Source organism: Mycolicibacterium sp. MU0053, from assembly GCF_963378095.1.
Taxonomy (GTDB): domain Bacteria; phylum Actinomycetota; class Actinomycetes; order Mycobacteriales; family Mycobacteriaceae; genus Mycobacterium; species Mycobacterium burgundiense.
Window position 1 is genome coordinate 1,475,386 of the sequence record NZ_OY726397.1, and the last position, 55,435, is coordinate 1,530,820.

Consider the following 55,435-nt stretch of genomic DNA (forward strand, 5'->3'; position numbering starts at 1 on the left):
CGACCCCTCCGGAGCGGTGCTGGTCTACAGCGGCGACACCGGGATCTGCGACTCCGTGGTCGAGTTGGCCCGCGACGCCGATGTGTTCCTCTGCGAGGCCTCGTGGACCCACGCACCCGACAACCGGCCCCCGCACGTTCATCTGTCCGGCACCGAGGCGGGGCAGATCGCGGCCAAGGCCAACGTCTCGGAGTTGCTGCTGACGCACATCCCGCCATGGACATCGCGGGAGGACGTGATCAGTGAGGCCAAGGCCGAGTTCGACGGCCCGGTTCGCGCCGTGGCGCCCGGCGAGACGTTCGACGTCCGCCGCACGCGGTGACGGCGCACGGCGGGCAACCGTTAGGGTTGCCTGGTGTCTCCTCGTGAAGACGGTCGCTCCGATGACGAGCTGCGACCGGTAACTATCACCCGCGGCTTCACCTCCCATCCGGCCGGTTCGGTGCTGGTCGAATTCGGCCAGACCCGGGTCATGTGCACGGCCTCGGTCACCGAGGGCGTGCCGCGCTGGCGGAAGGGTTCCGGATTGGGCTGGCTGACCGCCGAATACGCGATGCTTCCCGCGGCCACCCACAGCCGCTCGGACCGTGAGTCGGTCAAGGGCCGGCTCGGCGGCCGCACGCAGGAGATCAGCCGTCTGGTGGGGCGCTCGCTGCGGGCCTGCATCGATCTGCGGGCGCTGGGGGAGAACACCATCGCCCTCGACTGCGATGTGCTGCAGGCCGACGGTGGCACCCGCACCGCCGCCATCACCGGCGCCTACGTCGCCCTGGCCGATGCCGTCACCTATCTGGGGGCGGCCGGGAAGCTGTCGGATCCGCGACCGCTGTCGTGTGCGATCGCCGCGGTCAGCGTCGGCGTCGTCGACGGCCGGGTGCGCGTCGACCTGCCCTACGAGGAGGACGCGCGCGCCGAGGTGGACATGAACGTCGTGGCCACCGACACCGGCACCTTGGTCGAAATCCAGGGCACCGGGGAGGGCGCGACGTTCCCACGGTCCACGCTGGACAAGATGCTCGACCTCGCGATGGCCTCCTGCGAGAAGCTGTTCGCGGTCCAGGCGACGGCCCTGGCGGCGCCGTATCCGGGCGAGCTGCCCGAGGGCCCGGCGCCGAAGAAGGCGTTCGGAAGCTAGCCCCGCGATGACCCGCCTCTTGGTCGCCAGCCGCAACGCGAAGAAGTTGGCCGAGTTGCGGCGCGTGCTGGACGGCGCCGGGGTGTCCGGTCTGCAGTTGCTTTCCCTGGCCGACGTACCGCCATACGACGAGGCGCCCGAAACCGGCGCGACGTTCGAGGAGAACGCGTTGGCCAAGGCCCGGGATGGCTTTGCCGCTACCGGGATCGCCTGTGTCGCAGATGATTCCGGCCTGACCGTCGATGCTCTCAATGGGATGCCGGGGGTGCTTTCGGCGCGCTGGGCGGGCACGCACGGCGACGACGGGGCGAACAACCGCCTGTTGCTGGCGCAGCTCGCCGATGTGCCCGCAGCGCGCCGGGGAGCGGCCTTCGTCTCGGCGTGCGCTCTGGTCGACGGAGCCGACGAGACCGTCGTGCGGGGTGTGTGGGCGGGCGCGATCGCTCGGGTTCCGAGCGGGGTCGGCGGGTTCGGTTACGACCCGATCTTCATCCCCGAAGGATCCTCGCGCTCGGCAGCGGAACTGAGCCCGGCGGAAAAGGACGCGGCCTCCCACCGCGGCCGCGCGCTGGCGTTGTTGGTGCCGGCGTTGCGCGCCCTGCTCTGAGTCAGCCGGCGTAGCAGCCACGCCAACGGCACGGTGATGGCCAGGGTGGTCACAATCAGCCCCGCCGTCGAACCGGTGAACAGCGGCCACTGCAGCACCAGTTTCATGACCAGCGCCATGACGACGACGTGCAGCAGGAACACCTCGTAGGAGATCTCGCCGAACCACACCATGGGTCGACTGCTCAGCGCGCGGGCCAGCGGGCCCCGGTCGCCGAGTGTCAGTGGGGCCAGCAGCAGCATGGCGATGGCGGCATACAGCACCGCCTGCACCAACGGCTGGCTGAGGTGGGGTTCGGTGAAGGTGTTGCGGCCGGCCAGCGGGGTGGACACGAGCGCGAATGCCAACAGCGCCAAGGGAACTGTCGCCGCGGCGCGCACCCGGACGCCCATCGTCGCCAGGACGGCCAGCGCCATCCCGGCGGTAAACGGCGCCAGATGCGCCGGTAGCCACATGCCGGCGGAATTCGGCAGCCAGTCGGTGCTGTGGTGTACCAGCAGCCATCCGAAGCCCGTCGCGGTCAGGGCGGCCAAGCCGAGCAGCACCCGACCCGGTTGCCACCGGCCCGCGCGCCCCGCCCGCAGCAGCAGCTGGGCCAGCAGCGGCAACACCGCGTAGAACGAGACCTCGACGGCCAGGCTCCACATCTGCGACAGGCCCGGATGGAGCAACGTGATGAGGTAGTTGTCGATGTAGATGTGGGTCAGGGTGAGATAGCGCAGTAGCCCGGAGAAGCTTTGGCCCGGATTGGGGCCGGCCGAGAAGACCGTGTAGATGGCGAATGTCAGCAGCACCGTGACGACGTAGGCGGGCATGATCCGCCGGACCCGGCGCCGGCCGTAGCGGCTCGTCGACGGCGGGTCGGCGGCCTCGGCCGCGGCCCGCACCCAGGGCCGGAACAACAGGAAGCCGGAGAGCGCGAAGAAGATCGGCACGCCGATTTCCAGCCGTGCATACATGGTCCCGACGAAATCGTCGGTCAGCTTTCCGGTCGCAAAGGCCGCGTGGGTGCAGACCACGAGCAGCGCGGCCACGGCGCGCAGGCCCGTCAGCGAATCGAGGTGATTCAGGGGCGACGCCGGTGGGGGTGCCTGCGACGGGCTGCTGGCACGCGGCGACCCGGTCAACATTGCATCGAGTGTAACTAAGTATTTGAATAGCTGAACTAAGTGTGTGTACGCTGGCGCCTCATGGATCGGTGGCGCAGCGTCTCTGGAAGTGCGGCCCGCACCGAGCATCCCGGCCTGCTGATCTTCGTGCTGTGCCTGGCCGGAACCAGCGTCTCGCTCATGCAAACCCTGATCATCCCGATCATTCCGGAACTGCCGACCCTGCTCGACACCAGCGCCGCCAACGCCTCGTGGGCGATCACCGCGACCCTGGTGACCGGTGCCGTCGCCACTCCGGTGTTCGGTCGCCTCGGCGACATGCACGGGCCGAAGCCGATCCTGATGGTGTGTGCCGTCTGCCTGACGGTCGGCTCGCTGGTCGCGGCCGCCACCACCTCGCTGCTACCGCTGATCATCGGGCGCGGGTTGCAGGGCTTCGGCATGCCGATCATCCCGCTGGGCATCAGCGTGCTGCGGTCCTGCGTTCCGCCCGAACGGGTCGGGGCCGCCATGGGCATGATGAGTGCCTCGCTGGGGGTCGGCGGCGCCCTGGGTCTGCCGCTGGCCGCGGTGATCGCCCAAACCTGGGAATGGCATGCGCTGTTCTGGTTCGCCACCGGCCTCGGGGTCGCCTCGCTGCTGCTGTTCACGTTCATGGTGCCCGCACTGCCGGCGCGCTCGGCCGACCGCTTCGACCCGGTGGGAACGGTACTACTGGCCGTGGGCCTGGTGACGTTGCTGCTGCCGATCTCCAAGGGCGGCACTTGGGGCTGGACGTCGGCGCTGACGCTGGGCTTGTTCGGCTGTGCGGCCGTCACTTTCGCGGTGTTCACCATGTGCCAGCTACGGATCTCCTCGCCCATCGTCGACCTGCGCACCACCGCGCGGTGGCCCGTGCTCAGCACGAATCTGGCCTCGATCGGCGTCGGCACGGCCCTGTTCGCGTTGTCGCTGATCTCCCCGCAACTGCTGGAGTTGCCGACCGGGACTGGGCACGGTCACGGCCAGTCGCTGCTGCAGACCGGGCTGTGGCTGGCACCGGGTGGGGTGGCGATGATGATCACCGCGCCGATCGCGGCCCGGGTGTCGGCGCGCCACGGCCCCAAGTTCACCCTGGTGGTCGGCTGCGTGATCATTGCGGCCGGTTACCTCGCCGGGTTGCGGCTCCTCGGCAGCGCGCCGGGGGTGATGACGCTCAACATCCTGATCAGCATCGGCGTGGGCTTCGCCTTCGCATCGATGCCGGCACTGATCAACGCGGCCGTGCCGATGTCGGAGACCGCGGCCGCCAACGGCATCAACTCGTTGGCGCGCGCGCTGGGCACCTCGATCTCCAGCGCCGTGATCGGTGCGGTGCTCGCGGGGATGACGATGTCCTACGCCGGGCACGAGGTCCCCAGCCTTGCCGGTATCCGCACCGCCCTGATCATCGCGGCCGGTGCCGCCGGCGTCGCGGCCCTGCTTGCGCTGCTGATTCCACGGCCGGTCCCGGCGCCGTCCGACCGGGCCGAGGAGCCCGCCCCGGAACTGCCCGTGGTGGCGGTCAGAGGCCGAACTGCGCCTTGAGCTTCTTGGTCTGGAAGTGCTCGACGATGATGCCGACCAGCGGCACGGTCCCGGCCAGCAAAACTCCGATGGTCTTGCCGATGGGCCAGCGCACCTTGACCGCCAGATTGGCTGTGAACAGCAGGTAGACGAAGTACACCCAGCCGTGGATGGGAGCGATGAGATCCATCCAGCCGGGCATGTCCTCAACCTGGATGACGTACTTCACGATCATCTCGTAGGTCAGCGCGATCAGCCAGATGCCCGTCGCCCACGCCATGATGCGGTAGCCCTTCAGGGCCTTCGCGATCGCGTCGATCGGCGCGGCGCCGGCGGGGATCGATGGCGTTTCGGAGGCGGTCATGCGTTGGTCCTGTCCTGTCGGTCGTGGTCGGGTACCGGGACGTCCGGGTGGCCGTCCCGGTTGGCCAGTTCGGCAAGGTAAGCGTTGTATTCACGCAGCGCGGGGTCATCGCCGTCGCGGGGATCGGCCTTGGGACGCTCGGGAAGCAGATCCGCGGGGATCTCGGTCGGCGCGTCGCTGTCGTCCCATTGCGGCGGTGCCTCTTCGAGGCGGACGAACTTGCGGTAGGCGAAGATGCAGAACCCGGCGAAGAACGGCCACTGGAAGGCGTAGCCGAGGTTCTGGAAGGTGCCCGAATTCGATTCGTAGCGGGTCCACTGCCACCAGCCCAGCGCCAGGCAACCACCGGCGGCGAGGATCACCAGCGCGATCAACGCCCATCTCCGACGGCGTGTAGTGGACATACCTCGAAGGTACCGCCCAGCAGGGCGGCAGCAAGAATCGAGGGGGCACGCCGCGCGCAGTTGGCCTGGTCCCAACGGTACGATCGGCGCATCACGCGGGCGTGATGAAATTGGCAAACATGCCGGCTTTAGGTGCCGGTGCTCGAAAGAGTTTGTGGGTTCGAGTCCCACCGCCCGCACTCCGGTGGCCTAGATCATCTCCTTCTTCGTCAGCCACCGCATGATCGGCCACCCCGCGAACACCGGCAGCCAGCACGTCAGAATGCGGTAGAGCAGCACCGACGGGATCGCCACGGCTGCGGGCACCCCGAAAGCCGCCAGACCGCCGATCAACGCCGCCTCGACCGCGCCGACGCCGCCGGGGGTCGGCGCCGCGGACGCCAAGGTCCCGCCGATCATCGTCACCACCGTGATGGTCACGAACGACACGTCGCCGCCGAACGCCGCGACACTTGCCCACAACGCCAGCGCCGAACCGAGGGTGGTGCCGGCACAGCCGAGGACGATCAGCCCGAAGCGCTTGGGTTCCTTGGCGAGTTCGATGAGGTCGTTGCCGGTTTCCTTGAGCCGGGGCCGCACCTCGGTGCCCAGCCACCGGCGCAGCTTCGGGACCACCAGGAACGCGCCTACCAGACCCAGGGCCAGGCCGGCGATCAGGTACAACACCGGTGCCGAGGGCACGAAGTGCGACAGGTCCGCGGTGGCGCCGGCCACCGCGGAGAAGAAGATCAGCAGGGACACGTGCACGATGACCTGCACCGACTGCTGCAGCGCGACGGCGGTGGTGGCCCGCACCACCCCGAGCCCGCCCTTCTGCAGGAACCGGGTCGACAAGGCCAGGCCCCCGACGCCCGCCGGGGTGGTGGTGGCGGCAAAGGTGTTGGCCACCTGCATGATCGTCAGGTTTCGGTAGCTGACCGCGCCGTCGGCGCAGGCCCACAGCGCCGCCGCGGCCCCCAGATACCGCAGGGCCGAGACGGCCAGCCCCAGCAGGGCCCAGGACCAGTCCGCCGACCGGAGTTCAGAGAAGAACGTCGGAACCGTGCTGATGAAGGGATAGGCGACGTAGACCAACGCAACCAGCAGCACCAGCTGGATCGCCTGGCTGCGGGTGAACCGGGTGATGGTCTCGGCCTGAATCTGGTCGGCGCCGGTCTGTCTCTTGACCTCGTCGCGGGCCGAGGACAGCACCATGCCGGGGTCCGACAGCGATTCCCGGAGCCGCGCGGGCATGGCGCCCTTGGTCAGCCGCCGCGACGCCGTCAACACCGCGTCTTTGCCGAAGACGTCGATCGCGGCGCTGACCGCGGCCTCGGCGCCGTAGAGGTCGGTGGTGGTGGTCAGCAGTTGGGCGATATCGGCCTGCAACTGGACGTCGGTGGCGCCGTACTCGGAATGACCGAACCCGCCGAAGAGCACCGCACCGTCGTCGACGGTGATTTCCTTGCTGCGCAGATCTCCGTGGGCGATCTGATTGCGGTGCAGCACCGCCAGTGCCTCCCACGCCTGCTCGACGGGTGTCTCGTCGGCGACGTCGTGCAGCGCCGATCCGCGCGCCGGGGTCCGGGCGAACATCGTCCAGCCGCGGTCCAGGGGCGCCACCGACATCTCGGTGGTGTTGGCGACGCCGAGGTCACCAATCGCAATCGTCATCAGACCGCGGTGTTCGACCGCTCGCCGCATCGAGGGTTGCAGCGGCGCGGTCTCGCTGGTGCGTAGCCGCACCTTGCGCCAGAACTGACGCAGTGCGCCGCCGCTGCGTTGGTTGGGCCCGTACAACTCGACGAGCACCGTGGAGGCGGGTTCCACCGACAGGGCCGAGAGCACCAGTGGCCCGGGTCCGGCGGGCCGCACGACCGTCAGCGCCGAAGTGGTGAACCCGCGACGTGCGAGCGCCCGCACCGCGCCGTCCAGCGGCACCTCGAGCGCGGGGGTGCCGACCACCAGCACCACCAACGCTCCGACGAACCAGCCGACCGCGAGCCCGAGCAACGAGCGGGCCGGCAGCACCGCGCTGACCACGAGATGGATGGGCACGAACGCGAGGAGAAGTGTCCACCACCAGCGCCGCCAGCGCGCCGGCAGGCCGGGGCCGGACACCGTCAGCATCGCCGCCAACATGGCGATCCAGCGCGGGTCGTCGAGGAACTGCGACAGGACCGTGTCGAGCCGATCGCTGAGATCGAAGTGCCAGGTCGGTCGGGCGATGCCGTTGCCGCTGATCGACAGCGCCAGCCCGGCGATCAGGCCGGCGGCCACGTAGGCCCCGAGCAGCTTCCACTGCCGCGCCGCGATCAAACCGATCAGGATCACGAACGGCAGCGCGAGGATCGCGATGCCGTAGGCCAGGTAGACCAGGTTGGACTGGGTGGGGGTCAGGACGCCGACGATCTCGGAGATCGACGTCTCCAGCGACTCCCATTCGTAGCGGGTGATCAGCGAACTGGTGATGACGATCGCGAGGAACCCGGTGGCCAGGATCAGCCGAATGATGTCGTTGGTGCGCCTGCCGAGCGGTTGCAGCAGGCGGCCAGAAACGGTGATCTCGCGCCCGTCAACCCGCATGTCTGCGAGATCCTACGGTGCCGTAGCCCACCTACCGCGTAAGCGGGTTTGAGTCGCGCCCCCGGTGGGAATCATGCTCGGGCCAGACTTGCCTCGGGAACGGCCCGGTCCCTGCACAAGGGACCGGGTCGTTCGATGTTCGGGGGCTCCCCGACCCCGGGATGGGTGCCTCTCAGGGAACGCCCTCGTCGAACACGGACGCGGCGATGACGCGGTCGATCCCCGTCTGGGTGGGGACCGGCGCTCGGTCGGTGACCGCAGCGCCGACCAAGGCGTGCAGCAAGCCGTCCGCCAGCTCGAGAACCCCGTCGACGGCAGCTGGTGCGGCGCCCGGGGCCGCCATCGTGAGTTGAATCGACACCAGGCCATGCACGCTGGTCCACAGCGTGTGGGCGCACTGGTGCAGCGGCAGCGCCAGCGGGTGACCGGCGTCGGCGCACTCGCGCAGCCCCCGGCGCAGCGGGCCGGAGACCTGCCGCGCGGGATGGTGGCCGAGTTGTTCGGGGTCCCCGACCGGCTGTCGCACTTGGTACATCAACCGGTAGCGGCCGGGGTTCGCCAGTGCGAACCGGCAGTAGGCGTGTAGCTGTGCGCGCAGCCGATCCCGGGGGCCGGCGTCGGTCCCGACGGCCTGTTCGGCGGTCTGCATCGCCGCGGCCAGCTGCGTGTACTTGTCGGCCAGGGCGGCCCACACCAGTTCGGCCTTGTCGGTGAAATGCAGATAGATGCTGGGTGCGGCGACGCCGACTTCCTGAGCGACCGCGCGCATGGTCAGCTTCTCGTCGCTGCCCCATTCGTCCAGCAGCCGGTTCACCGCGGCCAGGATCTCCTCGCGGAGCTGGTCGCCGTGACCGCGTCGGCTGCGGGGCCGCGGGCCCTTTGCTGCGGTGTGTTGCACAGTTCACCTCCGGATGTGCCAGGAATCACCAGGCCAGCGGCCTGTTCTGGGTCTATAGCCGAGCTAAGCTTCAAGATAACTGAACATTGTTAGTTTATGTGATGGAGGTCGCAATGACTGCACAACCCGAAGAATTGGTGTCGCCATTCGTCGACACTGATTCGCCGGCCCGCGAGGTCGAGGCCCCGGCCGCGGCCGGCGGGATCGCGCCCCGCGCCGGTGTGATCGGCCTCGGCATGATCGGCGGCGGGGTGGCGGTGAGCCTGGAGGCGCGCGGCCGGATCCCGGTCGTCCACGACGTCCGCGGCGAGGCGGCCGCGGACCTGGGCTTGGCGCTGGCGGCGCCGACCCCCGCCGAGGTGGCCGCCGTCAGTGACGTGGTGCTGATCGCGGTGGTGGACGCCGCCCAGGTCCGCGAGGTGCTGCGCGGCGGGGACGGGGTGCTCGCCGGGGCCCGGCCCGGCCTGATCGTGGCGTTGCTGTCAACGCTGGCGGTGCCCGAGGTACTCGACGTGGCCGAGGAGTGTCGCCCCTACGGAGTGGCGGTGCTCGACTGCGGTGTGACACCGGGCGATCAGGCCGCCAGTAACGGCATGGTGGCCATGGTCGGCGGGGACGACGACACCGTGCGCCGAGCGATGCCGGTGCTGTCCGACTTCGCGAAGAAGGTAGTGCACTGCGGTCCGCTGGGCGCCGGCATGGCCACCAAGATCGCCCGCAACGTCTTGACCTATGGCACCTGGCGCGCCGCCCATGAGGCCGCCGAACTGGCGCGCGCCGCAGGGGTGGATCCGCGGACCCTCATCGAGGTGGTCGAGGACGCCGACCCCACCGGTTCGACGATGTTCACCTGGCTGCGCACCAGCATCGACGCCCCCGAACTCGCCACCGAGGCGGGCCCGCAGGTGCTGCACCTGATGGACAAGGATCTGGCGGCGGCACAAGACCTGGCAGCCAAGAGCGGTGTCGAGGTGCCGCTGATCGACGCCGCACGCGACCACGCCGCCGACACGTTGGGGATCGTGGTGGACCGGCCCGCGGCCGACCGCACCGAACGGGGCCTGCAGACCATGGACAAGGTCTACGGCACCGGGTTGGCCGCGCACATGCCCGAGGAGCGCACGCCGGCCACGGCCATGACCATCGATCACCTATTCGGCGAAATCTGGTCGCGGCCGGGACTTTCACTGCGTGATCGCCGCCTGGTGGTCCTCGGAGCCACCGCGATGCTGGGGCGCGCGGACCTGATCGAGGTGCAGGTACGTGGCGCGCTGATCAATGGTGAACTCACCGAGGACGAGCTGGAAGAGATTGTCCTGCAGCTGCACTACTACGCGGGGTGGGGCAACGGCACCGCGGTGCAGGCCGGGGTGAACGCGGCGCTTCAGAGCTGGCAGGGCGGCTACGTCGCGCCCGGTGAGAGTTCGTAGTCGCCGGCTGCAACCAACGGTTGGTGGAGTTGCGTCGGGGTGCTGCGGCCACGCAGTACCTCGGCGCCGACATGCGCCCACCGGCGCCGTTCGGACTCGTCGCAGGATTGCAGTACAGCGCCCGAGCACAGCACGCGCGCCGGACTGGCCTTGGCCCGATCGGCCAGGCGCGCCGCCTCGTTCACCGGATCGCCGATCACCGTGTACTCGAAGCGGTTCTCCGCACCCACGAACCCGGCGAACACCTGTCCGGCCGTGACGCCGATACCGAAGTCGAGTTGGGGCTGCTCGGCCAATCGGCTGCTCAGATCCCGGGCGGTCGCCGCCGCATCACCGGCGGCGTCCTCGGTCGGTACGGGCGCGCCGAATACCACCAGCGCGGCGTCCCCCTGAAACTTGTTGATGAATCCGCCGCGTTGCTCAACGACAGCGACCACCGTCCCGTAGAAGTCATTGATCACATCGGCGACTTCCTGCGGTGGCCTGTCGGCGGCGAACTGCGTGAATCCGGAGAGATCGACGAAGAGCACCGACACTTCGCAGACATCGCGGTAGAGTGACTCGTTGCGTTCGACCAACAGGCGGACCACGTCATCGCCGACGTGGCGGCCGAACAGGTCGCGCAGCCGGTCGCGCTCGCGCAATCCGGCCACCATCCGGTTGAATCCGCTTTGCAGCAGCCCGATTTCGGAGCGTTCGTAGACGTCGACGCGTCGCCGGATATCGCCGCGCTCGACATCGGCCATGGCCTCGACCACCTCGCGCACCGGATCGGAGATCGAGCGCGAGACGAGCACCATGCCGCGCAGGCCCCACAACACCGCGACGGCGCACAGCACCAGCACCGGTATCTCGACCGAGGACGCCTGATCGATGATCCAGCCGTGCGAGCGGATCAGGATCAGCAGCGCCACCCCCACGCTGGGCAGGGCGCAGCACAGCACCCACATCATCAGCAGGCGAGCGATGACCCCCGGCGCGTTATCCGCGGAGTCACGGTGCACCCCATACGGATCCGCGGCGGCGCTGAGCGGATGTAAAGGGCGCATGGTCAGTAACAACGCCGTGCACACGGCGGCGGTGGCGCCGAAGAACACCGCCGGTCCTACCAGGACCGTCACGCTGAGTGCGTCGCCGAGGTTCGTCAGCACCACCACGGCGCCGCTGCCGGCCCAGGTCGCGACCAACAGAATGGTGGTGCGGCGCACCACCCGCAGCGCCGAACGGCGTTGCCGCGGTGTGGGTGTGGCCTCGTCGACGTACCAGCGCAAACTGGGCAGCACATTCGCCAGGCTGCCCACCGCCACCACGATCACCGCCACCACCGCCAACGCGATGATCAGACCGGTGCTCGCATCGGTGAACGGGGGTTGGTTCTCGTTGAGTGTTTCGCGGCGCAGCGCGGTCATCACCAGCACGACCTCGGTGACCGCGAGCAGGTGAGCGATGGTGACGCCGGCGGTGTAGCGCAACGCGAGCTCGGTTGCGCTGGCCCGCCCCTCAGCCGTCGTCGCCACGCGCTCCAACTCCGATACCGCCGAGACAGAACCCCATCAGGTGCTCCACGTCGGCGCGCGGCGGCCGGTGACCGGAACCGAGGTAGCGCCGCAGAGTGCCCATCGTGCAATGGAATACCGCATCGCCGTCCCGGTCGGGGTCGCTACGGCCCATCGCCGCGATAGGGGCGGTCAGCAGTTCCCGCAGCGGCGCCATGATTTCGTCGTCGGGGGTTCGGCGTTGCGCGATCGCCGACATCTGCACGATGGTGGCGCGACACATCCGGAACCGATGCGGGTCGGTCAGCTGCGCAAGCAGGCCCTCGACCCAGCAGGTGACCTGATCGACGGGGTCGGGCCGGGCGGCCATGTCGGTGGCGATCGCTGCGGTGACGATCCCGATCCCGCGCTCCATCACCGCCATCACCAGGTCGTCCTTACCGCGAAAGTGGCGGTAGAAGGTCTTGTTGCACGTCCCCGCCGCGGCGATGATGTCGCTGACCCGAGGCGGCTCGGGAGCCGACGAGGACATCACTCGCAGGGCCGCACCGAGGATGACCGCGACCTCGGGGTCGGTGGAATCGACGGCACCACCGCGACCACCGGCGGCCTGGCTCGTCGTCAAAGCGTCCACTCGCTCATTCGTGCTGAGAATAGTCTTCTCCCCAGCTGCGCTGGGGATTTCCCCGTAACTGCCATTAGGCGGTGTTCGGCGTGGGCCGCGCGGCCACGGTGACCCCGGCCGCCCGCTCGATGGGCTTGACCACCGACGTGAAATCGGATTCGGCGCCCTCCTCGGCCACCGTGGTTTCCCAGCATCGAGCGATCCCGTCGACGATCTCGGTGGGCACCCCGAGGATGTGCGCCTCCTCGAGATATAGCCGGATGTCCTTGACCATCAGGCCCGTTGCGAACCCATAGTCGAAGGTGCGGGGCAGCACCGCCCGCGGGAACTTGTCCCGGCTCGCGTGGGTGCCCCCGGAACTCGCGTTCAGGACGTCGATCATCACCGCCGGATCGAGTCCGGCCCGGACTCCCATCACCATGGCCTCGGCGGTGGCGGCCAGCGCCGTCGCCGCCAGCATGTTGTTCACCAGCTTCATCGTCTGCGCCGCCCCGGGCGACTCACCGACGAACACCGTCCGGCCCAGGATCTGCAGAACCGGGTCCACGATGTCGAACTCGGTGCGCGACCCCGAGACCATCAGTGCCAGCGTGCCCTGCTCGGCGCCGTGCACCCCGCCGCTGACCGGACAGTCCAGCGCGGCGATACCACGCGCGGCCAGTTGCCCGTGGATGCGCCGGGCGGCGGGGCTGCCCACCGTGGACAAATCGACGAACCGCGCGATGCGGCCACCCGTGGACGCCGCCTCAGCCACCGCCTCGGCCACCTGCACGGAGATGGCCGGGCCCGGCAGGCTGGCCAGCACGGTCGGCGCGCGGTCGGCGACGCCGGTGGGATCTGAGGCACGGTGCGCGCCCAGGCCGACCGCTGCCTCGACGACCTCGCGGCGGGTGTCGAAGACCGTCACCGAGTGACCGGCGGCCAGCAGGCGGCGCAGCATCGGCATGCCCATGTGGCCCAGGCCGATGAACCCGAGGTCGGCGGTCACCGGGCGTCGGTCTCGGCGAACACCTCGCGCGCGATGCGGAAGCTGTCGACGGCCGCGGGCACCCCGGCGTAGACCGCGACCTGCAGGAAGACCTCGCGGATCTCGTCGCGGCTGACGCCGTTGTTCAGGGCCCCGCGTAGATGGGTGCGCAGTTCGGCCGGCCGGTTCAGGATCGCGATCATCGCGAGGTTCAGCATGCTTCGAGTCGACAGCGGCAGGCCGTCGCGACCCCACACCGCACCCCAGCAGTACTCGGTGACGAGGTCCTGCAGGGGGCCGGAGAACTCATCGGCCTCCGCAGTCGCCTTCTCGACGTAGTCGTGGCCCAGCACCGCGCGGCGGATTCGCTCACCACGGGCATAGTTGTCGTCGTCCATCGCCGGCTATCTCCGCACTGCCGATGCGTTCTCCAAATCGGAGAGTGTGATTTTCACCGCTGTGGTTCGGCGGCGTCGAGGAACAGGTCCGGGATCGGATTGTCGCCGCCGCCGTAGCGGGAGAGGTCGTCGACGCCGGCCTCGGTGAGCACGTCGGCGTCGATGAAGCATCCCGCGGTCACCTCGGCGGCCGGCCGGCGCAGGATCGCGACTGCGGCGTCGCCCATGATCTCCGGGCTGCGGGACGAGGCCGCGAGTTCGGTGCCGGCGGCCAGCGAGGTGACCGCCGCGGTGGCGATGTAGGTCTCCGGCCACAGGCAGCTGAACCCGATCGGGGATCCGGCGGCTGTGCCCTGCCGGAACTCCTCGGCCCAGCCCAACGACAGCAGCGTCATGCCGTACTTGGACAACGTGTAGGAGGGGTGCACGCCCAGCCAGTACGGGCTCATGTTCAGTGGCGGCGCGATGGTCAGCACGTGCGGGTTGGCCGATTCGCGCAGGTGCGGCACACAGGCCTTGGTCAGCAGGAATGTTCCCCGGACGTTGATGTCCATCATCAAGTCGAACTTCTTGGCGGAAAGTTCGTGGGTGGGGTCGGTGGCGATGGCGCTGGCATTGTTCACGCAGATGTCGATGCCGCCGAAGTTCTCCACGGCGGTATCCACCAACCGCTGCACATCCTCTTCCTTGCGCACGTCGCCGATGACCGGGACGGCCTTGCCGCCGGCCGCCTCGATTTCGGCCGCGGCGGTGTAGATGGTTCCGGCCAGCTTGGGGTGCGGTTCGGCGGTCTTGGCCAGCAGGACGATGTTGGCGCCTTGGCGGGCCGCGGCCACGGCGATGGCCAGCCCGATGCCGCGGCTGGCGCCGGAGACGACGAGGGTGCGGTCGCGCAGGGCGGGGGCATCGGAACGGTCGGTCATGTGTCTCCCTTGGTCGTTTTCACCGTACGATATTGGCATTCTCTTTTTTTGGAAGTACGTTATCGAGACATTGTCCACGACTGGAGTGCGATGGATTACACAGCTGCGACCTCATCCGGGATCCCCGTGGACCCGGTCTACGGTCCGACCGACCCGCCCGCGGATGCACCGGCCCCCGGCGAGTACCCGTTCACGCGGGGCAACTTCTCGTCCGGCTACCGCGGGCGGCTATGGACGTTCCGCCAGTATTCGGGCTTCGGAACCGCCGAGGAGTCCAACCGGCGTTACCGTTACCTGCTCGAGCAGGGTGGTACCGGGTTGTCGGTGGCCTCGGATCTGCCCACCCAGTGCGGCTATGACTCCGACGACGCCGAATACGGCGAGGAGGTCGGCCGCGTCGGCGTGGCCGTGGACACCCTGGCCGACGCGGAGATCCTGTTCGACGGCATCCCGCTGGACAAGATCAGCACCAGCTTCACCATCAACGGCACCGCCGCGATCATGCTGGCGCTCTACGTCGCCGCCGCGGAGAAGTCCGGGGTACCGCGGGAGAAGCTGACCGGCACCATCCAGAACGACATCCTCAAGGAATACGCCTCGCGCGGCACCTGGATCTGGCCGCCGGAGCCGTCGCTGCGGCTGATCGCCGACACCATCGAGTTCTGTGCCGCCGAGGTGCCGCGGTTCAATGCGATCTCGGTGGCCGGCGCGCACTTCCGAGACGCCGGCGCCAACGCCGTGCAGGAGATGGCGTTCACGCTGGCCGACGGTGTCACCTACTGCGACACCGTCGTCGAGCGCGGCCGGATGACCATCGACAAGTTCGCCCCGCAGATCTCGTTCTTCTTCTACACCCACGGAGACTTCTTCGAGGAGATCGCGAAGTACCGTGCCGGGCGTCGTCGCTGGGCCACCATCGTCCGTGAGCGCTACGGCGCGACCACAGACAAGGCGTCGATGTTCCGCTTCGGTTGCGTCGCCGGCGGTGCATCGCTGTACGCGCCGCAGGCGCAGAACAACCTCGTTCGCGTCGCCTACGAAGCGATGGCCGCGGTGCTGGGCGGTGTGCAGTCGATGTTCACCGCCGCCTGGGACGAGCCGTTCGCGCTGCCCAGCGAGGAGTCGGCCACCCTCGCCCTGCGCACCCAGCAGATCCTGGCGTATGAAACCGGGGTCACTCGGGTCGCCGATCCGCTCGGCGGGTCGTACTACGTCGAGGCCCTCACCGATGCCACCGAGGAAAAGATCATCGAGATCATGGCCGACCTCGAGAACCACGGCGGGATGGTCCGTGCGATCGAGGACGGCTACCTGCAGGGCCTGATCGCCGACGAGGCGTTCAAGATCCACAACGAGGTCGAGTCGGGGGTCCGTCCGGTGGTCGGGGTCAACAAGTTCGTCTCCGACGAGCCGGCGCCGGACATCTCCACCTACGAACTCGACGCCGAAGGCCGTGAGCTGCAACTCAAGCGGCTGGCCCGGGTCAAGGCCGAACGGAACTCGACCGATGTCGCGGCCCGGCTCGCGGCGCTGTCGCGTGCCGCCGAGGGCGACGACAACCTGATGCATGCCCTGATCGATTGCGCCAACGCCTACTGCACCGTCGGAGAGATGGTGTCCACGCTCAAGGCGGTCTGGGGCGAATTCCAACAACCGGTGGTGTTCTAGATGACTGATGTTTCTGCCAGCCCGGCCCGTATCTTGGTCGCCAAACCCGGCCTCGACGGCCATGACCGGGGCGCCAAGATCGTCGCGCGCACGCTGCGCGACGCCGGATTCGAGGTGATCTACACCGGAATCCGGCAGCGCATCGAAGACATCGTCTCCATCGCCATCCAGGAAGATGTTGCGGTAGTGGGTCTTTCGATTCTCTCGGGTGCGCATCTGGCGCTGACCGCACGCGTCGTCGACGCCCTGCGGGCGGCCGACGCGGGCGACATCGCCGTCGTTGTCGGCGGCACCATTCCGCAAGGTGACGTGCAGAAGGTGCTCGACGCCGGGGCCGCGGCGGTGTTCCCGACCGGGACCGCGTTGGATGTGCTCGTCCGTGACGTTCGTGCGCTGACCGGGACCCCCGTCGCGACAGAGGGGAGTGCCGGCTGATGCGTCTTGGTGTGATGATCGGTGCCGAGCGGGGCGACATGGATCGCAAGGTCAAGAAGTTGATCGCCGACATCGAGTGGGCCGACTCGGCGGGCCTGGCCACCGCGTGGATGCCGCAGGTACCCGACGACTTCGATCTGTTGAGCATGGTCGCGCTGATGGCCTCGCACAGCACCCGGATCGAACTCGGGACCGCGGTGGTGCCCCTGCAGGCTCAGCATCCGATTGCGCTGGCCCGTCAGGCGCTTTCGGTGCACGCGATCTCAGGTGGGCGACTCGCCCTGGGCGTGGGGCCGTCGCACCACTGGATCATCCGCGACATGCTGGGTCTGCCCTACGACAAGCCGGCCGCCTACACCCGGGACTACCTGCAGGTGCTCAATGCCGCGCTCGCCGGTCCCGGTCCGGTGGACGTCGAGAACGATCACTTCACGGTGCACAACCCGACCGCGCTGGGCGCCCAGACGCCGATGCCCGTGCTGGTGGCCGCCCTGGGTCCGGTGATGCTCCAGATCGCCGGCGAACATGCCGACGGCACCTCGCTGTGGATGGCCGACGAGAAGGCCATCGGGGAGCACATCGCCCCGAAGATCAACAAGGCCGCCGCCGACGCCGGGAAGCCCGCCCCGCGGATCGTGGCCGGCATCCCGGTCACGTTGTGTGCCAACTCCGAGATCGAGGAGGCCAAGGACCGCGCCAACCGGATCCTGGCCGAGGCCGAGACGTCGCCGAACTATCAGCGCCTGCTCGACCGCGGTGAGGCGCGCACCGTGGGCGACCTCTGCGCGGCCGGTGACGAGGAATCGATCCTCAAGCGGTTCAAGGCATTCGCCGATGCCGGGGTGACCGATCTGTCCGTACGGTTGCTGCCGATCGGGGACAACCGCGATGAGCTGATCGCCTCGAAGTACCGGACCCGCGAAGTGATCGCCGAGCTCGCCAAGCAGGTGTCGTGAGTCCCGGCCCGCTGGCCGGTGTCCGGGTCCTGGAGGTCGGCACCATGCTGGCCGGGCCGTACGCGACGATGATGCTCGCGGACCTCGGCGCCGAGGTGATCAAGATCGAGCCGCCTACCGGCGACATCTCCCGTCAGGTCAGCGACAGCTACTTCGCAAGCCTCAACCGCGGCAAGCGCAGTGTGTGTCTGGAACTGGGCACCGAACAGGGGCAGCATCGGCTGGCCGAACTCGTGGCCGATTCCCATGCGCTGCTGGTGAACCTGAAGCCCTCGGCGATCCTCGAGCTGGGCCTCACCTATGAAGCCCTGCGGCGGTCCAACGACAAGATCGTCTGCGTCGCGCTGACGGGCTTCGGGTTGTACGGCGGCGACGATCCGGCGTTCGACTACGTCGTGCAGGCCGCCACCGGAATCGCCGCGCTGACCGGCGATCCCGACGGCCCACCGACGCTGCCGGGGTACTCCTCGGCCGACAACTCGACCGGCCTGACCGCGGCGCTGGGTCTGTTGGCGCAGATCGTCTCCGGCCGCGGCGGTCAGATCGACGTGTCGCTGCGCGATGTGATGCTCTCCCAGCTCAACTACCACGCGTCGGCCTACCTCAACAACGGTGTGCACCCGCAACGGCGCGCAGGTGGCGCGCACTCGTTCTACGTTCCGGCGCAACTGTTTCCGACGGCCGAGGGTTATCTCGCGCTGTTCGTCACCCACGACGGGTTCTGGCGATCGTTCGCCACCGAGGCGGGTCTGACGGCCGGGACCCAGGTGCCGTTCGCGACGATGGCCGAGCGCGCGGAGCGCCGCGAGGAGGTGTTGGCCGTGGTGTCCGAGGTACTACTCGGTGATACCGCCGCGGGGTGGGAGGCCAGACTCAAGCCGCTGGGCATCCCGGCCGCCGCGGTGCGAACGTTGCCCGAGGCGCTCGACGGGTTACCGGAAGTGGTCGTCGACGCGGGGCCGTACCGCCTGGTGGGCAGTTCGATCCGGATCGATGGTTACCAGCCCGACTACCGCCCCCCGCCTGCCCTCGACGAGTACGCCCAAACTCACCTTCGGGCCACAAAGCCCGAGTGAGATCCGGCGAACCGTCGATCTCGGCGCGGGTCGGTCAGCAGTCGTAGTCGACGACGACGGGACCGTCGGGGACGCCCTGGCAGGTCAGCACGTACCCCTCCTCGACCTCGTCGTCGTCGAGCGCGTCGTTGACACTCATGGTGGCGGTCCCGCTGCTCAGCTTGGCCATGCAGGTACCGCAGTTGCCCGCCTCGCAGGAGAACGGCGGCGTCATGCCGGCTCGTCGGGCGCTCTCCAGGATGGTCTCGCCGTCCCGGAGCGGCACGGTCACGGTCTTGCCGTCGAGTTGGATCGTCACGCCGCCCTGATCGTCGGCAGCCGACGAAGGAGCGGTCTCGGTGTCACTGGACATCTGAACTGTCATCACCCCATCCTCGGGCCTGAAAACTTACGGAACGGTATGTGTATTCTACCTCAATGAGAATAGTATTCTCATACCGCGATAGCATCTTCTCGAACTGCCAGGTCAGCCGTCCGCATCGGCTCGACCAGCGGTCGGAAACGCGGCGCTGACACTTCGATCTCACGAGGAGGACCGATGCCCGATCCGGTCGTTCTCGCCTTCGAGGAGCGTACCTACCGGCGCTCGGAACTCGACGCCCTGATCAACGGCCTGGCCGCCACGCTCGCCGAGCGCGGCGTGCGGGCCGACCACCGGGTCGCGTTGATGTCGTCGAACCGTCCCGAGTTCGTCGTCGCGCTGTATGCGGTGTGGCAACTGGGTGCCTCCGTCGTCCTGATCAGTCCGGCGTGGAAACGGGCCGAGGTCGCCGCGGCGCTCGCGCTCACCGAACCCCAGCACGGCGTCGGCGATCAACCCGTGTTGGCCGAACTGATGCCGATGTGGCACCTCGACACACCCATCACCGCCGTCGCGGCCGCCGCCGCGGATTCCGCGCCCGCAGCGGAATCGGAGGCGGTGCTGGTGTTCAGCTCCGGCACCACCGGACTGCCCAAGGCGGTACGGCACACCCACGGCTCATTTCGGGCCGCGGTGCGGCACTGGGGCGCGGTGTTGGCGCTCGGCCCCGAGGACCGGCTGCAGATCGTCACCCCGCCGTCGCACATCCTGGGCCTGCTGAACATCGTCACGGTGCTCGAGACCGGGGGATGGTTGCGGCTGCATCGCCGGTTCGACATCGACGCGATGCTGCGCCACATCGAATCGGATCGCATCACGGTCGAGATGGCAGTGGCGCCAATAGCATTGGCGATCGCCTCGCATCCCGACCTGGAATCGTTCGACCTGTCGACGCTGCGCTATCTCATGTGGTGCGCCACCCCGGTGACCGTGAGCGTGGCCGAGACGGTGACGCGCCGCACCGGTGCCGGTTGGACTACCGCCTACGGCGCCAGCGAGCTGCCGGTGTTGAGCTGCAACGACCTGCGCGACGGGCCATTGGACACCGTCGGGCGCGCCGCGCCCGGGGTGCGGCTGCAGGTGGTGTCGCTGGAAACCGGCGAGCCGGTGCCCACCGGTGAGCCGGGCGAGATTCAGGCCCGGTCGGATTCGCTGATGGCCGGCTATCTGCCCGCCGAAGCCACCCAGGCCGCCCTGCACGACGGCTGGTATCGCACCGGCGACGTCGGCTATCTCGACGAGCTGGGCTACCTGCGGATCACCGACCGCGCCAAGGAGATGATCAAGGTCCGGGGCTTTCAGGTAGCCCCGGCCGAGGTCGAGGCGGTGCTGCACGGACATCCGGCGGTCAGTGACTGCGCCGTGTTCGGCGTACCGCATGCCACCGATGGGGAAGCCGTGGTGGCCGCCGTCGCCGCCGACGCGGGGGTGGACCCCGCCGAGCTGATCGCCCTGGTGGCCGACACCTTGGCGTCCTACAAACGTCCCACCGAAATCGTTTTCGTGCCGGAGATTCCGCGCCTCCCGTCGGGCAAGGTGCTGCGTCGCGTGCTGAAGGAGCGCCATGGATGTACGACTGACCACTGAACAACAACAACTGCGCGATGCCGCAGCGAAGCTGGCCGACGACCTCGGTCCCGGATCGGTCGCCGATCTCGAGGACAGCGGGCGAATCGCCCGCCTCGACAAGCAGATCGGCATCACCGGCTGGCGATCGCTGCGCTCCGACGAAGCCTCCGGGGTCGAGGTCGCGATCATCGCCGAGGAGTTCGGCCGCGGATTGGTGGATGCACCGTTTCTGGGACCGGTGCTCGCCGACGATCTGGCCCGGCACCTCGACGGGGTGGACGCCGACGGGACGACGGTGGCGTTCGCCGGGCTGGCCGTGGATGCCCGGGGCAGCGCGCGCGCCCTGTCGCTCGACGGCACGGCCGTGCTCGCGGCCGACCTCGCCGGGGACGCGGAGACCGCGGACCTGACCCGCACCCGCGCCACCCTCGGCACCGCCGCGACCGTCGGCTCGGTGTCGGCTGAGGCCGCCCAGCGCTGGGCGGCGCTGGCACTGGTCGGGACCGCCGCCGATCTGGTGGGGGTGTCCCGCGGTGCGCTGAACCTCGCCGTCGAGTACGCGAAAATCCGTGAGCAGTATGGGAATACGATCGGCTCGTACCAGGCGGTGGCGCATCTGCTGGCGGAGAGCCTGACCCTGACCGAGGGGTCGGTGTCCATCCTGCGGCATGCCGCGTGGGCGGTGGACGAACTTCCGGCAGCGGAAGCCATCCGAGCCGCCAGGGTGGCCAAGCTGTATTGCGCGCGCACCGCCCGCACGGTCTGTGAGACCTCGATCCAGGTGCACGGCGGCATCGGCAACACCTGGGAGTGCCTGGCGCACGTGTACCTGCGCCGCGCCCTCACCTCAACCGAACTGTGGCCCGTCAAGTGGGAGGACATCGATCTTGGACTTTCGTGATTCCGCCGAAGAAGCCGCATTCCGGCAGCGGCTGCGCGACTGGTTGGCCGTGCACGCCAAGGAATTTCCGACGTCGGGCGACGAGTACTGGGCCAAGGCCGGCGAGTGGCACCGCGCGCTGTACGAGGGCGGGTTCTTCGGGCTGTCCTGGCCGAAGGAGTACGGCGGACAGGAACTGCCACCGGTCTACGACGTCATCCTGGACGAGGAACTCGCGCGCGCCGGCGCCCCGGCCCGGCCCAGTCTCGGGTACCTGGTCGTGGGCTTGGGACACCACGGCAGCAAGGAGATCCAACAGCGGTTCCTGCCGGGCATGATCAACGGCACCGAACGCTGGTGCCAGGGATTTTCCGAACCCGGCGCCGGATCCGATCTGGCCTCGTTGACCACCACCGCTGAGCTTGACGGCGACGGCAAGCACTACGTCATCAACGGCCACAAGATCTGGACCAGCTACTCCGATGTCGCCGACTGGTGCCTGGTGCTGGCCCGGACCGATCCGGAAGCCAAACGCCACCGCGGCATCTCGGCGTTCATCTGCTCCATGCATGAACCGGGAATCGAGCAGCGACCCCTGAAGATGATCAGCGGCGTGACCAAGGAATTCGGCCAGGTCAGCTTCGACAACGTGAAGGTGCCGGTGGAGAACATGGTCGGCGCACCGGGCGAGGGGTGGCCGTTGGCGATGACCGTCGTCGGTCACGAGCGCGAGCCCTCGACCCTGGGTTTCGCGGCCCGCTACGACAAGCTGGTCCGATCGCTGGCGGCCCGCACCGAAGCACCGTCGCAGGATCTCGTCTGGGCCGCCGTGGAGGTGGAGATGCTCACCCACCACGTGCGCCGCAGGCTCTCGGAGCAACTCGACGGTCTCTCGCACGGCCCCAACGGGTCTATCGACAAGCTGCTGATGACCTGGGTCGAGCAGGCCGTCGGGCATGCGGCCCTCGAGGTCGCCGGCACCGGGGACGAGGAGATGCTGGGCGCCTACCTGTACAGCCGCGCCCAGAGCGTCATGGGCGGTACCTCGCAGATCCAGAAGAACATCGTTGCCGCACGCATCCTGGGATTGGGAGTCTGAAATGTATGGAATGCCAGACGAAATCGACGTCAAGGCCGATGGCGCGCTGCGCATCATCACGCTGAACCGGCCCGATGCGCTCAACGCCGTCAACGACGCGTTGCACGTGGGGTTGGCCGGCTTGTGGGAGGCGCTCAACGAGGACGCCGGGGCGCGGGCAGCGGTGCTGACCGGGGCCGGCCGGGCGTTCTCGGCCGGCGGCGACTTCAACTATCTTGACGAGTTGCGCCGCGATGAAGCGTTGCGCATCAAGACCATCAAGCACGGTCGTGACCTCGTCATCGGCATGGTGCGTTGCCGCATCCCGGTGATCGCGGCGGTCAACGGTCCGGCCGTGGGACTGGGGTGCAGCCTCGCCGCCCTGTCCGACATCGTCTACATGGCCGAGACCGCGCACTTCGCCGATCCGCACGTGCAGATCGGGCTGGTGGCCGCCGACGGCGGTCCGCTGGTGTGGCCCAGCCAGATCAGCTTCCTGCAGGCCAAGGAGTTCGCGCTGACCGCAACGAAGATCTCCGCGCAGCGGGCGCTGGAGTTGGGGATGGCCAACCATGTGGTGGCCGACCCGGTGGCGGAGGCGATCGCCTGCGCCAAGAAGATCCTGGAACTGCCGCAGCAAGCGGTCGAGGCCACGAAGCGGCTGATGAACATCCAGCTCGAACGCTCGGTGATGGCCTCGCTGGACTACGCGAACCTGTCCGAGTACGTCTCGTTCGGCACCGCGGACTTCAACAGCATCGTCGACGGCCTGATCGCCAAGGCCAAGAGGTGATTTCGGTGCGCTGGGAGGCGCTCAGCGCCTCCCAGCGCACCGAAATCACTAGGGATCGCGACGAAGCCTCTCGTGTCAAGAGAATACGATTCTCCTAAGGTGAGGGTGGACCCGCCAGCGCAAGGACAGATAATCGATGGTTGTGACCCGTGAGCTCCCCGATGCCGCCGAGTTGATGACGGCCGCCCGAGCAGGATCGATCCGGGCGGCGGGGCGGTTGCTCAGCCTGGTCGAGGGACCGCGCCGGGCCGAGGCGCTCGCGGTGGTCGAGCAGTACGAACCCGCGACGGTGCGTGTCGTCGGTGTCACCGGACCGCCCGGCGCCGGGAAGTCGACCACGGTCGGAGCGCTGGTAGGTGCGTATCGCGAGCGCGGTCTGCGGGTTGCGGTGCTCGCGGTCGACCCCTCCTCGCCGTATAGCGGCGGGGCGTTGTTGGGAGACCGCATCCGGATGGTTGCCCACATCAACGATCCCCAGGTATTGATCCGTTCGGTGGCCAGCCGTGGGCATCTGGGCGGGTTGGCCGCCGTGGTTCCGGCAGCGATCCGGTTGCTTGCGGCCCTCGATTACGACGTGGTGTTCCTGGAGTCGGTGGGGGTGGGCCAGTCCGAGGTGGAGATCTCCGCGGTGGCCGATCCGACGGTCGTGATCCTCAACCCCGGCGCCGGCGACGCGATCCAGGCCGCCAAGGCGGGCCTGCTGGAGGTGGCCGACCTGGTGGTGGTCAACAAGGCCGATCGCGACGGCGCGGACCAGACGGTCCGGGATCTTCATGCCGAGACCGCTGCACCGATCCTGAAACTTGTTGCCGCACAGGGTGAAGGGCTGCCCGAGTTGGTGGAGGCCATCGAAGCTCATCATCGCGCCGACACCCCAGAACGTCGCGCTGCCCGGGCCCGCGCGCAGATACTGTCGCTCGCCCAGACCCGGCTGCAGCGCCACCCCGCGTTGGCGCGGTTGGCCGCCGAGGTCGCCGCCGGGACCACCGATGCGTACTCCGCAGCCGACGCGCTCGCCGGACTCGGCCCCGAGCGCTGAGGCGCGAAGCGGGGCCCGGCCGCGGGCGGCGATGGGCGCCGCAAAATGAGCTTATGGAGACCTTGGCCACACCTGGCGCAAGTCCTGTTCTAGGCCACCGAGAACGTGGTTCTGCTGCTAGCTGACGGTCGCAAAACCGTGCGCGCAGAACTCCCAGACTTCTTCTGCGGTGATCGGCTGGACCGAGTCGTCATCGGCCGGCGCGCTCGACTGCGCGGTGAACATCACGGTCTGCATGGTCATCGCCGCCATCCGCCGCGAGTTGAGGCCCGGGCGCAGCTTGCCCGCCGCCTCGGCGTCGTCCATCAGCTCTTTGAACAACGTGATCAGCGGCGCGTGGGCGACGCGAACCTCGTTGGGGTGGGAGATGAGCAGCTGCGGGGCGAAGTCCGTGAACAGTGGTCGCTTGGCGCTCGGATCGGGTCGAGATAGCTCGAACAGCAACTCGATTGCCACCCTGAGCTGGTCCAACGGGTCGGCTTGGCCGGAGGTCGCCGCGCGAATCTGATCGGCCGCACGGCTCAGGGCGTCCTCGAAAAGGGCGAGCAGCAGTTCATGCTTGCCGTCGAATTGAAGGTAGAAGCTGCGCAGCGATTGCCGGGAGCGGTCGACGACCTCCTGCACGGTGAAGTCGGTGCTGCCCTTCTCGGTGATGATCGCCTGGGCCGCATCGAGGAACCGTTGCACCCGCTGAGCGGCGCGCAACTTGGCGGTCTTGATCGACCTTTCGACCGCACGTTGCTTCCACGCGGGCTCTTCGCTGGGACTGCTCATCGGGCTGCCCACCCGCGGCCCTGTGGAAAGTACATGGACAAACTGTACCGGAGAAACTATCCGCAACGCGTCGTCACACCCATGGTTTAAGAGATTCTTACTGGCAGATGTGGAGAATGCTATTCTCCCACTGCGCGAAAGTAATCGCGTCAAGCATTCGTCATGAGGAGGCGCGCCCATGCTGCTGGAGTTGAATTCCGATCAGCGGTTATGGCGCGACACCGTGCGCGACGCGCTGGCCAAGGAGTGCCCCGCGTCCCTGGTGCGCGCCATCGCCGAGGGGCAGGAGCAGGGCACCTCGGCGCCGCTGTGGAAGTCGTACGTCGACAACGGCTGGACTGAACTGACCGAGGCCGAGGAGACCGTCGAACTCGGCCTGCTCGTCGAGGAATTGGGGCGTGCCACCGACCCGACGCCCTACCTCGCCACGCTGACCCAGTTCACTCCGTTGGCGCCGGGGGCCGCCGATCCCAAGCTGGCCGGCGCGGCGGTGTATGACGGCGTCATCGCGGCGCGGGTCGCCGACGGTTGGGAGTTGGACGGCACCGCACGGCACGTGCTCGACGGTGACCGCGCGGACCGGATCGCGGTGGCCACCCCGGCCGGCGTGTTTGTCGTTGGCTCCGAACAGTTCTCGGCCCGTCCCGTTCCGGTGTTCGATCCGGTGCTGCACGTTGCCGAGGTGACCTTCGACCGGGTCCGGGTGGCCACCGGTGACCGCGTCATCGCCGCCCATCCCGACCACGTGGCGCGCGCCAAGGATGTGGCGCTGACCGGCCTCGCGCTCACGATGGTGGGCGCCTGCCAGCGGGTGTTGGACATGGTCCTCGAACACGTGGGCTCGCGCCAGCAGTTCGGCGTGCTCATCGGGTCCTTCCAGGCGGTGCAACACAAGGCCGCTGACATGCACGTCGCGATCGAACGCGCCCGCGCGCTGTCCTACTTCGCGGCGTTGACCATCGCCGCCGACGATCCGCGCCGGCGCCTGGCCGCGCATATGGCCAAGGCCGCGGCGGGGGAGTGCCAGTCGTTGGTGTTCAAGCACGGCATTCAGCTGTTCGGCGCGATGGGCTTCACCTGGGAGAACGACGTCCAGTTCGCGCTCAAGCGGGCCAAGGCCTTCGAGTTGCTGCTCGGCGGTGCCGCCGAGCACCGGGCCGTGGTCGCCGACATGGCACTCGCGGAGGTCTGAGCCGTGCAATTGACGTTTGATGACGACGTCGAGACGTTCCGGTCCGAGTTCATCGCCTTTCTCGATGAGCATCTGCCGGACCCGGCGACCACCGACGAGCGCTCCGGGTCGACGGCGGACATTCCCGCGTGGGCCCGGCAGTGGCAGCGGGTGATGTTCGACCACGGCTGGCTGCTGCCCGGGAATCCGCCGGAGTTCGGCGGCCGCAATGCGAGCATCCTGCAGCAGTATGTGCACCGCGACGAGTTGTCCCGGCGCCGCATCTACCAGAGCTACAACCCGCAGGGCCTGGGCATCATCGCCGCATCGCTGCTGTCGTTCGGCACCGACGAGCAGAAGCAGAAGTGGGCGGTGCCCATTCTGCGTGCCGAGATCACCGCGGCGCTCGGCATGAGCGAGCCCAATGCGGGTTCTGATCTGGCCTCGCTGCGCACCGCCGCGGTGCGTGACGGTGAGCACTTCGTGGTCAACGGCCAGAAGGTGTGGACCTCCGGTGCGCACGACGCCGACGTGATTTTGACTTTCGTGCGTACCGATCCCGATGCGCCCAAGCACAAGGGCATCAGCGTCCTGCTGGTTCCCACCGACACCCCGGGCGTGACGTGTCGGCCGTTCGCATCCATTTGCGGCCGTGACGATCTGGACTTCAACGAGGTGTTCTTCACCGATGCCCGGGTGCCGGCGGAGAATCTGATCGGGCCGCTCAACGAGGGTTGGAAGGTGGCCAACGGCTCTCTTGGGCACGAGCGCACGCTGCTGTGGCTCAGCTACGCCGATTGGCTCGACCAACTGATCACCGACGTTCGCCCCCGAACCGTGCTCGACCGCGATCACTACGCGACGCTCTACATGGACGCCCAGGCGCTGCGGCTGCTCGGCTCGGTGGCGCTGGCCCGCGAGGCTCGCGGCGACCAGGACGTTGCGGCGTTGTCGGTGCTCAAGTTGTTCGGCTCCGAGGCGTTCCAGCAGGCCGGACTGAATGCGTTGGAGTCAGCGGGTTCTGATGGTCTGAGCCACCCCATGTTGACCGCGCCGTTCGCGCCGTTCGGCGAGGATGCGCCGACCTCGAGTTGGTTCGAGCGCTACGTCCGCAGCTTCGGCGGCACGATCGCCGGCGGCACCTCGGAGATCCAGCGCAGCATCATTGCCCAACGGGTGCTGGGACTGCCCCGCGCGTAGTTCCACCCGTTCTGCCGTACATTCGTACGGCGACAGCGTCGAGGGCTAGGAGAGTCCGGGTATGACGAGCTTCGACTACATCATCGCTGGGGCGGGATCGGCGGGCTGCGTGCTGGCCAACCGACTCTCCGCGGATCCGTCGGTGACGGTCCTGTTGGTTGAGGCCGGTGGCAGCGATCGCCATCCCCTGTTCAGCATCCCCAAGGGCTCGGGCATGCTCTTCGAGAACCCGAAATACATGTGGCACTACTCGACTACGCCGTTCGGCCCCACGCCGCATGTGGAGAACTGGATGCGGGGCAAGGTCCTCGGCGGGTCGAGTTCGATCAACGGCATGGTCTACAACCGCGGCAACCGGGACGACTACGACCAGCTGGAACAGCTCGGCAACAAGGGCTGGGGCTGGGACGAGATCCTGCCGATCTACCGTGCGTTCGAGGACAACGAGTTCGGCCCCTCACCCACCCGCGGTGTCGGCGGCCCACTGCACATCTCCGTTCCACGCAATCCTGATGAGCTCTGCGAGGAGATGATGGCGGCGGGCACGGCGGCAGGCCTGGAACGCGTCGAGGACATCAACGAAACCGACGCCCCGCGAATCGGTTACGCGGCCTCCACCATCAAGGATGGGCGCCGGGTCAGCGCGGCGCGCGCCTTTCTGAAGCCGGCCCTCCACCGTCCCAACCTGACCGTGCGCACCGGAACAACCGTGCAGCGCCTCCTTCTCGAGGCCGGGCGCGCGGTGGGGCTACAGGTCGCCGACGGCAGCGGTGTCGGCGAGGTGCGGGCGACGCGCGAGGTGATCGTGTCGTTGGGGAGCTTGCAGAGCCCGAAACTGCTGCAACAGTCGGGGATCGGCCCCCGCGAGGTGTTGGCCGACGCTGGTGTGTCCGTGTATCTGGAGCGCGACAACGTCGGTCGAGGGCTGCGCGAACATCGCTGTGTGGCACTGCGGGCCGACCTCAAGGAAGACCTCGGTTACAACCGCAAGCTCTCGAGTAGCGTTGCCCAGGCTCTCACGGGTGTGCAGTACCTGGCCACCCGGAAGGGGCCGCTGGCGACGCCGTCCTTCGACATCCTCGCGTTCGTGAAGTCCCGCCCGGACGCCCAACGCGTCGACGGCCAGCTGCTGCTGGGGCCCTGGACCATCCCGCCCTACAACACCGGTGGACCTGTCGCGGTTCAGCGTCAGGCCGGCATCTCCGGCCTGGGCATGGTGCTGCGGCCCACCTCGACCGGGCGCTGTGAGATCACCGGCAGTGATCCCGACGCGCCGTTGCGCATCGATCCGAACTACCTGAGCACCGACCACGACCGAGAAACCGCCGCCAACATCTACCGCAAGATGCGCGACATCTTCGACCAGTCGCCGCTGGCCGACCGCATCAGCCAGGAAACCTATCCCGGACCTCAGCGCCAGAGCGACGAGGAACTCGTCGAGGCTGCACTCGAGGGCGGCTACTGCGGGTACCACGCCGTGGGCAGCTGTGCGATGGGGCCCGACGACGACGCCGTCGTCGACTCTCGGCTGCGGGTGCGCGGAATCGACGGCCTGCGGGTGGTGGACTGCTCGGTGATGCCGACCATGGTGGCCGGAAACCTGAACGGGCCGATCATGGCGATGGCCTGGCGTGCCGCGGATTTCATCGTGGCCGACCGCTGACCGGCGCGGGCACGCCGCCGCGCCGATCCGCTCGGCGGGGCTCACCCGATGATGGCGGGCATGGTGTCCCACCCGCGCACCGTGGACGTCCGTGAGCGGCGGGCGCGGCTCAGGTCGACCTCCCACTTCGGGAACCGCTTGAGCACCTCCTCGAGTGCAATGCGGCCCTCCAGGCGGGCCAGTGGCGCACCGAGGCAGAAGTGCGCGCCGCGGCCGAAAGTCAGGTGCCCGCCCGGCTTGCGGTGGATGTCGAAGGCGTCGGGGTGCTCGAAATGGCGTTCATCGCGGTTGGCCGACGCGAGCATCATCAGCAGGGCGCTCCCGGCGGGCACCGTCTGCCCCTGGAAGCTCACGTCGTCGGTCGCCACGAACCGGGCGACGTGCGGGCCGGGCGGCTCAAAGCGCAGCAGTTCCTCGATGGCGACCGGGATGCGGGAGGGGTCCTCGACCAACTCCCGGCGTTGGTCGGGGTGCTCGGCGAGCACCTTGCCCATCCAGCCGAACAGCCGGCCGGTGGTTTCGACTCCGGCACCGGCGATGACGGCCAGGAAGATCAGCAACTCGTCGGTGCGGAGCCGGCGCGTGGTGCCGGTCTGGTCTTCGAATTCCACGTTGAGCAGCTCGGTGATCAGGTCGTCGGAGGGGTTCTTCTTGCGCCACGCGACGTAGTCGGTGAACATGTCGCCGTCGAAGTAGTGGTCCTTCTTGACCGGAAGCGGCTCACCCGGCTTGTTCCGCAACACCGCATGCGCCTGGGCGCGGACGGACGGCTGGTCAACATCGGGGATGCCGACCAGCATTCCGATGGTGCGCATCGGAAGCTCGGCGCCCAAGTCCTGGACGAAGTCGAACTCCTCGGCGCCGACCAGGGGATCCAGGCACGCGACACAGAAGGCGCGCACCTTGTCTTCGATCGCGCGGATCTGTTTCGGCATGAACATCCGTCCCACCAGCGTGCGGTGGATGGTGTGCAGCGGCGGATCCTCGTTGATGAAGACGCCGGGAGGCATCACCGGGTCGGCTTTGACGACCTCCAGAATGTCGCCCTTGGCGGAACTCAATCGATGCGGATCCCGCAGTGCCGCATCGACATCGGCATAACGACTGATGCCCCAGAAGTCGTGCCGTTCATTGTAGTAGAGCGGCTGCTCGTCGCGGAGCCGGCGATAGGTCGGGTAGGGATCGAGGTCGATCTCGACATCCCAGGGGTCGTAGTAGAGGTCCACGTCCGCTCCTTGGCTGAAAAGTCATGCGAATGTACAACAGCACCGCTGTACAAGCGTATAGCAGGGCGCGCTCAGCCGGTGCGGCGGCCGCGCCTTGTATCTACCTTTCCACTTCGCTATACATATGTACAGCGGTTGGGGCGCCGGCGATGAAGGAGCAGCCAAGTGAGTCGAGTAGCGGTAGTGACCGGCGGCGGGTCCGGGGTGGGACGATCCATCGCGGTCCGGCTGGCCGCCGACGGTCACCGCGTCGCGATAATGGACATCAACGCCGACGCGGCGGCGGAGGCGGCCGCCGAAGCGCAGGCTCAGGGCGACCAGGCGATCGGCCTGCGCGTCGATGTCGCCGACGAGGATTCGGTGACCGCGGCCTTCGCCGAGGTCCGCCAGGGACTCGGGCCGGTCGACATCCTGGTGACGAGTGCGGCGATCTCGGGCTTCACCCGGCTGGACAAGATCACCCTCGAGGAGTGGAACCGTTATCTGGCGGTCAACTTGACGGGGACCTTCCTGAGCGTGCGGGCGGCCCTGTCGGACATGGTGGCAGCGCACTGGGGCCGAATCGTGACGATCTCCTCGGCGGCCGGCCAGCGCGGCGCCGGGCGCCAGGCGCACTACTCGGCAACCAAGGGCGGCGTCATCGCGATGACAAAGTCCATCGCGATCGACTACGCGAGCAAGGGCATCACCGCAAACACCGTGCCACCCTTCGTCATCGACACGCCAATGCTGCGGGAACAACAAGAGGCCGGCAAGCTGCCGCCGGCGGAGTATCTGTTGCAGGCCATCCCGGCCGGACGCCTCGGCTCCGGCGACGACGTGGCCGAACTGTGTTCCTATCTGTGCTCCGACGGGGCAGGCTATGTGACGGGACAGGTCATCGGTGTCAACGGCGGGGCGGTGCTGTGAAAATGCCGAATACCCCGCTCGTCGCGGTCGTCACCGGAGCCAGCCGCGGCGCCGGCGCTGGCATCGCACACGCCCTCGGCAGCCACGGCGCCACCGTCTACGTCACCGGTCGCAGCCAATCTCCCGCCGACGCCCCGACTCCGGGGACGATCCAGGAGACAGCCGCCAAGGTCACGGCGGCCGGCGGGCAGGGCATTGCGGTGCGCGTCGATCACGGCGACGACGATCAGGTGCGGGCGTTGTTCGCGCGGATCGAACACGAGCAGGGGCGCGTCGACATCCTGGTCAACAACGCCGCGATCATCCGTGACGAGATGATGGCCCGCACCAAGTTCTGGGACGAGCCCATCAATGTCATCGACACCCTCGACGTGGGATTGCGCAGCAGCTACGTCGCCACGGTGTACGCCGCCCCGTTGATGCTGCCGCACCGGCATGGTCTGGTGGTGTTCACGTCGTCCTCGGGCTCGGTGCATTACGCCTTCGGCCCCGCCTACGGGGTGCCCAAGGCCGGCGTGGACAAGATGGCCGCGGATATGGCGTTCGACTTCAAGGAATTCGGCATCGCGGCGGTGTCGATCTGGATGGGGTCACTGCTCACCGACCGAGTGCGCAAGATCGTTGCCGCCAACCCCGACAAGCTCGGGCACATCCTGGATACCGCCGAGACTCCCGAGCTGACCGGACATGTGATCGCCGCGCTCTACAATGACCCCGACCTCATGGCGGTCACCGGTCAGACGCTGATCGGCGCGGAGTTGGCGGTCGAATACGGCATCAAGGACGAAGACGGCCGGCAACCGCCCTCGTACCGGGACCTGTTCGACGTGCATCCGCCCCAACAGCAGGCCCATGTCATGCGGTGACGAAACCGAAGGAGTGGCGCCGTGCGCATCGGACTGACAGGCGGCGGGTCTTCCGTCGATTCGATTGTGCGCCAAGCCCAACAGGCCGAAGCCGACGGGTTCTCCTCGCTGTGGTACGCCAGTGCGGTCGCCGGCGATCCGTTGGTGGCCATGGCGTTGGCCGGGGGCGCCACCGCCTCGATCGAGTTGGGGACGGCGGTCCTGCAGACCTACCCGTGTCACCCGCTGTTGCAGGCCAACCGCGTGGTGGCCGCCGCCAACGCGATGGGCCGACCCGGTCTCACGCTGGGCCTGGGGCCGTCGCACCGGCCGATCGTCGAAGACGTCCTGGGGCAGTCGTATGCGCGGCCGGCCCGCAACACCGAGGAGTATCTGCGGATCGTCGGCGCGCTGTTGCGCGACGGCGACGCCGACTTCGACGGCCAGGAGTGGAGCACGCACAGCAACGGCCGGATGGCCAAGTCCGACCATCCGATTCCCGTTCTGCTGGCGGCGCTTTCACCGCGGATGCTGACCATCGCCGGCCGGTATGCCGACGGTGTTGTGCTGTGGATGGCCGCGGCGCCGGCGATCGAGGAATCGATTGTCCCGGTGCTGCGGGCGGCGGCAATCGCGGCCGGTCGGCCGGCGCCGCGGGTGGTGGCCGGGCTACCGGTTGCGGTACACGACGACCTGGCGGCGGCTCGAGAAGCCGTGGCCGCGACCGCCACCGGATACGGTGCGGCGACCAACTTCGCGCGGATCATCGCATCCGGCGGCGGCGCATCGGCGGCCGATGTGGCGATAGTCGGCGACGAGGCCGCAGTGCAGGGCCAACTCGAGCGCCTGATCGAGGCGGGTGCCACCGACGTGTGGGCGCAACCCGTTGCGGTGGGTCAGGACCGGGAGCAACGGCGAGCCTCGTTGCAGCGCACCCGGACGCTGTTGAGCGCGCTGGCCCGCGCCACGGATCAGTCGGCCGGGTGAACCGAGTTATCCGGTGGTCACTTCTCGGTAGGCCGGGCGCCTGCGCCGTAGATGATGTCGGCCCGCGAGTTGTCCCAGCGGTTGCGAAACACCACATCGCCGACGGGGCGGCGCCGTACCGGGCCGTGCCGACCGCGCGGCCAGCCGACCACAACGTGCCCGGCCAGAATCCACTCCTCGGGCACGCCGGTGGCGGCGCGCAGGGTCTGTTCGCCCTCGTAGGCAGCCCAACTCGTGAAGCAGGCGCCCAGGCCCTGGGCGCGCGCGGCCAGATAAAAGTTCTGCATCGCCGGATAGATGGACCCGGCCTGCAGATGCTCGGAGGCGAAGTCATTCTTGAACGCTGCGAACAGGACCGAGGTCACTTCACCGGCGCGGTCGTGTAATTCGTAGGTGGCGCGGTTGTTTCGCGCCGCCCGGCTGTGGTCGTCGGCGGCGGGCCGGCTCATCCCATAGATGGACTCGATGGTTCGCAGCGCGGCCTGGGCGGCTTCGGCGACGGCGGCCCGCTGCTGCGGTGCGTCGAGCACGATGAATCGCCACAACTGTGCATTCGCGCCATTGGGGGCCCAGGTGGCGGCCTCGAGGCAGCGGTTGAGGGTCTCGTCGTCGACCGGCCGTTCGCTGAACCGGCGAATCGAGCGCGCGGTGGACAGCACTTCCCAGACGTCATTGGTCGGTTGGGGCATCTCATGGGTGTACTCCACGCGAGCTCAGATGTCGAGCATCTGCGCGGTTTGTCGCACGAACTCGTCAGACCGGGGTTGTGACCGGCCGCGCGTGCTGTACATTCGTATTGCATTCGGGGTGCGGTGTTCAATCGAGAGGAAAGTGTTGTGGTGAACGACAGGTTCGCAATGGACGGCAAGGTCGCCGTGATCACCGGCGGCGGAACGGGTATCGGCCGGGCATCGGCGCTGGTGCTGGCCGAACGCGGTGCCGATATCGTGTTGGCCGGCCGTCGCGAGGAACCGCTGAAGGCCACCGCACGCGAGATCGAAGCCTTGGGGCGGCGCGCGCTGACCGTCCCCACGGATGTCACCTCGGCAGAAGAGTGCCGGGCGTTGGTGGACGCCACGGTGGCGGAATTCGGCCGACTCGATGTGTTGCTCAACAACGCCGGCGGCGGCGAGACCAAATCGCTGATGAAGTGGACCGATGAGGAATGGCATCAGGTCCTGGACCTGAACCTCTCCAGCGCGTGGTACCTGTCGCGGGCGGCCGCCAAGCCGATGATCGAGCAGGGCAAGGGTTCGATCATCAACATCTCCTCGGGTGCCAGTCTGCTGGCGATGCCGCAGGCCGCGATCTACGGCGCGGCCAAGGCCGGCCTGAACAACCTGACCGGATCGATGGCCGCGGCCTGGACCCGAAAAGGTGTCCGAGTCAACTGCATCGCGTGCGGGGCGATCCGGACCCCGGGCTTGGAGGCCGACGCGGCGCGCCAGGGCTTCGACATCGACATGATCGGCAAGACCAACGCATCGGGCCGGATCGCCGATCCTGACGAGATTGGCTACGGCGTACTGTTTTTCGCCTCGGACGCCTCGAGTTACTGCTCCGGGCAGACCCTCTACATGCACGGCGGACCCGGCCCGGCCGGCGTCTGACGGCCCGTCACCACCTAGCACGGAGGTAGTTCAGATGAGTGTCAGCCACGTCGGACTTCGAGTGCGTGACCTCGAAAAGTCCACACAATTCTATGAAGCCCTCGGATTCACCGAAGCCAAGCGGCTGACCGTGCCCGACAATATCGCGGCCGGCCTGCTGGCGCTGGAACCCCCGATCGGGTTCGAGGCGGTCTATCTGCAGAAGGACGCGTTCGTCCTGCAGTTGTTGACCTTCGCTGACTACGCCGCCCCGGCCCAGCCCGAACGAACGATGGTCAACGCCGGCCTGACCCATCTGTCCATCGTCGTCGACGACATGGCACAGGCCCAGGATGCGGTGCGATCCGCGGGCGGCGCGATTATCGCGGAACCGCCCGGGGGATACGTCTGCATCGCCCGTGATCCGGAAGGGCAATTGATCGAGTTGATGCACGCCAGCGTGCGCCCGGTGCCGGCCGGCTGATCCGCACGGCCCGACCATTTTTACCGAACAGTTATCTCTGCGAAAGGACGCTTCATGTCGAACGATGATGAGCTCAAGCAACTGCGCGAGCGGCTGCAGTACCTCGAGGACCGCACCGCGATCTTGGATTGCGTGATGAAGCAGGCTCGCGGCCACGACCGACACGATGCGGAACTGATGGGCAGCGTGTACTTCGAGGACGGTATCGACGAGCACGGCCCCACCGTCAAGACCGGGCCGGAATACGGCGCCTGGGCCAACGGCGTGCACGAAATGGTGTTCGAGGATCACCTGCACAACGTCACCACCCACACCTGCGAGATCAACGGCGACGAGGCGCATGCCGAGAGCTACGTCATGGGCGCCATGCGAGCCAAGGGCGGCAAGATCGTCTCGCTGATGGGTGGGCGGTACCTCGACCGCCTGGAGCGTCGCGACGGCGAGTGGAAGATCGCACTGCGCCGGTGCACCATCGAGTGGATGATGAACGGCGACTCCTCGGTGCTGGCGTCGGGAGCGGTGAAGGGCTTCATCAAGGGCACCTGGGACCGGACCGACCCGTCTTACACGCGTCCGCTGCAGTTGGACAGCGAACCCGTCAGCCGCTGGTAGCCACGACACACTGAAGCATCCAGGTTGGTCCGGTACCCAGGTCGGTGCCGGACCGACTTGTTTCTCCGATAGGAGCCGCAATGGAACTCAACGATCGAGTCGCGCTGATCACCGGCGGTGGCTCCGGCATCGGCCGCGCGACGGCGCAGCGCCTGGCATCCGAAGGGATGCGGATCTGCGTGCTGGACATCGACAAGGACACCGCCTTGGGCGTCGCCGAATCGTTGGGCGGGCTCGGCCTGCAGTGCGATGTCTCCGATCCGGGACAGGTGGATCTGGCATTCGCCACGTGTACCGCCGAACTCGGCAGCGTGGATCTCGCGTTCCTCAACGCGGGCATCACCATTGATTGGTCCGGGGACATCGGCACGCTCGACCTGGCGGCCTATCACCGGTCCGTCGGGGTCAACGTCCACGGCGTGGTCTTCGGTGCGGCGGCGGCCGTGCGCGCGATGCGGGCCCGCAGCACCGGAGGCGCCGGCGTCGTATTGGCGACCGCCTCCCTGGCCGGCATCCTGCCCTGGCATCCCGATCCGGTCTACTCGCTCGGGAAACACGCCGTGGTCGGGTTCATGCGCTCGATCGCGCCCAATCTGGCCGCCGAAGGCATCGCCGTGCACACGATTTGCCCGGGCATCACCGAAACCGGGGTGCTCGGTGATCGGCGCCAACTCGTCGAGCGCATCGGCGTCCCGGTGATGGAGCCGGAGCAGGTGGCCGATGCGGTGCTGACCGCCATCGCCGCGCCCACCGAGGCCACCGGTTCGTGCTGGGTGGTCCAGCACGGAAAGCCGTCCTGGGCAATGGAATTCGCCGACTTCGAGTGCCGGGACGTGCGGCTGAACGTGCCCGTTGCGCGGGCCGGGCGCGACTGATCCTCAGCCCACGATGGTGGGCATGCTGTCCCAGCCCCGCACCGTCGCAGTCGGCGCCCGCACCGCGTTGTCCAGGTCCACGGACCAGTCTGGCCACCGCTTCAGGATCTCCTCCAACGCGACGCGGCCCTCGAGTCGAGCCAACGAGGCGCCGAGGCAGAAGTGCGTGCCGCGGCCGAAGGACAGATGGTTGGCGTTGCGGTGGATGTCGAACCGGTCGGGGTCGTCGAACTTGCGGTCATCGCGGTTGGCCGCACCGGACATCAGGAGCAGCGCGCTGCCGGTGGGGATGGTCTGGCCGTGGTATTCGACGTCCTTGGCCACGTAGCGGGCGATATGGTGCACCGGCGGTTCGAAGCGCAGCACTTCCTCGACCGCGCCGGCGATCAAGGACGGGTCGGCGACCAACTCGCGGCGCTGGTCGGGGTGCTCGCCCAGCAGCTTGCCCAGCCAGCCGAACAGGCGGCCGACCGTTTCGGTGCCGGCGTTGGCGATGACGCCCAAGAACACCAGCAACTCCTCGGTGCGCAACCGGCGTCGGGTGCCCGTGACGTCATCGAACTCGACATTGAGCAACTCGGTGACGAGATCATCGGAGGGATTCTGGGACCGCCACTGCACGTAGTCGGCGAACATGTTGCCGTTGAAGTAGTTGGTCTTGCTGACCTTCAGCGGCTGCCCCGGGGTGTTGCGCAACCTGCGGCCGGCAATCGAGCGGACATCGCGTTGCAGCGAATCGGGCATCCCGACCAGCATGCCGATCACCCGCATGGGCATCTCGGCGCCCAAGTCCAGGGTGAAGTCGAAGCGGTCTCCGTCGGTCAGCGGATCCAGGCATGCCGCGCAGAACGCGCGGACCTGCTCCTCGATGGCCCGCATCTTCTTCGGCGTGAAGGCGCGCGACACCAGCAGCCGGTGCACGGTATGCAGTGGGGGATCTTCGTTGATGAAAACACCCAACGGCATCACCGGTTCGGCTTTGACGACTTCGAGAATGTCGCCCTTGGCCGAACTGAGATTCTCCACATCGCGCAGGCCGGTCTCGACATCGGCGAACCGGCTCAGGCCCCAGAAGTCGAGCTTGTCGTTGTAGTACACCGGCGCCTCGTCCCTGAGACGTCGGTAGGTGGGGTACGGATCCGTGTCGAGGGCGACGTCGTAGGGATCGTAGTAGAGCTGACCGTCGTCACTTGGTCCCATGCTGCTCCTAAGTCTTTGCGCCGCCGGATGACCGGCGCGTGCAGTACGATCGTACAGCACACGCCCGACCCGGAGGAGCGGCAATGGACCTCGGCTTCATCTCACTGAACACGCCACGAGACCTGACCCCCAATGTGCTGGGCGCCGAATTGGAATCGCGGGGCTTCGAATCATTCTGGGTTGGCGAACATCCGCAGATTCCGGTGGCGGCGGCCGATCAGTTCTATCCGGGTCTGCTGTCGGCGCAGAAGCGCATGTGGGACCCGCTGCTGTCGCTGATGATGGCCGCGCAGGCGACCAGCACGCTGCGCGTCGGCACCGCGGTGGCGCTGCCGCTGGAGCGCGAGATATTCACCCTGGCAAAGCAAGTCGCGACCCTGGACCAGATGAGCGGCGGTCGGCTGCTGTTCGGGGTGGGGGTGGGAATGCGGGCGGAGTTCGAGGTGTCGCAATCCATCGCCTGGCCTGATCGCTATCGAGCACTCGGCGACATGGTCGGGGCGCTCACCGCGCTGTGGACCGAGGACGAGGCCGAACATCAGGGCGAGTTCTACGATTTCGAGCCGGTCTGGTCCTATCCCAAGCCGCAGCAGCAACCGCGGCCGCCCGTGCTGACCTCGGCGACCGGCCCCAAGGCGCTGCGCGCCAGCCTGGCGTGGGCCGATGGTTGGCTACCCGGGGACGCGGCCCTCGGCGACGTCGCCGCCGCGGTCGAGCAGTTCCGTCGGCTGGCGCAAGAGGCGGATCGCGATCCGGCGACCATGGATATGACGATCATGGCCTGGGGCGATCCGGCGCCGGAGGTGCTGGCCCGCTACCGCGAGCTGGGTTTCAACCGGGTGGTGCTGGGCGGCGGGCGTCGTGGCGGTGGCGACCCGGCGTCGACGTTGGAGTTCCTCGATCGATACGCGGTGCTGGCCGAGCAGCTGAGCTGAGTCGCCGCGGGACTTCAGCGGCGCCGCGCACCGCCGCGAGTCGGCGGCGTGGCCGGCTCCGCGTCCAATGACTCCAGAAACTTCTCGAACGCCGCCGTCACCTCTTTGTGCGCCGTCTTCACCCCGACGCCCTCCTCGAGGCTCAAGAACTTGGGGATGCCCGACATCAGCAGCTGCAGCGCCGACAGCGAGAGGTCACCACCCAGGCGGGCGTCCTTGCCGTACTTGGCGGCCAAGGCGTCGACCTGGACCTTGCGCATCCGCTTGGTGACTTTCGCGATCTCGGCCTGAATCGATTTGCGGTGGTTGCCCAGGGCCATGAACTCGGTCATCATGGCGCCGGTGGCCTCGCGCTGGTTGTAGTTCCACAACGTTTTCAGCGGGTCGTCGGGGTTCTCCCGCAAGGTCTTGGTCAAGTACTCGAGGTTGCGTTCGGAATAGCGCCGGATCGCGGACAGGAAGATGTCGTCGAGGGTGGGGAAGTAGTACTGCACCAGGCTGGGTGTGACGCCGGCCTCGGAGGCCAGCGCGCGATAGCTGATGCTGGCGTACCCCGTGTCGAGCAACAACTGTTCGACGCAATCGAGCAGGGCGTCGCGCGTCTTGGACGTCTCGGCGCCGACGCGCCGCGGTGCTGCTGCCATGGTCTCCTCGCTCATCTCGAACGCCTACATCTTGACACGCGATGTCCGTACTTCCGACGTATGACGGCTCCGGGCGCCCTTGACGGGACATCGACCGCTGCTATACATATGTATAGCAGCGGGGCCGCGCCGATGCGGACCTGCATGCGCGCTGCGGAGGAGTCCGATGTCCAAACGAATGATCTTCACCCTGCTGGTGATGAACTCCATCGGCCACAACTTCCACGGCGGCTGGCGGCACCCCGACGCCCGTAACCGGGAGTTCAAGAGCTTTGACATGTGGGTCGAACTGGCGAAGAAGGCCGAGCGGGCCCGTTTCGACGCGTTCTTCTTCACGGATCTGCTTGGCGTACAGGGTGAGTACAACGGATCCCGCGACGTCGTCTTCGAGCAGGCGATGAACGTGCCGATCGGCGATTGCACCATGCTGCTGCCGGTGCTCGCCAGGGAGACCACCGATATCGGCCTGATGTACACCAGTTCGGTGATCCAACAGCACCCGTTCGCCTTCGCCCGTCAGGTCTCGACGCTCGATCACCTCAGCAACGGACGCGTCGGGTGGAACATCGTGACCTCGGCCAATGAGCGTGCGTTCGCCAACTTCGGTGTGCCGGGCGGGCTGTCGCACGACCAGCGCTACGAATGGGCCGAAGAGTACGTGGACGTCGCGTACAAGCTGTGGGAAGCGTCGTGGGACATCGGTGCCGTCGTCGACGATCCCGAGCGGGGCGTCTACACCGACCCCGCGAAAGTGCACGACATCAACCATGTCGGTCAGCGTTACCGCGTCGAGGGGTACAACCTGATGGAGCCCTCGCCGCAGCGCACTCCGCTGTTGGCGCAGGCCGGCGGGTCCCCGGTCGGCCTCGACTTCGCGAGTCGGCACGCCGAGGTGATGTTCCTGTCGGCCTTCACCCCGGAAGCCATTGCCCAGCAGGTGAGTACGGTGCGCGGACTGGCTCGCTCACACGGTCGCCGTGACGAGGACATCGTGTTCCTGCAGGGCTTGATGTTTGTCGTCGGCTCCACCGATGAAGAGGCCAACCGGAAGTGGATGGAACTGGAGCAGTGGCGTTCCCAGGAGGCCCAGGCCGCCTACTTCGCGAGCCTCAGCGGCATGGATCTCGGCCAATATGACCCCGATACACCGCTGGCGGACATCGTCGACACGATGCCCGGCATCCGCGGGGCGTTCCTGTCGCTGATCAATGCATGGCCCACCGGCAGCCAACCGACGATCAAGGACTTCCTCACCACGATGTCGCTGCCGCAGATGGTGGTCGGGTCGCCGGAGACCATCGCGACCCGGCTGCTGGAGTTCCAGGCGGCCGGCTCCGACGGCGTGCAGGTGATGAACATGCTGCTGCCGCAGAGCTACGACGACTTCTTCGAGCACGTGGTCCCGGTGCTGCAGGACAAGGGGATCATGCAGACGGAGTACCGGCCGGGAACGTTGCGGCAGAAGATCTTCGACACCGACCGTCCGCACATCTCGGAACGGCACCCGGCGCACGGCTACCGCGGAATGTGCTGCTGACACGGCTGGCCACTGGGGTACCGAAATTCAGTGGAAAATCTGTACGCCGGTGGCAACTCGGGCCGGGAAAACTAAAGCTGGGCCAGCCGTGGCACCGAACCGCGGGCCCGCAGGCCGGCTCCGGCCCTACGGGTGAGTTCCCTTGAGCTGCCCAATAGTCCGTCGAGCACCAGGGCGCGCTTCACGTGCACGTGCAGATCGTGTTCCGCGGTGAACCCGATGCCGCCCAGCACCTGCTGGCAATGCTTGGCCGCGGTCAGGGCGGCCTTCCCGGCGGCAGCCTTGGCCAGCAGGGCGGTCAGGTCGGGGTTGTCGGTCCCGGGCAGCGTCAGCGTTGCCTCGGCGCCCTCGATGGCCACCAGTGTTTCGGCGAGCCGGTGCCGGACCGCCTGGAACGACGCGATCGGCTTGCCGAACTGCACCCGGTCCAGCGCGTGTTGGCGGGCCAGGCCCAGCATCGCCCGGGCCGCTCCGACCAGCCACCAGCCCACCGCCAGGCGCGCCTCGGCGACCCGGATCGGGTAACCCTCGTCTTCGCGACGCAACGGCAGCCCGCCCAGCGTCGGATTGGCGGCGTCGCTGGGGCCGCGGTCCCATACCACCCAGGTGTTGCCGGCATAGGGCAGCGGGAGTTCCACGTCCGCACCGATCTCGTTGCCGGTCGCGTGTAGCACAACGTCGACGAGAATCGAAGCATGCGAGCCGGTTTCGCCCAGCAGGCGGAACACCAGTGGCACCGCCGTATCGGAGGCCTCCGCCAGCATCTCGGCCCAGCCCATCTCGGTCAGTGCGGCATCGAGGTCCGGGCCGGCGGTGGAGAGCATGGTCTTACGTAGCGACACCTCGAGCATGTCGAGCGACTCTTGGTCCACGATCACTCCTTCCCGAGATCCAGCAGCCGGCGGGCGATGATGTTGCGCTGTACCTCGCCGGTGCCGCCGTAAATGGTGGCCGCCCGCGAGTACAGATACTCGGTCCGCCATTCGGAGTCGTCGAGCTCGATGACTCCGGGCAACAGATTGCGGGCGGTGTCGTAGAGCTGTTGTTCCGCGCCGGCCAGTAGCACCTTGTCGATCGAGGTGTCCGGACCCAGCTTCTGGCCCGCGGCGAGCCGATGCTGGGTGGCGCGCGATCGGCAGCGCAGCGTGTGCAACGCCAGGTACGCGTCGCCCATCTCCGAATCGATGGCCTGGCCCTGCCTTTTCACGTCGTCGACCAAGGCATCGAAGCGCGAGTACAGGTAGGCGATGCGCTGCCAGAAACAGGTCGAGCGTTCGTACGGCAGCAGATCCATCGCCAGCTGCCAGCCGTCGCCGGGCTTGCCCAGCATCCGGCTTTCGTCGACCACCACGTCGTCGAAGTACACCTCGCAGAACTCGTCGACGTCGTGCATGGTCCGCAGCGGCCGCACCGTGACACCCGGGGTGTCGAGGTCGACGAAGAATGCGGTGATGGCCTGGTGGCTCGGGGTGTCCGGCCCGCCGGTCCGGGTGAGCAACACACACCGGGTGGCGTACTGCGCGAAGCTGGTCCACACCTTCTGGCCGTTGATCACCCAGCTGTCGCCGCGCTGCTCGGCCCGGGTCGACAGCGACGCCAGATCGCTTCCCGCGCCCGGTTCCGAGAACCCTTGGCACCAGGATTCCTCGCCCGACAACAGCCTCGGCACCATCTCGGCGGCCAGTTCGGGCCGCGCATAGTCGATCATCGTCGGAGTCAGCACCTCGAGCATCGAGTACGGCCCCGGGTGGTCCAGCCGACGACCGACGATCTCCTCGCCGACGATCGCCCGAAGGATGCCCGGGCCGCCGAGACCCCCGGCGGATTCCGGCCAGCCGTAACGCATCCAGCCCGCGTCGTACAGGGCCTTCAACACCCGCAGGTGCTGCGCCTGATGCGCGTCCAGGCTGTCCGCACCGGGCGGCGCGCTCAGGTCGTTCTCGTCCAGCCAGGCGCGCAGCGCGGTCCGGAATGCCGCGGGGTCGTGAAGCTCGGTCATCCGGCCTCGGGCCTGCCGATCGCGTGGGGACGCCCGTGGTCGTGGTCGCCGTTGCGTCGGATGAAGGTCATGGCGCGCGTCTGCAGTCGCCACCCCTCGGCGGTGCGGACATACGTGTCGCGGTAGTAGCCGATCCGCATGTCGTGTTTGGAGTGCTCGATGAAGCACAGCGGCTGGGTGCCCGACGCGGTGTCGGCGCCTTCAACCAGGTCGACGAGTGCGGTGCCCGTCATGAACAGGCCCTTGGGGGCGGCGTCGACGAGAACCGGGAACCGGCTCAGCGTGTAGGTCTCCCCGAACGCGCTGTAGGTGCCGTCCGGCGTGAAAACGCTGATCAGGCCCTCGATGTCGCCCTGGGTGATGGTGACCGCGTATTTGGCGAGCACCTGCTGGATCTCGATCAGGTCCTCGGTGCGGGTCGGCTTGTCAGTTGGCGGAGTCATTGCGGAAGACCTTACCTCCCTTCATTACAAAGTTCACATTTCGTGTAACGCCGATATCGGCCAGCGGATCGCCGGGCACGGCGATGATGTCGGCCAGCAGACCCGCGGCCAGGCGGCCGCGATCGGTGACGTTGATCAGGTCCGCGGCCACCACCGTGGCGGCGCGCAGCACCGCGGCCGGCGGCAGGCCCCATTCCACCAGCGTGACCAGTTCGTCGGCGTTCTTGCCGTGCGGGATCGCCGGGGCATCGGTGCCGACGGCGATCTTGGCTCCGGCCTCGTAGGCCGCCTTGATGGAGGTGCGTGCCATGGGGAACATCTCGGCGGCCTTGTCCTGCAGGGCCTTTGGTGCCTTGGATACGTCCATGGCCTCGGCGAGACGACGGGTGCTGACCAGGAAGCGGTCATTGTCGACCAGCATCTGGATGGCCTCGTCGTCCATCAGGAAACCGTGTTCGATGCAGTCGATCCCGCACGCGATCGCGTGTTTGACGGCCTCGGCACCGTGGGTGTGCGCGGCCACCCGCAATCCGCGCCGGTGTGCCTCGTCGACGATCACGCGCAACTCTTCGTCCGAATAGTGCTGGGCGCCGGCCTCGCCGGTCAGCGACATGACCCCGCCCGAGCAGCACACCTTGATCAGCTGTGCGCCGTGCTTGATCTGGTAGCGCACGGCCTTGCGGATCTCGTCGACCCCGTTGGCGATGCCCTCCTCGATGGTCAGTTCGAGGACGCCGGGCATGAACCCCGCGAACATGGTGGGGTCCAGATGCCCGCCGGTGGGCGTGATGGCGTGGCCGGCCGGGATGATTCGCGGTCCCTCGATCAGGCCGTTGTCGATCGCCTTGCCCAGCGCGACGTCCAGCAGATACCCGCCGGTCTTGACGAACAGGCCGAGGTTGCGCACCGTGGTGAAGCCGGCGCGCAGCGTGCGGCGGGCGTTGCCCACCGCGCGCAGCACCCGTGTCGGTGGATCGTCCTGCACCTGGGACAGGCCCGGGTTCTCGCCCCGGCCGCCCATCAGCAGGTTGACCTCCATGTCCATCAGGCCGGGCAACAGGATCGAATCGCCGAGATCGATGACGTCCCCTTCGGGGGCCCCGCCGATCCCGACGATCCGGTCGCCGTCGACGTGGACGAGGCCGGGGCGAATGATCTCCCCGGCCTCGACGTCGAGCAGGCCGGCCGCTTTGAGGGAGATCACCCCTAGACCACCGGCTCCCGGATGATCTCGACCCATGCCGCGCCACTGTCGAGCACGCGCGGCTGCTTCCAGACCTCGACCGGGAAGCTGACCATGACCACCGACTGCATCAGATGCATCAGCCGCTTGGCCTGCTCGGGCATGTCGTGCAGCGGGAAGCGGGCGTCGAGGTACACCATGACCTCCTCGAGCCGCGCCATGCCGGCGTCGTAGAGCTCCTGCATCTCGTCCATCGAGGAGGCCAGCCGCTTGGCGTAGCGCTCCGGCTCGGTGGCCAGGATCCAGTCGCTGAACCGCTCCAGGTCGGCGAATTCGGCGGGCAGCAAGGCCTCTTTGGTGTCAGACATGTGCGGCTCCCTTCAGGTTCCCGTTGTTTTTGGTGGCCTCGGCGGCGGCCTGTTCCAACTTGTACTTGTCGACATACTTGTGTGCGGTGTGGTGCAGGTGCCGCAGCAGGATCTCCTGATCGCACAGCGGGAACTCGGTGACGGCCCGGGTGCCGATCTGAGTCTGCGTGGCCTCCAAGGTATTCGCATCCTGCAGCGCGTACTCCTTGAATGTCACCGCGGCCAGCTCCTGGCTCAACCGCTGACGGGTGTTCTTCGGCGGCACGAAGTAGAGGTTCGCCTCGAAGATGTGGGTGTCCACGCCCGTCGGCCAGTAGTTGTAGGTCAGGTACCAGCCCGGAACCCACAGCAGCAGCGTGAAGTTGGGGAAGAACTCGAACGAGTCCTGACCCCAGGTGGGCTGGCGGGCCGGGTTGACCGCCGGTGGCAGCTCATCCGGCAGGATGCCCTTGATGTCGGGCCGGTCCCACGGGCCGAACAGACCGCTGTGCAGGATCCGCTCGATGGGCTTGACCATGTTGAGGTCCTTCGGCGGTGACATGCCGCCCCAGGACGAGATCATCGAGTGCTGGTCCTTGATGTCGTAATGCAGCGCCTCGAAGCCGATCTTGGCCAGCTTCTCGGCCTCTTCCTTGGTTGCCTGCTTCATGTGCAGGATCGGCGCGTGGTAGAACTCGACGAATGCGTCGATGAACAGCTTCCAGTTCGCCTTGATCTCGGAGCGGTAGCTGTAGACCTCGGTCATCTCGTGGAAGGGGTAACCCTCCAGGCCCTTGCCGAAGTCGCCGAGGTAGTCGACCAAAGGTTCGGCATCATCGTCGAAGTTGACGAAGATGAAGCCCTCCCAGATCTCGCAGCGCACGGGCCGCAGGCCATAGTCGGCCTTGTCCACGTCGAAGAACTCGTCTTCCTGCTGGATGAAGGTCAGGTCGCCCTTGGTGCTGTACCGCCACGCGTGGTACTTGCAGGTGAACTGTCGGCAGCTGCCAGAGACCTCCTCATTGGGGTAGTCGTTCCAGACCAGCTTGTTGCCGCGGTGCCGGCACATGTTGTAGAACGCCCGAACCTCGCCGTCCTTGTCCTTGACGAGGATGATCGAGGTGCCGGCGCCCACTGACGGCATTTCGCGGGTGAAGTAGCTTCCGGTCTTGGGGAGCCGCTCGACGCGGCCGACCTGTAGCCACAGCTTGCGGAAGATCGCCTGCTGTTCCAGCTTCCAGTGCTCGGGGTCAATGGAGTCGGTGTAGTCGACCGGCGCGGTGCCGAGCTCGGGCCAGTTCTCGGTCCAGCTGCCGACGGCCGGTTTCGGAAAGTAAGCCATTGGTATCTCCTGTTCTTTACGACGCGCGGTGCCGTGCCGACGCGGGGCGGCGAAGCCTCGGGGGCTGAGGCCGGAGGCGAGCGGAGCCGGCTGGGGGCGCCCCGATGTCGCATATGCGCGACGTCGATGATGTCATCAGACCGGTCTCCTCTCGCTCACGAGAATCATATTCTCATATCCGGATAACAGATTTCCACTAACTTGCCGTTTGGTCAACGTCGGGTTCTGGGCGCGTCACCGGTCCGAATCCCGGACCGTGCCGCCGACCAGCGGATTCGCCCGGAAGGCGATTGTGCGGGAGGGTGGCGGATATTGATTCTCGGCAAGCGAGAAGCTAGTTTCCTACTTGAGAGAACGCGGGAAGTTTCGCGCGTTGCCGTCGGTGTGGCCGCCCGGAGATCCGAACAGCCAGGGCCCGGGTGCCCTACATGGAAGGAAGTGCCATGCACAAAGACGACATGATTTTGATTTCGGTGGACGATCACATCATCGAACCGCCGGACATGTTCAAGAACCACCTGCCGGCCAAGTACGCCGACGAGGCGCCGCGGCTGGTGCACAACGCCGACGGGTCCGATACCTGGCAGTTCCGCGATGTGGTGATCCCGAACGTGGCACTCAACGCGGTGGCCGGTCGACCCAAGGAGGAATACGGGCTGGAACCCCAGGGCCTCGATGAGATCCGCAAGGGCTGCTACGACCCCGCGGAGCGGGTCAAGGACATGAGCGCCGGCGGGGTGTTGGCCACCATGAACTTCCCGTCGTTCCCCGGATTCGCGGCGCGGCTGTTCGCCACCGACGACGACGACTTCTCGATGGCCCTGGTACAGGCCTACAACGACTGGCATATCGACGAGTGGTGCGGCAGCCACCCGGGACGCTTCATCCCGATGGCGATTCCGGCGATCTGGAACCCGAACCTGTGCGCCCAGGAGATTCGTCGTGTTGCCGAGAAGGGGGTGCACTCGCTGACTTTCACCGAAAACCCCTCCACGCTGGGCTACCCGTCCTTCCATGACCTGGAGTACTGGCGTCCGATGTGGGAAGCGCTGGTCGATACCGAGACGATCATGAACGTGCACATCGGATCCTCGGGCAAGCTGGCGATCACCGCCCCGGATGCGCCGATGGACGTGATGATCACGCTGCAGCCCATGAACATCGTGCAGGCCGCCGCGGATCTGTTGTGGTCGGCGCCGATCAAGGAGTTCCCGACGCTGAAGATCGCGTTGAGTGAGGGCGGCACGGGTTGGATTCCGTACTTCCTGGACCGGGTGGATCGCACCTACGAGATGCATTCGACCTGGACCAAACAGGACTTCGGCGGCAAGCTGCCCTCGGAGGTGTTCCGGGAGCACTTCATGACGTGCTTCATCTCCGATCCGGTGGGCGTGAAGAACCGGCACCTGATCGGGGTCGACAACATCTGCTGGGAAATGGACTACCCCCACAGCGACTCGATGTGGCCCGGGGCCCCGGAGGAACTCTCCGCGGTCTTCGACACCTATGAGGTCTCCGACGACGAGATCAACAAGATGACCCACGAGAACGCCATGCGCCTCTACCAGTTCGAACCGTTTGCACACATCCCCAAGGACCAGGCCACCGTCGGGGCGCTGCGCAAATCCGTCGAAGGGCACGATGTTTCGATTCAGGCCCTGTCGCACGACCGCGATCCCCATGCGGCCGTGGGCATGGACGCGCTGACCGCGGCCGCCGAGGCGAACTCCTCAGCCCGGTAATTGCCGGATTCGAGAACAGCGGGTGGGCCGCCACCGGTAGCCGGTGGCGGCCGCTCGGTTGCCGTCCACGTGCGGCGGCAACGAATATTGCATCAGTGAGAACGTGAGGGACACAACATGTCTGGCGGAATGAGTTTCGACCTGACCGAGGATCAGCAGCTGATCCGGAAATCGGTGGCCGAGTTGGCGTCGAAGTTCGACGACCACTACTGGATGACCAAGGACCAGGAGCACGAGTTCCCCCAGGAGTTCTACGACGCCATCGCCAAGGGCGGCTGGCTCGGCATGACCATTCCCGAGCAGTACGGCGGACACGGATTGGGCATCACCGAGGCCACCATCCTGGCCGAGGAGGTCGCGCGCTCCGGTGGTGCGATGAACGCCGCGAGCGCCATCCACCTGTCGATCTTCGGGATGCAACCGGTGGTGGTGTTCGGCTCGGACGAGATGAAGGCCGCCACGCTGCCCCGCATCGTCACGGGCGACCTGCACGTCTGCTTCGGGGTCACCGAACCCGGCGCGGGTCTGGACACCTCGCGCATCACGACCTTTGCCAAGCGGGACGGCGATCATTACGTGGTCAACGGACGCAAGGTGTGGATCTCCAAGGCGTTGGAGTCGGAGAAGATCCTGCTTTTGGCCCGGACCACCCCCTATGACGACGTCACCAAGAAGACCGACGGGATGTCACTGTTCCTCACGGATCTGGACCGCGCCCGGGTCGACATCCGGCCGATCCGCAAGATGGGCCGCAACGCAGTCTCGTCCAACGAGCTGTTCATCGACGACCTGCGGGTGCCCGTCGAGGATCGAATCGGCGAGGAGGGCAAGGGATTCCAGTACATCCTGCACGGGCTGAACCCGGAGCGGATGCTGATCGCGGCCGAGGCGCTCGGCATCGGTCGGGTGGCGCTGGACCGGGCGGTCAAGTACGCCAACGAGCGGCACGTCTTCGATCGGCCGATCGGCATGAATCAGGGCATCCAGTTCCCGTTGGCGGACTCGTTGGCCCGCCTCGACGCAGCGGAGCTGATCCTGCGCAAGGCGACCTGGCTCTATGACAACGGGAAACCGTGTGGGCGCGAGGCCAACATGGCCAAATACCTCTGCGCCGACGCCGGCTTCGGGGCCGCCGATCGTGCCCTACAGACCCACGGCGGCATGGGTTACTCCGAGGAGTACAACATCTCGCGCTTCTTCCGGGAGTCGCGCCTGATGAAGATCGCCCCGGTCAGCCAGGAGATGATCCTGAACTACCTGGGGTCCCACGTCCTGGGCCTACCGCGCAGCTACTGAGGATTACGTCATGACCACCGACACCGCGGCGCGAATCAACGGGCAGATGCTGCCGGTTGTCGGCGGCGTGGTTATGTGAACCGTATGCAGAACACCGCCCCGTTGGCCGGGATCACCGTAGTGGCGATGGAACAGGCCATCTCGGCACCGATGTGCACCCGGGTGCTCTCCGACTTCGGCGCCCGCGTCATCAAGGTGGAGAACCCCAAGGGCGGGGACTTCGCCCGGGACTACGACGACGTGGTGAACGGACCGAACGGCCTTGCGGCCCACTTTGTCTGGGCCAACCGCGGCAAGGAGTCCATCACCTTGGACCTGAAGTCGCCCGCCGGCATCGACATCCTGCACCGACTGCTGGACCGCGCCGACGCGCTGGTGTCCAACCTCGCTCCCGGGGCACTGGCACGGATGCAGCTGGCGGCCTCCGACCTGCGTGCGCGGCACCCGAACGTGATCCCGGTGGAGATCGACGGTTACGGGCCCGGTGGCCCGATCTCCCACAAGCGGGCCTACGACCTGCTGGTGCAGGCGGAGTCGGGCACCTGCGCGGCGACGGGGTATCCGGGCATGCCGGCCAAGCCGGGCCCGCCGGTGGCCGACGTCTCCACCGGGTTGTATGCGGCGCTGTCGATCATGGCGCTGCTCATCGCGCGCGAGCGCCACGGTGCCGGAACCGCCCCCGGGGTGGCCGTCAGCCTGTTCGACACCATGACCGACATCATGGGCTATCAACTGACCTACACCCAGCACTCCGGGATCGATCAGGAGCCGCTCGGCATGAGTTCGCCGGCGGTGGCTCCGTACGGATCGTTCCCCACCCGCGATGGCCAGACCGTGGTGTTGGGAACCACCAACGACCGCGAGTGGCAACGGCTGGCGCGCGAGATCATCGATCGCCCCGACCTGGCCGACGATCCTCGCTACCGATCCAACTCCCAGCGCTGCGCCCACCGCGATACACTCAACGCGGCCATCGAATCCTGGTGCGCCCAACACGATCTGGACTTCATCCAACACAAGGCCGACGAGGCGGGGATCGGTAACTCCCGGTACAACCGGCCCAGCGAGGTCATCGCGCATCCACAGCTGCAGGCCCGCGATCGCTGGCGGCAGGTCGACACCCCGAAGGGGCCGATCTCGGCCTTGCTGCCGCCGCCGGTGATCGAGGGCTTCGAACAGCCCATGGGCGCGGTCCCGGGACTCGGCGAACACACCGACGCGCTGCTGACCGAACTGGGCTTCGACGCGGCGGGCATCGCGCAACTACGTGAGCAGGGCGCGATCGGGCCGTCCTATTCGGCTATGACGCACTGAGATTCAAGGCGGAGGAACAATGCGAGAAACAGTCATCGTCGGGGCGGTACGCACGCCGGTCGGCAAGCGCAACGGCGGGCTCGCCCAAACGCATGCCGCCGACCTGTCGGCACTGGTGCTGACCGAACTGGCGGCGCGCACCGGACTCGACGTCGAGACCGTCGACGACGTCATCTGGGGCTGCGTGTCCCAGGTGGGCGATCAGTCCAGCAACATCGGGCGCTACGCGGTGCTGGCAGCCGGTTGGCCCGAACACATCCCGGGGACCACGGTGAACCGGGCCTGCGGATCCAGCCAGCAGGCGCTAGATTTCGCGGTGCAAGCGGTGATGTCCGGTCAGCAGGATGTCGTGGTCGCCGGCGGCGTGGAGGTCATGAGCCGGGTCCCGTTGGGCGCCGCGCGCGCAACCGGGATGCCCTACGGCCCGAAAGCCCTTGCCCGCTATGGCGGTTTCGAGTTCAACCAGGGCACCGGCGCCGAAATGATCTGTGCGAAATGGGGCTTCGACCGGACCGCGGTCGACGAGTACGCCGTCCGCTCGCATGAACTGGCTGCCGCGGCGCAGGACGCCGGCGCGTTCGCCGATCAGATCGTGCCGGTGTCCACCGAGGCCGGCGTGGTCGACGCCGACGAGGGCATCCGGCGCGGCACCACGGTGGAGAAACTCGCCGGGCTCAAGCCGGCATTCAAAGACGACGGCATGATCCACGCCGGGAACTCCTCGCAGATCTCCGACGGTGCCGCCGCGCTGCTGGTGATGACCGCCGAGCGTGCGCGCGACCTCGGGATGACCCCGCTGGCGCGCTACGTCGCCGGCGCGGTCACCGGCGCCGATCCGGTGCTGATGCTGACCGGTCCGATCCCGGCCACCGAGAAGGTGCTGCGCAAGGCCGGTTTGGGCATTGGCGACATCGGCGTGTTCGAGGTCAACGAGGCGTTTGCGCCGGTGCCGATGGCTTGGCTGGCCGACACCAGGGCCGACGTGGACCGGCTCAACCCGCTCGGCGGGGCCATCGCACTGGGTCACCCGCTGGGTGCCTCCGGGGCGGTACTGATGACCCGGATGATTCATCACATGCGCGACAACGGCATTCGCTACGGGTTGCAGACCATGTGCGAGGGCGGCGGCACGGCCAACGCCACCGTGGTCGAGCTCGTCTAGCACCAACGAGGAGAAGACTGTGCGTCGCACGCTGTTCACCGACGATGCCGAGGCATTCGACGGCTTTCGGGACCTGGCTCGCTCCTTCATCGAGAAGGAGGTCGTGCCGGCGTACCCGCATTGGGAGAAGGCCGGCCGGATGCCACGCGAGGCGTTCGCCAAGCTCGGCGCCACCGGGATGATGGGCATGGCCATCCCCGAGGAGTACGGCGGTGGCGGGCAACCGGACTACCGCTACAACGTGGTGTTGCAGGAGGAGGCGGCCCGCGCCCTCGTCACGCTCTCGACGGTGCGCACGCAACTCGAGGTGATCCTGCCGTACTTCCTGCACTACGCCAACGAGGAACAACGCCAGCGGTGGTTCCCGGGGCTGGCGGCGGGCACACTGCTGACGGCGGTCGCGATGACCGAGCCCGGTACCGGGTCCGATCTGGCCGGGGTACGGACCACCGCGCGACTCGACGGCGACCATTACGTGCTCAACGGCGCGAAGACCTTCATCACCGGCGGGATGCAGGCCGACCTGGTGATCGTCGTCGCCCGCACGTCGACCGACCCCGAGAACCGGCGGCGCGGCCTCACCCTGCTCGTCGTCGAGGACGGCATGCCGGGGTTCGAACGCGGCCGCGAGCTGGAGAAGATGGGCTGCAAGGTCCAGGACACCGCCGAACTGTCGTTCACCGATGTCCGGGTGCCGATCACCAACCGGCTGGGGGAGGAGGGGGAGGCCTTCTCCTATCTGGGGCACAACCTGGCCCAGGAACGCCTCACCGTCGCGGTCGGCTCCGTCGCGCAGGCGCGTTCGGCGATCGTCGCGGCCATCGACTACACCAAGACCCGCAAGGCCTTCGGCACACCCGTGGCGTCGTTCCAAAACACCAAATTCGAACTGGCGTCCTGCTCCGCGGAGGTCGAGGCCGCGCAGGCGATGCTCGATCAGGCGGTGGCCGAGCACGTCGAGGGCGAGCTGTCCGGTGCCGACGCGGCCCGAGTCAAACTGTTCTGCACCGAGATGCAGGCCCGGGTCGTGGACCGCTGCCTACAGCTTTTCGGCGGCTACGGCTACATGATGGAGTATCCGATCGCGCGGTTGTACACCGACGCTCGGGTGGCCCGCATCTATGCGGGTACCAGCGAGGTCATGAAGGTGATCATCGCCAAATCGCTCGGTCTCTGACCGCCGGCGCGGCCGGGCCGCGGGGGTGACGCCGTCGAGATGGACGTGGCGGCGCCGAGTGCGAGGCTGCCCCCCTGGCCGAAATTGCAGTGACGGCGTCGGGATGGAAGCTGTGGCGAAAACAGCGCCCAATTTCCGCCCTGCGCGCAACCTCGACGCCGTCACCGCAATCTCGGGTGATGCGATCTCACGCCCGGGGCATCCGGGCTATCGTCGGGCCACCACTGTGGCAGGTGTGACGAGTAACGAAACAAACCCGAAGAGACACTTGTCACACCGGCAAATCCAACCTACTGTATGTTCATTAAGTAGGTTTGACCCGACCGGAAAGCCCCCCCGCCGTGACATCTGCCAGGCCTTATGCGACGTTGCTCGCCAAAGGTGAGGACCGCAAGCTCCGGATTCTCGCCGCCGCGCAGCGGTTGCTCACCCAGAGCGGCTGGCGGCACACCTCGCTCGCGCAGATTGCCAGGGAGGCCGGCGTCAGCGCCGCGGGCCTCCTGCATCACTTCGAGTCCAAAGAACAGCTGCTGCATGCGGTGGTGGATGCTCGCGACGCCGATGACGACTCGCACGCCGATCGGTCCGGAGACCTCCTCGAGCAGATTGCCCGCGCGGGAGATCGGGTCGACCGCGCCCCCGAACTCGTCGGTACGTACTCGGTACTACTGGTGGAAAACCTGATGCCGGATGCCCCGCTGCATGACCGTCTGTTGGCCAGACAGCAGGCCGCAGTGGAGATCGTGGCCGGCCTCATCCGTCGGGGCCAGGCATCGGGGAAGTACCGCAGTGACATCGACCCAGCGCTCAAGGCCGTGCAAATCGTGTCCCTCGTCAACGGATTGGAAATCTCATGGTTGCTGGATCCATCAATACCGCTGCAGGAAGCGTTGCGCGAGTACGCAAAGTCGCTGGGGGAGGAATTCGCCCCGAAAGGCACATCGTGAGGTACCGCCTGGACGTGGTGGCGCCCAGCGTGGTCGAGGCGGTGCGGGCCGCCGGCGGCTGGATGTTCGACCGCGTGATGGCGGGCTGGGACGTCCGGGTGCTCGTCGACCCCGCGCGTTTGGACGCCGCCGACGATCGCGCGCTGCAGATCCTCGGCGCCGACACGGGCGATCTCGAGTCGGCCTTGCTGACCGGTCCGCGTGGCACGCATCCGCATGCGCTGGCGGTGGCGGCGGACCTGTACGGGCAGGACGCCCGGATCCGTGCCGGCGTGCAACAGGCGCTCGACAGCGGACACACCGAAGTCACGCTGTGGGGTGAGAGCTGGCCGGCCGAACTCGACAGCAACAGTGTCGGTTCGGTGCAGCACCGACTCAGCGTGGCCGCCCGCGCCTTCAAGGCTCAGGCGCTAGCCGCACTGGACTGTCCGGATGTGCATCTAGGGCGCACCGAGCTGTTCCGCAGCGGCACGCCCGAAAGCTGCCCGGTGGCCGCGGACCTGGTGCCCGCGAGCTAGACGGGCACCACCAAAAGCGCGAGCGTCCACTCCGGTACGGAAATCTTCACGATCCCGTACCAACGTGGACGCTCGCGGTGCTCTTGGAGGAGTTACTCCCGGATCGTGATCGCCTGCCGCGGGCACTGCCGCACGGCCTCGCGGATCTGCTCCTCGTTCTCGGGCGTCACCTCGTCGGTGAGGACGTGCAGATAATCATCGTCGTCGAGTTCGAATACCTCCGGGATGATGCCCATGCACACCCCGTTGGCCTCACAGAGTTCGAAGTCGACCTCTACCTTCTTCACCATCAGCGCAAGACCTTCACTGGGACGCGGTTGTAGCCACCGACATTCTGCATCTTCACCTTCGTCAGACCCTCCCATTTCACCTCGTAACGGGGCATGAAGTCGAGCAGTCGTTCCATGGCGATCGTTGTTTCCAGGCGGGCCAGCGCCGCCCCGAGGCAGCTGTGGATGCCGTACCCGAGGCCGAGGTTCTGCGCCTCGCTACGGTCGCGGTCAATGTCGAAGACATGCGCGTCGGTGAACGCCCGCGGGTCCCGGTTGGCCGCGGCATACATCAGGAACACCGGTTTGCCTGCCGGAATGGTGACGCCGTGCAGTTGTGTTTCCTTGAGGGTGAAGCGCACGTTGTAGTGCACCGGACCGTCGAAGCGCAACATCTCTTCCACCGCGGCCGGCACCTTGCTGCGGTCGTCGAGCAACTTCTGCCACTGGTCCGGGTTCTTGGCGAAGGTCACCATCGCGTTGCCGAGGAGTTTGGTGACGGTTTCGGCGCCGGCGCCACCGAGCAGTGAGGCGAATCCGGCGATCTCGACGTCGTCGAGCTTGCGCAGCTGACCGTCCTCGGCGAGGATCTCCGCGGCAATCAGCCGACTCAGCATGTCGTCCTGCGGGTTGGCGCGCCGCTCCTGCGCCAGCTTGTAGTAATACATGCCCGATTCGATGGCGGCCGCCATGCCGGCCTCGGTGTAGCCGATGTTGCCCGGTT

General features: G+C 67.4%; 56 protein-coding genes, 1 tRNA gene and 1 pseudogene (2 of these 58 running past the window's edge). 34 read left to right on the top strand and 24 right to left on the bottom strand.

The genetic code is table 11. The features are described from left to right. The 3 genes in view from RCP80_RS07005 to rdgB are tightly spaced (at most 33 nt apart) and all read left to right on the top strand, a layout consistent with a single transcriptional unit that may run on beyond the window. A protein-coding gene (locus tag RCP80_RS07005) for a cyclic nucleotide-degrading phosphodiesterase (RefSeq protein ID WP_308481646.1) crosses the window boundary here: on the top strand, positions 1–322 show its end. Its footprint begins 458 nt before the window's first position; only the last 322 of its 780 coding nucleotides appear in the window; its start codon lies off the left edge, out of view; the stop codon is at positions 320–322. A gap of 33 nt (positions 323–355) precedes the next feature. Next, entirely contained in the window at positions 356–1,135 is a 780-nt protein-coding gene (gene rph, locus RCP80_RS07010; RefSeq protein ID WP_308481647.1) for a ribonuclease PH, read from the top strand. A 7-nt stretch (positions 1,136–1,142) separates the two neighbouring features. After that, positions 1,143–1,742 (top strand): RdgB/HAM1 family non-canonical purine NTP pyrophosphatase, encoded by a 600-nt coding sequence (gene rdgB / locus RCP80_RS07015; RefSeq protein WP_308481648.1) that lies wholly within the window; start codon positions 1,143–1,145, stop codon positions 1,740–1,742. 23 nt (positions 1,743–1,765) lie between these two features. Here rdgB and RCP80_RS07020 read toward each other — a convergent pair. Then, positions 1,766–2,980: pseudogene (locus RCP80_RS07020) on the bottom strand (acyltransferase family protein); the annotation flags it as partial. On the opposite strand from RCP80_RS07020, the gene RCP80_RS07025 reads away from it, so the two are divergent. After that, positions 2,933–4,417 (top strand): MFS transporter, encoded by a 1,485-nt coding sequence (locus tag RCP80_RS07025; RefSeq protein ID WP_308481649.1) that lies wholly within the window; start codon positions 2,933–2,935, stop codon positions 4,415–4,417. The pseudogene RCP80_RS07020 and the gene RCP80_RS07025 sit on opposite strands and share 48 nt — an antisense overlap. Here the strand turns inward: RCP80_RS07025 and RCP80_RS07030 are convergent. Both RCP80_RS07030 and RCP80_RS07035 read right to left on the bottom strand, forming a co-directional pair. Further along, the gene (locus RCP80_RS07030; RefSeq protein WP_308481650.1) at positions 4,395–4,760 is read right to left on the bottom strand and encodes a DUF3817 domain-containing protein; all 366 of its coding nucleotides are present in this window, start codon (positions 4,758–4,760) and stop codon (positions 4,395–4,397) included. The genes RCP80_RS07025 and RCP80_RS07030 overlap by 23 nt on opposite strands. Beyond that, positions 4,757–5,164: a hypothetical protein gene (locus RCP80_RS07035; protein ID WP_308481651.1), complete on the bottom strand. Its 408-nt coding sequence runs from the start codon at positions 5,162–5,164 to the stop codon at positions 4,757–4,759. The genes RCP80_RS07030 and RCP80_RS07035 overlap by 4 nt, the downstream gene beginning before the upstream one ends. Positions 5,165–5,259: 95 nt before the next feature. Between RCP80_RS07035 and RCP80_RS07040 the strand changes: the two genes are divergently transcribed. Further along, a tRNA-Leu gene (locus RCP80_RS07040) sits at positions 5,260–5,343 on the top strand. A 10-nt stretch (positions 5,344–5,353) separates the two neighbouring features. Here the strand turns inward: RCP80_RS07040 and RCP80_RS07045 are convergent. Together RCP80_RS07045 and RCP80_RS07050 are read right to left on the bottom strand one after the other, a co-directional pair. Next, entirely contained in the window at positions 5,354–7,729 is a 2,376-nt protein-coding gene (locus RCP80_RS07045) for a flippase-like domain-containing protein (RefSeq protein ID WP_308481652.1), read from the bottom strand. 172 nt (positions 7,730–7,901) lie between these two features. After that, a complete protein-coding gene (locus tag RCP80_RS07050; protein WP_308481653.1) occupies positions 7,902–8,627 on the bottom strand; it encodes a TetR/AcrR family transcriptional regulator in 726 nt (241 codons plus the stop codon). A gap of 113 nt (positions 8,628–8,740) precedes the next feature. Here RCP80_RS07050 and RCP80_RS07055 point away from each other — a divergent pair, with 113 nt between their 5' ends. Next, a complete protein-coding gene (locus RCP80_RS07055) occupies positions 8,741–10,057 on the top strand; it encodes an NAD(P)-binding domain-containing protein (protein ID WP_308481654.1) in 1,317 nt (438 codons plus the stop codon). Here RCP80_RS07055 and RCP80_RS07060 read toward each other — a convergent pair. From RCP80_RS07060 to RCP80_RS07080, 5 genes are all read right to left on the bottom strand, one after another. After that, a complete protein-coding gene (locus RCP80_RS07060; protein ID WP_308481655.1) occupies positions 10,030–11,574 on the bottom strand; it encodes an adenylate/guanylate cyclase domain-containing protein in 1,545 nt (514 codons plus the stop codon). The genes RCP80_RS07055 and RCP80_RS07060 overlap by 28 nt on opposite strands. Beyond that, the gene (locus tag RCP80_RS07065) at positions 11,558–12,187 is read right to left on the bottom strand and encodes a TetR/AcrR family transcriptional regulator (protein WP_308481656.1); all 630 of its coding nucleotides are present in this window, start codon (positions 12,185–12,187) and stop codon (positions 11,558–11,560) included. Before RCP80_RS07065 ends, RCP80_RS07060 begins: the two co-directional genes overlap by 17 nt. 64 nt (positions 12,188–12,251) lie before the next feature. Next, on the bottom strand, positions 12,252–13,166 hold the full coding sequence (locus tag RCP80_RS07070) for an NAD(P)-dependent oxidoreductase (RefSeq protein ID WP_308481657.1): 915 nt from the start codon (positions 13,164–13,166) through the stop codon (positions 12,252–12,254). Beyond that, positions 13,163–13,543: a carboxymuconolactone decarboxylase family protein gene (locus RCP80_RS07075; protein WP_308481658.1), complete on the bottom strand. Its 381-nt coding sequence runs from the start codon at positions 13,541–13,543 to the stop codon at positions 13,163–13,165. Before RCP80_RS07075 ends, RCP80_RS07070 begins: the two co-directional genes overlap by 4 nt. Before the next feature lie 53 nt (positions 13,544–13,596). Then, positions 13,597–14,466 carry an SDR family oxidoreductase gene (locus RCP80_RS07080; protein ID WP_308481659.1) on the bottom strand — a complete coding sequence of 290 codons (870 nt, stop codon included), beginning with the start codon at positions 14,464–14,466 and terminating at the stop codon, positions 13,597–13,599. A 90-nt stretch (positions 14,467–14,556) separates the two neighbouring features. On the opposite strand from RCP80_RS07080, the gene RCP80_RS07085 reads away from it, so the two are divergent. From RCP80_RS07085 to RCP80_RS07100, 4 genes are read left to right on the top strand one after another with little or no spacing between them, the layout of a single operon-like run. Beyond that, on the top strand, positions 14,557–16,134 hold the full coding sequence (locus RCP80_RS07085) for a methylmalonyl-CoA mutase family protein (RefSeq protein WP_308481660.1): 1,578 nt from the start codon (positions 14,557–14,559) through the stop codon (positions 16,132–16,134). Then, positions 16,135–16,569 (top strand): cobalamin B12-binding domain-containing protein, encoded by a 435-nt coding sequence (locus tag RCP80_RS07090; protein ID WP_308481661.1) that lies wholly within the window; start codon positions 16,135–16,137, stop codon positions 16,567–16,569. Next, positions 16,569–17,525: an LLM class F420-dependent oxidoreductase gene (locus tag RCP80_RS07095; RefSeq protein ID WP_308481662.1), complete on the top strand. Its 957-nt coding sequence runs from the start codon at positions 16,569–16,571 to the stop codon at positions 17,523–17,525. The genes RCP80_RS07090 and RCP80_RS07095 overlap by 1 nt, the downstream gene beginning before the upstream one ends. Then, positions 17,522–18,601, top strand: a complete 1,080-nt coding sequence (locus RCP80_RS07100; RefSeq protein WP_308481663.1) for a CaiB/BaiF CoA transferase family protein — start codon at positions 17,522–17,524, stop codon at positions 18,599–18,601. Before RCP80_RS07095 ends, RCP80_RS07100 begins: the two co-directional genes overlap by 4 nt. A 34-nt stretch (positions 18,602–18,635) precedes the next feature. On the opposite strand, the gene RCP80_RS07105 is transcribed toward RCP80_RS07100, so the two are convergent. Further along, a complete protein-coding gene (locus RCP80_RS07105; RefSeq protein ID WP_373693464.1) occupies positions 18,636–18,965 on the bottom strand; it encodes a 2Fe-2S iron-sulfur cluster-binding protein in 330 nt (109 codons plus the stop codon). Between the two features lie 174 nt (positions 18,966–19,139). Here RCP80_RS07105 and RCP80_RS07110 point away from each other — a divergent pair, with 174 nt between their 5' ends. The 5 genes from RCP80_RS07110 to meaB all read left to right on the top strand — a co-directional run bounded on the left by RCP80_RS07110 (position 19,140) and on the right by meaB (position 24,321). Further along, complete coding sequence (locus RCP80_RS07110) at positions 19,140–20,549, top strand: class I adenylate-forming enzyme family protein (protein WP_308481664.1); 1,410 nt, start codon at positions 19,140–19,142, stop codon at positions 20,547–20,549. Continuing rightward, positions 20,527–21,432, top strand: coding sequence for an acyl-CoA dehydrogenase family protein (locus RCP80_RS07115; RefSeq protein ID WP_308481665.1), 906 nt, complete (start codon positions 20,527–20,529; stop codon positions 21,430–21,432). Before RCP80_RS07110 ends, RCP80_RS07115 begins: the two co-directional genes overlap by 23 nt. Beyond that, the gene (locus RCP80_RS07120) at positions 21,419–22,510 is read left to right on the top strand and encodes an acyl-CoA dehydrogenase family protein (protein ID WP_308481666.1); all 1,092 of its coding nucleotides are present in this window, start codon (positions 21,419–21,421) and stop codon (positions 22,508–22,510) included. The genes RCP80_RS07115 and RCP80_RS07120 overlap by 14 nt, the downstream gene beginning before the upstream one ends. 1 nt (position 22,511) lies before the next feature. Further along, on the top strand, positions 22,512–23,282 hold the full coding sequence (locus RCP80_RS07125) for an enoyl-CoA hydratase/isomerase family protein (protein WP_308481667.1): 771 nt from the start codon (positions 22,512–22,514) through the stop codon (positions 23,280–23,282). A 175-nt stretch (positions 23,283–23,457) separates the two neighbouring features. After that, on the top strand, positions 23,458–24,321 hold the full coding sequence (meaB, locus tag RCP80_RS07130; RefSeq protein WP_373693508.1) for a methylmalonyl Co-A mutase-associated GTPase MeaB: 864 nt from the start codon (positions 23,458–23,460) through the stop codon (positions 24,319–24,321). A 117-nt stretch (positions 24,322–24,438) separates the two neighbouring features. On the opposite strand, the gene RCP80_RS07135 is transcribed toward meaB, so the two are convergent. Then, positions 24,439–25,095, bottom strand: coding sequence for a TetR/AcrR family transcriptional regulator (locus RCP80_RS07135; protein WP_308481669.1), 657 nt, complete (start codon positions 25,093–25,095; stop codon positions 24,439–24,441). Between the two features lie 178 nt (positions 25,096–25,273). On the opposite strand from RCP80_RS07135, the gene RCP80_RS07140 reads away from it, so the two are divergent. From RCP80_RS07140 to RCP80_RS07150, 3 genes are all read left to right on the top strand, one after another. Beyond that, positions 25,274–26,287: an acyl-CoA dehydrogenase family protein gene (locus RCP80_RS07140; RefSeq protein ID WP_308481670.1), complete on the top strand. Its 1,014-nt coding sequence runs from the start codon at positions 25,274–25,276 to the stop codon at positions 26,285–26,287. 3 nt (positions 26,288–26,290) lie between these two features. Next, a complete protein-coding gene (locus RCP80_RS07145) occupies positions 26,291–27,466 on the top strand; it encodes an acyl-CoA dehydrogenase family protein (protein WP_308481671.1) in 1,176 nt (391 codons plus the stop codon). A gap of 61 nt (positions 27,467–27,527) precedes the next feature. After that, positions 27,528–29,129 carry a GMC family oxidoreductase gene (locus RCP80_RS07150; RefSeq protein WP_308481672.1) on the top strand — a complete coding sequence of 534 codons (1,602 nt, stop codon included), beginning with the start codon at positions 27,528–27,530 and terminating at the stop codon, positions 29,127–29,129. 41 nt (positions 29,130–29,170) lie between these two features. On the opposite strand, the gene RCP80_RS07155 is transcribed toward RCP80_RS07150, so the two are convergent. Further along, a complete protein-coding gene (locus RCP80_RS07155) occupies positions 29,171–30,355 on the bottom strand; it encodes a cytochrome P450 (RefSeq protein ID WP_308481673.1) in 1,185 nt (394 codons plus the stop codon). 165 nt (positions 30,356–30,520) lie between these two features. Between RCP80_RS07155 and RCP80_RS07160 the strand changes: the two genes are divergently transcribed. Genes RCP80_RS07160 through RCP80_RS07170 form a run of 3 tightly spaced genes read left to right on the top strand, consistent with a single transcriptional unit; the run spans position 30,521 to position 33,096 of the window. Further along, complete coding sequence (locus tag RCP80_RS07160; RefSeq protein WP_308481674.1) at positions 30,521–31,264, top strand: SDR family oxidoreductase; 744 nt, start codon at positions 30,521–30,523, stop codon at positions 31,262–31,264. Positions 31,265–31,266: 2 nt separating this feature from the next. Continuing rightward, entirely contained in the window at positions 31,267–32,130 is an 864-nt protein-coding gene (locus RCP80_RS07165) for an SDR family NAD(P)-dependent oxidoreductase (protein WP_308481675.1), read from the top strand. 21 nt (positions 32,131–32,151) lie between these two features. Next, complete coding sequence (locus RCP80_RS07170; protein ID WP_308481676.1) at positions 32,152–33,096, top strand: TIGR03564 family F420-dependent LLM class oxidoreductase; 945 nt, start codon at positions 32,152–32,154, stop codon at positions 33,094–33,096. A gap of 17 nt (positions 33,097–33,113) precedes the next feature. Here the strand turns inward: RCP80_RS07170 and RCP80_RS07175 are convergent, their stop codons facing one another. Next, positions 33,114–33,785: a nitroreductase family protein gene (locus RCP80_RS07175; protein ID WP_308481677.1), complete on the bottom strand. Its 672-nt coding sequence runs from the start codon at positions 33,783–33,785 to the stop codon at positions 33,114–33,116. Between the two features lie 150 nt (positions 33,786–33,935). Here RCP80_RS07175 and RCP80_RS07180 point away from each other — a divergent pair, with 150 nt between their 5' ends. The 4 genes from RCP80_RS07180 to RCP80_RS07195 all read left to right on the top strand — a co-directional run bounded on the left by RCP80_RS07180 (position 33,936) and on the right by RCP80_RS07195 (position 36,656). Beyond that, positions 33,936–34,706, top strand: a complete 771-nt coding sequence (locus RCP80_RS07180; RefSeq protein WP_308481678.1) for an SDR family NAD(P)-dependent oxidoreductase — start codon at positions 33,936–33,938, stop codon at positions 34,704–34,706. Between the two features lie 34 nt (positions 34,707–34,740). Then, entirely contained in the window at positions 34,741–35,169 is a 429-nt protein-coding gene (locus RCP80_RS07185) for a VOC family protein (protein ID WP_308481679.1), read from the top strand. Positions 35,170–35,223: 54 nt separating this feature from the next. Further along, positions 35,224–35,781: a nuclear transport factor 2 family protein gene (locus tag RCP80_RS07190; protein ID WP_308481680.1), complete on the top strand. Its 558-nt coding sequence runs from the start codon at positions 35,224–35,226 to the stop codon at positions 35,779–35,781. An 80-nt stretch (positions 35,782–35,861) separates the two neighbouring features. Continuing rightward, complete coding sequence (locus RCP80_RS07195; RefSeq protein WP_308481681.1) at positions 35,862–36,656, top strand: SDR family oxidoreductase; 795 nt, start codon at positions 35,862–35,864, stop codon at positions 36,654–36,656. Positions 36,657–36,659: 3 nt separating this feature from the next. Here RCP80_RS07195 and RCP80_RS07200 read toward each other — a convergent pair whose 3' ends face one another. After that, complete coding sequence (locus tag RCP80_RS07200) at positions 36,660–37,856, bottom strand: cytochrome P450 (RefSeq protein WP_308481682.1); 1,197 nt, start codon at positions 37,854–37,856, stop codon at positions 36,660–36,662. An 83-nt stretch (positions 37,857–37,939) separates the two neighbouring features. On the opposite strand from RCP80_RS07200, the gene RCP80_RS07205 reads away from it, so the two are divergent. Beyond that, entirely contained in the window at positions 37,940–38,791 is an 852-nt protein-coding gene (locus RCP80_RS07205; RefSeq protein ID WP_308481683.1) for a TIGR03619 family F420-dependent LLM class oxidoreductase, read from the top strand. 14 nt (positions 38,792–38,805) lie between these two features. Here the strand turns inward: RCP80_RS07205 and RCP80_RS07210 are convergent, their stop codons facing one another. Further along, the gene (locus RCP80_RS07210; protein ID WP_308482734.1) at positions 38,806–39,435 is read right to left on the bottom strand and encodes a TetR/AcrR family transcriptional regulator; all 630 of its coding nucleotides are present in this window, start codon (positions 39,433–39,435) and stop codon (positions 38,806–38,808) included. 166 nt (positions 39,436–39,601) lie between these two features. Here RCP80_RS07210 and RCP80_RS07215 point away from each other — a divergent pair, with 166 nt between their 5' ends. Beyond that, complete coding sequence (locus RCP80_RS07215) at positions 39,602–40,972, top strand: LLM class flavin-dependent oxidoreductase (RefSeq protein WP_308481684.1); 1,371 nt, start codon at positions 39,602–39,604, stop codon at positions 40,970–40,972. A gap of 71 nt (positions 40,973–41,043) precedes the next feature. Here the strand turns inward: RCP80_RS07215 and RCP80_RS07220 are convergent, their stop codons facing one another. The 6 genes from RCP80_RS07220 to RCP80_RS07245 are packed head-to-tail and all read right to left on the bottom strand — an operon-like array spanning position 41,044 to position 46,286. Continuing rightward, entirely contained in the window at positions 41,044–41,844 is an 801-nt protein-coding gene (locus tag RCP80_RS07220) for an acyl-CoA dehydrogenase family protein (RefSeq protein WP_308481685.1), read from the bottom strand. Positions 41,845–41,846: 2 nt separating this feature from the next. Beyond that, complete coding sequence (locus RCP80_RS07225; protein ID WP_308481686.1) at positions 41,847–42,971, bottom strand: acyl-CoA dehydrogenase family protein; 1,125 nt, start codon at positions 42,969–42,971, stop codon at positions 41,847–41,849. Beyond that, complete coding sequence (locus RCP80_RS07230; protein ID WP_308481687.1) at positions 42,968–43,414, bottom strand: nuclear transport factor 2 family protein; 447 nt, start codon at positions 43,412–43,414, stop codon at positions 42,968–42,970. Before RCP80_RS07230 ends, RCP80_RS07225 begins: the two co-directional genes overlap by 4 nt. After that, positions 43,398–44,618 (bottom strand): metal-dependent hydrolase family protein, encoded by a 1,221-nt coding sequence (locus RCP80_RS07235; RefSeq protein WP_308481688.1) that lies wholly within the window; start codon positions 44,616–44,618, stop codon positions 43,398–43,400. Before RCP80_RS07235 ends, RCP80_RS07230 begins: the two co-directional genes overlap by 17 nt. 2 nt (positions 44,619–44,620) lie before the next feature. Then, positions 44,621–44,965: a hypothetical protein gene (locus RCP80_RS07240; protein WP_308481689.1), complete on the bottom strand. Its 345-nt coding sequence runs from the start codon at positions 44,963–44,965 to the stop codon at positions 44,621–44,623. Then, positions 44,958–46,286, bottom strand: coding sequence for an SRPBCC family protein (locus RCP80_RS07245; protein WP_308481690.1), 1,329 nt, complete (start codon positions 46,284–46,286; stop codon positions 44,958–44,960). Before RCP80_RS07245 ends, RCP80_RS07240 begins: the two co-directional genes overlap by 8 nt. Positions 46,287–46,729: 443 nt before the next feature. Between RCP80_RS07245 and RCP80_RS07250 the strand changes: the two genes are divergently transcribed. The 7 genes from RCP80_RS07250 (at position 46,730) to RCP80_RS07280 (ending at position 54,442) form a co-directional block, all read left to right on the top strand. Further along, the gene (locus tag RCP80_RS07250) at positions 46,730–48,028 is read left to right on the top strand and encodes an amidohydrolase family protein (RefSeq protein ID WP_308481691.1); all 1,299 of its coding nucleotides are present in this window, start codon (positions 46,730–46,732) and stop codon (positions 48,026–48,028) included. A gap of 117 nt (positions 48,029–48,145) precedes the next feature. After that, positions 48,146–49,324, top strand: a complete 1,179-nt coding sequence (locus tag RCP80_RS07255; protein ID WP_308481692.1) for an acyl-CoA dehydrogenase family protein — start codon at positions 48,146–48,148, stop codon at positions 49,322–49,324. 84 nt (positions 49,325–49,408) lie between these two features. After that, entirely contained in the window at positions 49,409–50,638 is a 1,230-nt protein-coding gene (locus tag RCP80_RS07260) for a CaiB/BaiF CoA transferase family protein (RefSeq protein ID WP_308481693.1), read from the top strand. 19 nt (positions 50,639–50,657) lie between these two features. Further along, positions 50,658–51,800 carry a thiolase family protein gene (locus RCP80_RS07265; protein WP_308481694.1) on the top strand — a complete coding sequence of 381 codons (1,143 nt, stop codon included), beginning with the start codon at positions 50,658–50,660 and terminating at the stop codon, positions 51,798–51,800. A gap of 19 nt (positions 51,801–51,819) precedes the next feature. Further along, the gene (locus RCP80_RS07270; protein WP_308481695.1) at positions 51,820–52,977 is read left to right on the top strand and encodes an acyl-CoA dehydrogenase family protein; all 1,158 of its coding nucleotides are present in this window, start codon (positions 51,820–51,822) and stop codon (positions 52,975–52,977) included. 341 nt (positions 52,978–53,318) lie between these two features. Continuing rightward, entirely contained in the window at positions 53,319–53,924 is a 606-nt protein-coding gene (locus tag RCP80_RS07275; RefSeq protein ID WP_308482735.1) for a TetR/AcrR family transcriptional regulator, read from the top strand. Further along, on the top strand, positions 53,921–54,442 hold the full coding sequence (locus RCP80_RS07280) for a hypothetical protein (RefSeq protein WP_308481696.1): 522 nt from the start codon (positions 53,921–53,923) through the stop codon (positions 54,440–54,442). The genes RCP80_RS07275 and RCP80_RS07280 overlap by 4 nt, the downstream gene beginning before the upstream one ends. A 92-nt stretch (positions 54,443–54,534) precedes the next feature. On the opposite strand, the gene RCP80_RS07285 is transcribed toward RCP80_RS07280, so the two are convergent. Further along, entirely contained in the window at positions 54,535–54,732 is a 198-nt protein-coding gene (locus RCP80_RS07285; protein WP_308481697.1) for a ferredoxin, read from the bottom strand. Further along, a protein-coding gene (locus RCP80_RS07290) for a cytochrome P450 (RefSeq protein ID WP_308481698.1) crosses the window boundary here: on the bottom strand, positions 54,732–55,435 show its 3' portion. 499 nt of this gene lie beyond the right edge of the window; 704 of the gene's 1,203 nt are visible here — the last part of the coding sequence; the start codon falls outside the window, past its right edge; the stop codon is at positions 54,732–54,734. Before RCP80_RS07290 ends, RCP80_RS07285 begins: the two co-directional genes overlap by 1 nt.

Coding starts and splice junctions, on each gene's coding strand:
- RCP80_RS07135 (WP_308481669.1), bottom strand. CDS start 25,095: ATGAGCAGTCCCAGCGAAGAGCCCGCGTGGAAGCAACGTGCGGTCGAA.
- RCP80_RS07095 (WP_308481662.1), top strand. CDS start 16,569: ATGCGTCTTGGTGTGATGATCGGTGCCGAGCGGGGCGACATGGATCGC.
- meaB (WP_373693508.1), top strand. CDS start 23,458: ATGACGGCCGCCCGAGCAGGATCGATCCGGGCGGCGGGGCGGTTGCTC.
- RCP80_RS07140 (WP_308481670.1), top strand. CDS start 25,274: ATGCTGCTGGAGTTGAATTCCGATCAGCGGTTATGGCGCGACACCGTG.
- RCP80_RS07255 (WP_308481692.1), top strand. CDS start 48,146: ATGTCTGGCGGAATGAGTTTCGACCTGACCGAGGATCAGCAGCTGATC.
- RCP80_RS07165 (WP_308481675.1), top strand. CDS start 31,267: ATGCCGAATACCCCGCTCGTCGCGGTCGTCACCGGAGCCAGCCGCGGC.
- RCP80_RS07035 (WP_308481651.1), bottom strand. CDS start 5,164: ATGTCCACTACACGCCGTCGGAGATGGGCGTTGATCGCGCTGGTGATC.
- RCP80_RS07080 (WP_308481659.1), bottom strand. CDS start 14,466: ATGACCGACCGTTCCGATGCCCCCGCCCTGCGCGACCGCACCCTCGTC.
- RCP80_RS07240 (WP_308481689.1), bottom strand. CDS start 44,965: ATGTCTGACACCAAAGAGGCCTTGCTGCCCGCCGAATTCGCCGACCTG.
- RCP80_RS07190 (WP_308481680.1), top strand. CDS start 35,224: ATGTCGAACGATGATGAGCTCAAGCAACTGCGCGAGCGGCTGCAGTAC.
- RCP80_RS07195 (WP_308481681.1), top strand. CDS start 35,862: ATGGAACTCAACGATCGAGTCGCGCTGATCACCGGCGGTGGCTCCGGC.
- RCP80_RS07115 (WP_308481665.1), top strand. CDS start 20,527: ATGGATGTACGACTGACCACTGAACAACAACAACTGCGCGATGCCGCA.
- RCP80_RS07030 (WP_308481650.1), bottom strand. CDS start 4,760: ATGACCGCCTCCGAAACGCCATCGATCCCCGCCGGCGCCGCGCCGATC.
- RCP80_RS07210 (WP_308482734.1), bottom strand. CDS start 39,435: ATGGCAGCAGCACCGCGGCGCGTCGGCGCCGAGACGTCCAAGACGCGC.
- RCP80_RS07025 (WP_308481649.1), top strand. CDS start 2,933: ATGGATCGGTGGCGCAGCGTCTCTGGAAGTGCGGCCCGCACCGAGCAT.
- RCP80_RS07110 (WP_308481664.1), top strand. CDS start 19,140: ATGCCCGATCCGGTCGTTCTCGCCTTCGAGGAGCGTACCTACCGGCGC.
- rdgB (WP_308481648.1), top strand. CDS start 1,143: ATGACCCGCCTCTTGGTCGCCAGCCGCAACGCGAAGAAGTTGGCCGAG.
- RCP80_RS07185 (WP_308481679.1), top strand. CDS start 34,741: ATGAGTGTCAGCCACGTCGGACTTCGAGTGCGTGACCTCGAAAAGTCC.
- RCP80_RS07225 (WP_308481686.1), bottom strand. CDS start 42,971: ATGACCGAGCTTCACGACCCCGCGGCATTCCGGACCGCGCTGCGCGCC.
- RCP80_RS07085 (WP_308481660.1), top strand. CDS start 14,557: ATGGATTACACAGCTGCGACCTCATCCGGGATCCCCGTGGACCCGGTC.
- RCP80_RS07090 (WP_308481661.1), top strand. CDS start 16,135: ATGACTGATGTTTCTGCCAGCCCGGCCCGTATCTTGGTCGCCAAACCC.
- RCP80_RS07045 (WP_308481652.1), bottom strand. CDS start 7,729: ATGCGGGTTGACGGGCGCGAGATCACCGTTTCTGGCCGCCTGCTGCAA.
- RCP80_RS07260 (WP_308481693.1), top strand. CDS start 49,409: ATGCAGAACACCGCCCCGTTGGCCGGGATCACCGTAGTGGCGATGGAA.
- RCP80_RS07055 (WP_308481654.1), top strand. CDS start 8,741: ATGACTGCACAACCCGAAGAATTGGTGTCGCCATTCGTCGACACTGAT.
- RCP80_RS07230 (WP_308481687.1), bottom strand. CDS start 43,414: ATGACTCCGCCAACTGACAAGCCGACCCGCACCGAGGACCTGATCGAG.
- RCP80_RS07200 (WP_308481682.1), bottom strand. CDS start 37,856: ATGGGACCAAGTGACGACGGTCAGCTCTACTACGATCCCTACGACGTC.
- RCP80_RS07125 (WP_308481667.1), top strand. CDS start 22,512: ATGTATGGAATGCCAGACGAAATCGACGTCAAGGCCGATGGCGCGCTG.
- RCP80_RS07250 (WP_308481691.1), top strand. CDS start 46,730: ATGCACAAAGACGACATGATTTTGATTTCGGTGGACGATCACATCATC.
- RCP80_RS07215 (WP_308481684.1), top strand. CDS start 39,602: ATGTCCAAACGAATGATCTTCACCCTGCTGGTGATGAACTCCATCGGC.
- RCP80_RS07245 (WP_308481690.1), bottom strand. CDS start 46,286: ATGGCTTACTTTCCGAAACCGGCCGTCGGCAGCTGGACCGAGAACTGG.
- RCP80_RS07265 (WP_308481694.1), top strand. CDS start 50,658: ATGCGAGAAACAGTCATCGTCGGGGCGGTACGCACGCCGGTCGGCAAG.
- RCP80_RS07205 (WP_308481683.1), top strand. CDS start 37,940: ATGGACCTCGGCTTCATCTCACTGAACACGCCACGAGACCTGACCCCC.
- RCP80_RS07105 (WP_373693464.1), bottom strand. CDS start 18,965: ATGACAGTTCAGATGTCCAGTGACACCGAGACCGCTCCTTCGTCGGCT.
- RCP80_RS07175 (WP_308481677.1), bottom strand. CDS start 33,785: ATGCCCCAACCGACCAATGACGTCTGGGAAGTGCTGTCCACCGCGCGC.
- RCP80_RS07150 (WP_308481672.1), top strand. CDS start 27,528: ATGACGAGCTTCGACTACATCATCGCTGGGGCGGGATCGGCGGGCTGC.
- RCP80_RS07285 (WP_308481697.1), bottom strand. CDS start 54,732: ATGGTGAAGAAGGTAGAGGTCGACTTCGAACTCTGTGAGGCCAACGGG.
- RCP80_RS07075 (WP_308481658.1), bottom strand. CDS start 13,543: ATGGACGACGACAACTATGCCCGTGGTGAGCGAATCCGCCGCGCGGTG.